Source organism: Paraburkholderia sp. 32 (assembly GCF_050435345.1).
Lineage (GTDB): Bacteria > Pseudomonadota > Gammaproteobacteria > Burkholderiales > Burkholderiaceae > Paraburkholderia > Paraburkholderia tuberum.
On the sequence record NZ_JBNDKD010000001.1, the window covers coordinates 1,487,112 to 1,544,782 of the forward strand.

Below are 57,671 nucleotides of genomic sequence, written 5' to 3' on the forward strand. Positions count from 1 at the left end.
AAGCGCCGCGTGGCGCGGCGCTTTATTCGCAATTCGCGATGAAAATTTATTGCGGTTGTGCCGCTGGCTGACCCGGCGGCGTGCCATGCGGCGCCTTGTTCGCCGCCACGAGATCTTCGGCGAGACTCGTGCGTAGCGTCGCGATCGCCTGCTCGGGATTGGCGGGCTTCAGCTGCTCGCGCGCGAGCGAGTCGTACACGTAGTGACGCAGCATCGGATCCTGGGTCTTGTTCAGCACGTCGTGGTAGACGGCGACGATCTCGCCTTCATGACCGTTTAGCGCATACAGACGGCGCAGTTGTTCGAGATCATTGATCACCGCGAAAGCTGGGCTCGGATGACCCATCATCGGACCATGCCCCGGCGGCCCGTCGCCGCGCGGGCCGCCGTCGTGCATAGCGGCGGGCGGGGGCGGCGGCATGCCGTCGTCGGCGAGCGCGGCCGTCGCGATGATGCCAAGAACCGCGGCCACGGCCGCGCCGAAGAATGCGTTTCTCATGATGTCGCTCCCATCGAAAACAGCGCCGGCGCCACGATGGACCGGCTCCTCGCAACGATAGTCGACCCGCTGATTCGTCGGGTTACGAAAGCCATTCAGTAACTTTCCGAGCCTTTCGCGGCGCGCGGCCTAGCGGCGCGCGGCTCTGCGGCGCAGACCCCGAAGCGACGCACGTTGCCGTGAACCGGTTTTCGCCAGGGTGAGTCCGCTGGCGCAACCCAGCCGGATAGCGCATGATTGCTCCGATGTGCCGTGCGACCCCAAAAGCACCTTGCTGTGGCGGCACGCGCGGCACACGCAGCCGCCGGCATCGGCGTCGCGCCTGGTGCGGGCGACGCAGAGGCGATGAGTCTTCAACCGCAAGGAGGATTTCGCATGGACCGACCCGATGCAGCCAATCCGTTTGGCGATCTAACCAAAATGCTGGAGCAGTTCAAGCTCCCCGGATTCGACGTGCCCGCCATCATGGAAGCGCGCCGAAAGGACATGGAAGCGCTGGTTCAGGCGAACCAGACAGCATTCCAGGGGATGCAGTCGCTCGCGCAGAAACAGGCCGACATGCTGCGCACCACGCTGGGCGAGCTACAGGCGCTGACTGCGCAGCTCACGGCGGCCGGCACCGCGCCGTCGAGCAAAACCGCGGAGCTGATCCAGCAGAGCCTGCACAAATCGCTCGCCGACATGCAACAGCTCGCACAAGCTGCGTATCAGACCCAGGCGGAGTCGTATGGGGTGATCGCGAAACGCGTCGAGGAGAACGTGCAGGAGTTGAAGTCGCTTCTTCAGCAACAGAAGAAGTAGCGCACGCCGCGAGTTCCGGACGATCTATGACGCGGAGGGCCGCCAGGCCCTCCGCTTTTTTTGCCCGTCGGGATTTGCGTTGCAAGCCTCATGTAGCCAGAGGAATGCGGACTCCGCCCGCTCGTTATTCAGCAGACGCTTACATCGATGAACAAGCGCTGCTCACGTTCGCAACTTTTACGCGTGGCGGCCGCAATTTCCGCAGTCGGTCAGTTCTAAATGTCAGACGGAAACCGAATAAGCGTCAAAGCATTGTCGCCAAAAGGCTTTTGCCCACGCTGATCAAACCCGGTCGATCGATTCAACAACTCCGAACAGTTTCAATCGCGCCGCAAACGATGCCGCGCGCCATTCCCCTGACTAAAGTTTCGCCTCGCCTTTCCGTAGACGCATTCACGCAGCCCAACCGGCGTGAAGGCAACCGGCTTTGCCGGTCAGGTGTGCGCCCCTAGTCTCGCGTTTGTGATCGGCTACATGCAGGTCGCGGCGTTTCACCTCGAAGGAAATCTCTTGAAACCGATGCTTCTCACCCGCATTGCCTGCGCAATGCTCGGGGCAAGCTGCGCGTTGCCGTTCGGCGCGCACGCGACGCTCGGCCAGAACGCCAGCACCGTCGACGGCGATCGGACGCGCCTGCATGCGGTTGCTCGCGCGGCCAGCGCGCAGGGCGCGTATTCGGTGCATGCGCTGACGCTGCCGTCCGGCACCGAGGTGCGCGAATACGTGGCGGCCAACGGCATCGTGTTCGGCGTCGCGTGGGATGGCCCGACGCTGCCCGATCTGAAGGCGACGCTCGGCGCGTCCTTCGATGCCTACGTGGTCGCCAGCGCGGCGCGCCGCGGCGCGCCGCTCGCGGTCTCGAACGGTGATCTCGTGGTGTTCTCGAGCGGCCATCTGCGCGCGTTCACCGGCTACGCCTATCTGCCGCAGGCGGTGCCCGCGGGCGTCGACGTCAGCGTTATTCAATAACGGAGCGAATCATGCGATCCAGGTCTTCGTGGATGACTCTGCTGGGCGCGGCGCCCATCGTGGTTCTGGCGCTGCTGTTGAGCGCGTGCGGCGGCGGCGGGGGCGGCAGCGCGAGCACCACGGCCAATTCGAGCACCTCCAGCAACTCGAACGGTTCGGGCAGCTCGACCAGCTCGTCGGGTTCGACCGTGACCAACACGTCGCCGTCGCCGCAGGTGCTGGCCGCCAACGCGGTGCGCGTGACGGTCGACTCGGGCGTCAGCAACGTGCCGAACATGCCGTTCGTCAGCATCACGATCTGCGCGCCCGGCACCAGCAACTGCCAGACGATCGATCACGTGCTCGTCGATACCGGCTCGTGGGGCGTGCGCGTGTTCGCGTCGCAATTGCCCGCGTCGATGAGCCTGCCGCAGCAGCAGGACGGCTCGGGCAACCTGGTTGCCGAATGCATGCAGTTCTTCGACGGCTACACGTGGGGCGCGGTGAAGCTCGCCGATGTGCAGATCGCCGGCGAGAAAGCCGCTGCGCTGCCGATCCAGGTGATCGATCCGGGCTACGCGTCGCTGCCGGGCGATTGCGCGGCCGTCGGCGCGGCGCGCAACACGCCGGCCGCCTTGCAGGCGAACGGCATTCTCGGCATCGGCGTGTTCAAGCACGACTGCGGCGCGAACTGCGTGCAGCAGGCGATCCCCGCGACCTACTATGGTTGCGGCGGCACCAACTGCACGTCGATACCGCTCGCGCAGACGTACCAGGTCGCCAATCCGGTGCCGTACTTCGCGACCGACAACAACGGCTCGATGCTCAGTCTGCCGACCGTGTCGGGCGGCGCGCCATCGGTGTCGGGGCAACTCGTGTTCGGCATCGGCACGCAGAGCAACAATGCGCTCGGCGGGGCGCAGGTGGTCGGTGTGAGCCCGTCGAACGGCACGTTCACGACGGTGCAGAACGGCACCACGTATACGCGCAGCATTATGGACAGCGGCTCGACGGGACTCTTCTTCCAGACCACCTTGATGCCGGCCTGCGCGAGCCCGAACAGCGCTTATTACTGCCCGAGCTCGACGCAGCAGTTGAGCGCGATGATCGAAGGCGTGAATGGCACGACGAGCGCGGTGACGTTCAACGTCGGCAATGCGATGTCGATCGCGCAGACTGATAGCGGCGACTCGGCATTGCCGCTGCTCGCGGGCCCGGCATTCGTCACGTCGACGGTGTTCGACTGGGGGTTGCCGTTCTTCTACGGTCGCAATGTCTATGCGGCGATCGAGCAGCAGTCGACGCCGGGTGGGACGGGGCCTTATGTGGCGTACTGAAGTGGCGTACCGAAGTCGCGTATTGAAGTGGCGAGCCGAGCGCGTGTAGCCCGTTGCTCGCGGCTCGATGATGCGCGTCATATGCGCCCGCTGCCGGCTGGTCCGGCGGCGGGCTTTTTTATGCACTGGTTGGCTCGCGGTGGCCCTTGTCGCGCTTGTCACCCGCTGCCGCGATCACGCGATGCACAAAGCGCAGCTTGTCGACCACCGGCGCGGCGAGGGTGAACGGATAGCCGTCGGGCATGCCGAGACTGCGATTCAGACTGTTCAGCGCATAGGTGAGCGGAAACCAGCGCTTCATCAGATTGCCGAAGCTCGCGTCCTCGACCGGCGTGCGGTCGGTCAGCGTCGGCTCGCTCGGATCGTCGGGCAGCAGCGCGAGGCCGTAAGACGTCGACGTGTCGAGCACGTCGACGATCAGCAGATAGTGCGCCCATGTCTCCGCCCAGTCTTCCCACGGATGCATCGTCGCGTAAGCGCTGATGTACGACGCCTGCCAGTCGGCCGGCGCGCCGTCGCGATAGTAGGCGTCCAGCGCTTCGCCGTAGTCGGCCTGCTCGTCGCCGAACAGCTTGCGAAACGGTTCGAGCCAGCGCGGCTCGGTTTCGATCAGGTGGCGGAAAAAGTAGTGGCCCGTCTCGTGGCGGAAGTGGCCGAGCAACGTGCGGTACGGCTCGCCCATCGCGGTGCGCACTTTCTCGCGATGCGCGTCGTCGGCCTCGGCGATGTTCAGCGTGATCAGCCCGTTGTCGTGACCGGTCATCACGGGCTTGCCGGCGCCGCCGTCGGCGAGAAACTCGAAGGCGAGACCGCGCTCGGGGTCCGCGTCGCGCGATCGCACGTCGAGGCCAAGCTCGCCCAGCGTGTACAGCAGACGCCGCTTCGCGACTTCGAGCCGGTACCAGTAGAGCCGGTTCTCCGGTTCGCTCAGGTTCGGAATCGTGCTGGTCAACTGGCAGGCGTGGCACAGCGTGTCGGGCGAATCGGCTGGGATCATCCAGTTGCAGACGTTTTCGACCGCGTAGTTGTGGCATTGTCGGAACAGCGCGCCATTCGCCTCGGGATGCAGGCTGCGCCAGCGGCCGTCGCCGGCGTCCGCGAACGCGCTGATTTCCCGCAGTTCAGGCAGATAGCCGAGCAGCGACTCGCAGCGCTCGCAGCGGACGTTCTCGTAGAACACGAGGTGCGCGCAGCGATTGCAGTGGAAGGTTTTCATCGGGCGGGCCTCGTGATCGGTGCTATGTCGTTTGCGGTGATGAGCCATGGTAAGCGCCATCATCAACGCGATAGCGGACGAAAGCCGGTCGCAATCTTCATGCCGCGATTGCAAGACGTCACCGCTTTAACGCACAGTACGGTCATGATCGGGCATCGGCGCTGCGCCGCTTTGGTGCACGGTCCGAGGCGAGCCCGCGGCAGGGCGCGAGGTACGCAATGCAAACGCAGTTCAGACAACACCAAACGATTCATACGGGTTTGTCCAGCAACGGCATAGAGCTTGCTTTTTTGGCGGGCTGCCCCCTTCGTCGAGGAGTCCGGAGTGTCCATACGCGTCGCGTTGCATCACGTTACTCATTACCGCTACGACAGGCTGGTCACGCTGTCGCCCCAGGTCGTGCGGCTGCGGCCCGCGCCGCATTGTCGTACGCCGATCCTGTCGTACTCGATGCGCGTCGAACCCGCGAGGCACTTCATCAACTGGCAGCAGGACGCGTTCGCCAACTATCAGGCGCGGCTCGTGTTTCCCGAGCAGACCCGTGAGTTCAAGGTGAGCGTCGATCTGGTCGCCGAAATGGCCGTCTACAACCCGTTCGACTTCTTTCTCGAACCGTCGGCCGAGCAAGTTCCATTCGACTACGCGCCGGAGCTGGCGGTCGAACTCGCGCCCTACCGCGTGAAGCGGCCGATGACGCCGCGCTTCGCCGAGTTCGTCGCGAGCATCGACCGCACGCCGGCCGGCACCGCGAACTTCCTGGTGGCGCTGAACCAGCGGCTGCAACGCGAGATCCGCTACCTGATCCGGATGGAGCCGGGCGTGCAGACGCCGGAGGAAACCTTGACCAATGCGGCGGGCTCGTGCCGCGATTCGGGCTGGCTGCTCGTCGAGACGCTGCGGCAACTCGGCTTCGCGGCGCGCTTCGTGTCGGGCTATCTGCTGCAGCTCGCGCCCGACGTCAGATCGATCGACGGCCCGAGCGGCACCGAGGTCGACTTCACCGACCTGCACGCGTGGTGCGAGGTCTACCTGCCAGGGGCGGGCTGGATCGGGCTCGATCCGACCTCGGGGCTGCTCGCGGGGGAAGGGCACATACCGGTCGCGTGCACGCCGGAGCCGGGCAGCGCGGCGCCGATCTCGGGTGCGGTCGACGAAAGCGAGGTCGAGTTCGGACACACGATGTCGATCGAACGCGTGCTCGAGTCGCCGCGCGTCACGAAGCCGTATAGCGAAGCCGCGTGGCACGACGTGCTGAAGATGGGCGCGCGGGTCGACTACGAACTCGCCGACATGGACGTGCGACTGACGATGGGCGGCGAGCCGACCTTCGTATCGGTGCGCGATCGCGACGCCGCCGAATGGAACACCGACGCGCTTGGACCCACCAAGCGCGGCTACGCGGTCGCGCTGGTGGACCGGCTGCGCGAGCGCTACGGCGCGAATGGCTTTCTGCATACCGGCCAGGGCAAGTGGTATCCGGGCGAGCAACTGCCGCGCTGGGCGATGTCGCTGTACTGGCGCGCCGACGGCGAGCCGTGCTGGCACAACCCGGCCCTGTTCGCCGACGAACGCGAGCCGGGCCGCTACACGGCCGCCGACGCGCAACGCTTCATCGCGCATCTGGCCGCGAAGCTGTCGCTCGACCCCGACTGCATCCAGCCCGGCTACGAAGACACCTGGTACTACCTGTGGCGCGAGCGCCGCCTGCCGGTGAACGTCGATCCGTTCGACGCGCGTCTGGACGACGAGCTCGAACGCGTGCGACTGCGGCGCGTGTTCGACGCGGGGCTCGCGAGTCCGTCAGGCTACGTGCTGCCGCTCGGCCGCGAGCGCGGCGCGCCGGGCATCACGCCGACGTGGATCACGGGCCGCTGGTTCTTCCGCGACGACCGCATGTATCTGATTCCCGGCGATTCGCCGATGGGCTACCGGCTGCCGCTCGAATCGCTGCCGTGGGTGTCGAAGACCGACTATCCGTATCAGCACGCGCACGATCCGTTCGCACCGCCGCAGCCGCTGCGCACGGCCGCGCAGTTGCGCGTGCAGTACGAAGGCGGGCGCGAGGGCCGGCAGATCGCCGAGGAACAGACCAGCGCGCGGCAGGCGGCCGCGCTGTCGCTGCCGGCGGCCGATCTGCTGAGCGGCATGCCGCACGGCGGCGTGCTCGCGTATGCGCCGCAGCGCCATGACGAATCGCTGCCCGCGCTTGGCGAATCGTCGAAGGACACGCTGCGTACCGCGGTGTGCGTCGAGGCGCGCGACCCGAAACGCGCGGCCGGCCCGGAAGCCGAAGCCGATTCGTTCGGCAGCGGCCGTACGCTGCTGCACGTATTCATGCCGCCGCTGACCGATCTCGACGACTATCTCGACCTGCTCGCCGCAGTCGAAGCGACCGCCGCGGAGCTGAAGATGCAGATCGTGCTCGAAGGCTATCCGCCGCCGCGCGATCCGCGTCTGAAAGTGCTGCAGGTGACACCGGACCCCGGCGTGATCGAAGTCAACATTCATCCGGCCGCGAACTGGGACGAGCTCGTCGATCACACCGAGTACCTTTATCAGTCGGCCGCGCACAGCTATCTGAGCAGCGAGAAGTTCATGCTCGACGGGCGCCACACTGGCACCGGCGGCGGCAATCACTTCGTGCTCGGCGGCGCTACGCCGGCCGACAGCCCGTTCCTGCGCCGGCCCGATCTGCTCGCGAGCCTGATCGCGTACTGGCACAACCATCCGTCGCTGTCGTATCTGTTCTCGGGGCTGTTCATCGGACCGACGAGCCAGGCACCGCGCGTCGACGAAGCGCGCAACGATCAGGTCTACGAACTCGAGATCGCGTTCTCCGAACTGCAACGCCAGGTCGATCTGCTCGGCGGCCGCGACAGCGGCAACCTGCCGCCGTGGATGATCGACCGCGCGCTGCGCAACATCCTGATCGACGTGACCGGCAACACGCACCGCGCCGAGTTCTGCATCGACAAGCTGTATTCGCCCGACGGCCCGACCGGCCGCCTCGGCCTGCTGGAGCTGCGCGGCTTCGAGATGCCGCCGCACGCGCGCATGAGTCTCGTGCAGCAACTGCTGCTGCGCGCACTGGTCGCGCGATTCTGGCGCATGCCGTACACGCAGCGGCTCACCCGCTGGGGCACCGAGTTGCACGATCGCTTCCTGCTCGGCACCTTCGTGAAGATGGATGTCGACGACGTGCTCGCCGAGCTCGGCGAAGCCGGCTTCGCCTTCGATAGCGCGTGGTTCGCGCCGCACTTCGAATTCCGCTTCCCGCTCGTCGGCGAGATGACGCTGAGCGGCATCGACCTGACGATCCGCAATGCGCTCGAACCATGGCACGTGATGGGCGAGGAGGGCGCCAGCGGCGGCACGGTGCGCTATGTCGATTCGTCGGTCGAGCGGCTCGAGGTGCGCGCGCTCGGGTTGAACGGCGATCGTCACGTGCTGAGCGTCAACGGCGTGCCGGTGCCTTTGCAGCCGACCGGCCGCGTCAGCGAGTACGTGGCCGGCGTGCGTTTTCGCGCGTGGTCGCAGCCCTCGGCGCTGCATCCGACGATCGGCGTACACGCGCCGCTCACGTTCGACCTCGTCGACACATGGAGCGGCCGCTCGCTCGGCGGATGCCAGTATCATGTCGCTCATCCGGGCGGGCGCACCTATCAGACCTTCCCGGTCAACGCCTACGAGGCGGAAAGCCGGCGACGCTCGCGTTTCTTCGCGTCGGGTCATACGCCGGGGCCGCTCGCCGTGGGCACGCCGCAGCGCAGCCTCGAGTTTCCGTTCACACTCGATCTGCGCCACAGTTGAAAAACACGCATCACTGACATCACACGACCTTGGCCTTTCAATCGACTTTGCCCTTCGAGGCGTCCGCGCTGCCGGCGGACGCTTCGTCCCTGTTGCGATTGCTGCCGGGTCATGACGGACATTGGGACGAGCTGCGTGACGAGTCGGGCGCGCTGCGCGAGCCGTGGCGGCAGTTCTTCGCACTGCTCGACGAAGACGGCGTGGCGCGGCTCGCGGACCATCACGCGTCGATCGCGCAGCAGATCCGCGACAACGACATCAGCTACAACGTCTACGCGGACAACGGCAAGTCACGGCCATGGGCGCTCGACCTCCTGCCGTTCCTGATCAGCGAGGCCGAGTGGGCGCACCTCGAGCGCGGCGTCGCGCAGCGCGCGCATCTGCTCAACGCGATCGTTGCCGACATCTACGGACCGCGGACGCTGCTCGAAGATGGCCGACTGCCGCCCGCGCTGGTGTTCGGCCATCCGGGCTATCTGCGTTCGGTGAAGGGCTTTACGCCGCCGGGCGGTCAGTATCTGCAGGTCGTCGCGCTCGATCTCGCGCGTACGCCGGGCGGCGAGTGGAGCGTGATCGCGCATCGCACCGAGGCGCCGTCCGGTCTCGGCTACGCGCTCGAAAACCGCCTGATCGTGTCGACGCTCCTCGCGGAGCCGTTCCGCTCGCTGCGCGTGAGCCGGCTCGCGCCGCTCTATTCGCAACTGATCGCGACGCTCGTGCAGGCCGCGCAAGCGACGATGCGCAACGAGGAAAGCGCCGACGCGTCACCGCATATCGCGCTGCTCACGCCTGGGCCGTACAGCGAAACCTATTTCGAGCATGTGTTTCTGGCGCGCTATCTCGGCGTCACGCTGGTCGAAGGCAAGGATCTGACCGTGCGCGGCGACCGGCTCTATCTGAAGACCCTGGCCGGCCTCGAACGCGTGCACGTCGTGCTGCGCCGTCTCGACGACGCATTCTGCGACCCGATCGAACTGCGCGCCGATTCGACGATCGGCGTGCCGGGGCTGTTGCAGGTGATGCGCGCAGGCAATGTGATCGTGTCGAACGTGCCGGGCTCGGGGTTCGCCGAGTCGCCGGCGTTGCACGGTTTCATGCCGGGTATCGCCGAAGCGTTGCTCGGCGAAGAGCTGCTGCTGCCCGGCGTGCCGACCTGGTGGTGCGGCGAACGGGCCGCGCGCGAGCATGCGTTCGCGCATCTCGACGACGCGTTCATCGTGCCGACCTGGCCGCTCGCGGGACGCGACACGCCGCCCGGCATCGAAGGGGGCAGGCAGCCGCTCGCGACATGGCGCGAGCGCATCGACGCGTTGCCCGACGCGTTCACGATCCAGCAGGAGCAGCGCTTTTCCTGCACGCCGCGCTTCGAGGAGGGCACGATCGGCGGAAGGCCGTCGGTGCTGCGCGTCTATGCGATTGCCGACGTCAACGGCGGCTGGCACGTGATGCCGGGCGGTTTCACGCGCATGGCCGCGGAGCGTCAGACCACGGTATCGATGCAGCACGGCGGCAGCAGCGTCGATACCTGGGTGCTGTCGAGCCAGCCGAGCTCGACCTTCACACTGCTGCCTTCGCCGATGCAGCCCGCCGATCTCACGCGCAAGCATCGCACGGTATCGAGCCGTGCCGCGGAGAACCTGTTCTGGGCGGGCCGTTACGGCGAGCGGGCGGAAAACAACGTGCGTCTGCTGCGGCTGATTCTCGGCTCGCTCGAAGGCAACGACGCCGATTCGATGTTCGCGACGCTGGTCGAACTCGCGACATGGTGCGGCCTCGTGCAGCCTGGCGACCTGGCGTCGCCGCACGGGCTGCCGTCGCCGCAGACGTTCGAGCGCGCGCTCGTCGCGAATCTCGGCGAGAGCGCGGGCAGCGTCAGCATCAGCCAGAACCTCAATTGCCAGGCGCGCGCGAACGGCGAGGTGCGCGGGCGTTTGTCGAATGATCATTGGCGCATGATCCTCGCGGCGCGCAACGACTTTCAGGACGCGTTGCAGGTGTTGTCGCCAGCCGTGGGCGCGGGCAACGGCGGCGCGGGTGCCACGAGCAGCGGCAATGCGTTCGATCGCTACGACCGCGTGACGCTCGCGAATGCGCTCGAGCATCTGTCGGTGCAACTATCGGCGATCAGCGGCGCGCAGGGCGACCGCATGACGCGCGATGAGGCGTGGCGGCTACTGTTCGTCGGACGTCATATCGAGCGCGTCGCGACGATGGCCGCGTTCATGCGCGGCGTTGCCGTGAACGGACAGCTCGCGACGCCGGCCGGCTTCGATCTGCTGCTGCAAATGTTCGACAGCACGCTCACGTATCGCTCGCTGTATCCGGGACGTTTCGAAGTACCGGCGCTGCTCGATCTGCTCGTGATCGAACCGCATAATCCGCGCGGCATTTATGGCGTGTACGAGCGCCTGCGCAACAAACTCGACGAGATCGCCATCGCGGCGGGCAGCGTGCGGCACCGGCCGTTCGCGGAGTTGCTGCCGCCCGTCGAATCGCTGCCGACGCTCGAATCGCTGTGCGAGGTCGACGAACAGGGCTCGTATGGCAAGCTGATTGCGCTGTGCGATCAGATCGGCGGCTTCGCCAATGCGGCCGCGCATGAGATCAGCGCGCGCTATTTCAGTCACGCGACCACGGTTGCCTCGCAGGTGTGGGCATGAAGAACGCGTCGACGGTGCTGTCTGTTTCGCATCGCACTGTTTACCATTACTCGACGTATGTCGAAACCGCGCAGCATCTGGCGACGATCCGGCCGCTCGCATGTCCGTGGCAGCGTGTGATCTCACGCAGCGAGCGGATCGAGCCGCAGCCGTCGTATCAGCATAGCCGCATCGACGCATTCGGCAACGACGTGCTGTACTTCGCGCTCGATACACCGCACGAGCGCCTGCAACTCGTCAGCGAAACCACGGTCGCGCTGACGCCGCGCTGGACCAACCTCGACGCCGAGGCCACCCCGCTCTGGGAGACGGTGGCCGAGGCGCTGCGGTTTCGCCTAGGCGGCGCGTTCCGTGCCGAGGCGGAGTACTGCTTCGCTTCGCCGAATATTGCGCTGCGGCCGTCGCTGCGCGCGTATGCGTTGCCGAGCTTCACGCCCGGCCGGCCGCTCGTCGCGGGCGCGATCGATCTGATGCATCGGATTCACGAGGACTTCGCGTACAAGCCGTCGGCGACGCTGTTCGACACGCCGGCCGAACGCGCGTTTGAGCTGAAGAGCGGCGTGTGTCAGGATTTCGCTCAGGTGATGATCGGCTGTCTGCGCTCGCTTGGCTTGCCCGCCCGCTACGTCAGCGGCTATCTGCGCAACGATCCGCCGCCGGGACACCCGCGCCTGATTGGCGCGGATGCTTCGCACGCTTGGGTATCGGTGCATTGTCCGGCCAGCGGCTGGATCGATCTCGATCCGACCAATGACGTGCTCGCCGATCTGGATCATGTGACGCTCGCGATCGGGCGCGATTACAGCGACGTGTCACTGCTTCGCGGGACGATTCTTGGCGGCGGCGCGCATCGGATGGAAGTCGGGGTGACGGTGCTGGAGTTGTGATTGCGGGCGCGGTTCGGTGCCGGTATTGGACCGAGGTCGGCCAACTATTCGCCCCGCAACTCATTGCCGAGCAGAACGCGAATAAAGCCGAATCGCGTTGACTGTCTGTGGCCCGGAACGCTCATCGACCAGCTACGACTATTGGCCTTCTCGCGCAATTCAGGCTCCGCTAGAAGTCCTGCTGTGACTGTCGAGGAAAGACACGAACGCCGCAACCTGCTGGAGTTCATGATCCAGATCGGCGAGAACTACCACGCGACCAATCGCACCGATCAGGAACTGTTCACCGTGCTTGCGCTCGACGCCAAGCGGCTTCCTAACCGCCAACTGACACCGGCGGACGCGGCAGCGCTTCTCGCTGACCCTGCGCAGGGCGCGAACGGGAAACTGGCGGCTATGGACGCTTCATGGGCAAAGCACTGACCGGCGTCGGTCACTTACGGTAAAAGCGGCTCAATGCCGCTTTTTTTGTTGGACGGTGATATTGGAAAACTGCACCTGAAAATGAGATGGCCAGAGCAATTGTGAATATCTGTCAAAACCGGATTATCTCGAATTAAAGTCATTGACGGTGACCCGTTTAAATGGTTTATTCGATAGATGTTTTTCTGGAAAACAGAAGAGGTCTAGTGGGAAAACTGAAACAGGATGGTGCCGTGGGCAAGGAAGAATGCCTGCTTTGCCGTATCACCTATTTAGTCTACTTAAACTTCACGCCAATACCGTCTGCAATGGGTCTGAATGTCGAATCCGGCGAATTTTTCCCGCGGGATAGGCTTCAGTTGTATTCGATCTGAACCATAACGTGGAGGGTAACTGATGGTGCTCTTACGCGTGCTCAATGGTCTGATGGTCTGAGAGCGCGAATTAACCTATGGGAGGGTCCAATGTATGAAAGGATGCGCTCCGCAGAGGCGATCATTGCAGAAATGAAGGCTCGCTTTGCGGATATGTTCGAGGGATCAGATAACCGGGAATGTCTTGATTGCCGTATTACATTCAAGATATACAAAGAGTGGCCTGATATGCCTCGTGCAATGACGACGAATCCTAAATCCGGGGAGCGGATTCCGATTAATGCGATCAGGGCTCTCCCATCCGGTTACGACATGAGGCAGGCGTTAGGGCAAGGCGAGGGGTGCCTCTGTCGCAATCGACCTGCAGGCCCGTTCGATGAACGGTTCACGATCAGGGATTACAACGGCAACCCTGTACCAGATGTGCGATACCGGATTCTCGCCGAAGGCAAAGAAATCTGTGGCGGCAAGACAAACGCAGCCGGGCAGACTTCTTAGTCTCTAGTTCCAAGTGCAACACCTTGAATGAGGTAGGGTGTTGCGATGAAGAAGAACTACAAGCATTTGAGTGCGGAAGAACGCGCGGCGATCATGATCGAACATCAAAAGGGCGGCAGCATAAGAACTATTGCGGGGCTGCTGGGGCGCAGCGCTTCGACGGTGTCGCGCGAACTGGCGCGTAATTGCAGCGTGGACGCGCCGCGCTACTGTGCGACGCAGGCGGCCTCGGCCTATCGGCTGCGTCGTCGGCGCTGCGTACGGCCGCGCAAGTTGATCGAAGGCAGCGCGCTTTATCGGCATGTGCATGATCACCTGGTCTACTGGCGCTGGTCGCCGCAGCAAATCGCTGCCAAACTGCGGGCCATGTATCCAGACGACCCAAGTCAGCACGTCAGCCACGAGACGGTCTATGCTGCCATTTACACCTATGCACGTGGCTCGCTGAAACCAGCCATGATCGCAGCCTTGCGCCAAGAAAAACCGGCGCGCGGAAATCGGCGCACGACGCTTGCTGGCGGCAGCTATGTTCCCGAGGATTTGCGCATCCAATATCGCCCCGAGCAGATCGAGCAACGGCTGTTGCCGGGGCACTGGGAGGGCGACTTCATCAAGGGTGCGTTTAATCGTTCCGCCGTGGGCACGCTGGTCGAACGCAAGACGCGCTTCGTGATTCTGTGCCGCATGGATGGCTGTACGGCCAGGAATGCGCTGGAAGGCTTCTCGCGGCAAATGAAGAAGTTGCCGGCCTTTCTTCGCGAGAGCCTGACCTACGATCGGGGAACGGAAATGGCCTGCCATGTCGAGCTCTCCAGGCGGCTCAATATCGATATCTGGTTTGCTGATCCGCATGCGCCCTGGCAGCGCGGCAGCAATGAGAACACCAACGGCTTGCTGCGTCAGTTTCTGCCAAAGGGCACAGACCTTTCGACGCTCTCGCAGACCCAACTCAATGACATCGCCAAATTGCTCAACGGGCGGCCTCGCCAGACGCTCGGCTGGGACTCCCCCGAGGAAGCAATGGCTAAAGAGTTAGAGAAGGCTGGATTAGCTAAACGTTGCACTTGACTCTTGAGACTGCCCTTCTCGCGTTACAACGCAGGGTTTCAAGTTTCTTACGATTGAAGTGGAGCGTTAGCAAAGTGAACGACAACACCGAATGGGTAACACTCGATGACACTGCTTTTACAAACACGACTCCTGGTTCAAATAGGGACGTCACGATCAACACGACCTCTATCTGCCCGAACATGACCAACAAGGAGTTTCGCAGACAGGCTATGCGGGCACGCGATATCGGCGTCGAGTTAATCAAAAAACGCATTGAGGGCCTTGCACGTTGGGACACGAAAGAGCAGGACCGGCTGACGAACTTCTTTGCAAGTGCGGACGTACATGCAAAGAGGGTACTTAGCGAAGGGCTTCCGAGATTGCTTGCAGCGATGCAGCAACTTGAGCCAGAAAGGATTGTGCGATGGGACAGTGAAACAAACAGGCACCTGTCGTGTGCGGTCACGCCGGATTCGGGCGTCAATCACGCCGCAGTCTGCAAACCAGATTCGGAAAAACGGGTTATCGCTATTTACTCGAAGTTTTGTGAAAGTCCATTTGCCCAGTTGTGGGGAATATGCAAGGTCAAGACGATAATCCACGAATGTACGCACTTCACAGACACTTTTAATTCGCAAGACCACATGTATCTCGACAGCGAAGCGGGGGCGATGATCTTCGCGAGAAATAAGCCTCATCAGGCGATTGGCAACGCGGACAGCATCGCTGGCTACATAGCGACATTCGATGGAGTAAATATCGCACCATGAGTAGACAACCGATTTTGCGCGGTGGCCTTCTCGCGGCATTGCTTGCCGTGTGGTTTTGCTTGGGACGCCCGGTTATTGCTTGTACTATCGGAGAGGTAGCGGCTATTGAGTTGCCATTCAACACGGTTGAACTTTCAAAGGAAAATCGGCGCGCAATCGCAGAGGCGGTGGAAGAGGCAAAGAAGTGGCCTGACGTGCAGATTCAGGCGATTGTGATGGCCGGAGCATATATTGGCGAGCACGATCTTGACGTTTTGCAGGAGCGCCGCGGGGCAAACGTGCAAGCGTATTTGAGGAAGCTCGGTATCAGAAGTGAGAATATCTATATCGTGCCGAAAACTCTTACGGATGGGTTCGTGGTGAAGCGGGCTGACGGTGAACTAGCTGTCCGCCAGATCGAAGTTGAGTTGCATCCGATCTGTAAAGGTAGCTGCGCATGGATGTGCAACGATCCAAGAGTGACCCCACGCACCAAGGTTATCAACCCGTAAGCACACGAATAGGGCCCGGCCTCGGCGGGGCCTTTTCATTCCAGCGTGAAACAGAATCACAGATCGCGCGCCGAGGCATGCAGCGGCCGGGCACCACCACGACCGAGCATAGGCGATATCACCGATGAACTCGATGCCGGTCAGCACGAAGCCGTTAGGACCCATCCAGCTCAGTTCAACATCGTGCAGCGGCGGCAGCGGTTGCGCATCTGCCGAGCCGGATTGCTGGAAGCTCGCCACCTTGCTGGTGCGCTTGTATTGCGCGGGCTGTTCGTGATTGATGGTTACGTCGCCGATCACCGGCTCGGCAGCTTCGATATCGCGATAGCAGTTGTTGAACAGGACGTGTGTGCGCGCCGTGCGCCCCGCAATGTCCTCAATCGGTGGCGCGAGTTCGCGAAGCTCGTCGTCGCTATCGTCATGGTTGAACCGTTCCGCCGCCGACTCGGCGCCGCTCCATGTCGACGCGTCGCGGCCATGCAGCCGTACGATCGCGAGTTCGGGCGACGTCGCTTCCCAAACTGAGTGCGCGCGCTTCGTCATGCCTTCCGGCGCATCCAGAATCACGTGAACGATCCCGCGTTCACGCTCCATCGCAAGCGTTGACTCGCGGTGCTTCTCGCTGAACCAGCTCTCGTGCCGAAATTCGAACGCGGTCACAAACGGGTGCATGCGCTCGGCGCAGTGCTCGACGTGCCTCATCGCTTTCGGTACTGCGGTTATCCAGTGCGGAAACTGGAATAGCACCGCGCCGAGTTTGCCCCCCACGTGCAGTGGCTGCAGGGCCGCAAAGAAGCGCGCCCACAGTTCCTCGATAACTGGCGGCGGTACATCCTTGTAATAGAGATTCTTCTTGCCGGTGTTCGGCAATTCGGCCTGCAGATCCTTCGGGAAAAACATGGGCTCGGTCTGGTGGCCGGTGGAGAGCCGGAATTCGCAATCGATTCCCCTTCCCGAACACGCACGACTATGCATCCGTCGGCGTATCGGTCGCAGTACGTGTAACAGTCCCGCAGGGTTCCCCCCCGCGTCACAATGGTTGTCGCCTGGATAAAATTGGAATCTGGGGGCGATAAAGAGAGAACAAGTTGGCGCGTTACGGAAAGACATTCAAGGACAGAGCAGTGGCGCGGTTGCTGCCGCCGGAGAGCGCATCAGTGGAAGAGGTTGCGCGAGAGATCGGTGTGGGCGCGCAGACGCTGGAGCGCTGGCGCAGTGATGCGCTGTCCAGGCCCGCTCGCGAGCGGGCATGGACAGCGGCCGCGCGTTTCGAAGCGGTGTTGAGCACGGCAGCGATGGACGAGACGGCCCGCAATGCGTGGTGCCGCGAGCATGGCGTGTATCCGCAGGAACTGGCGCAGTGGCGGCAAGCGGCCACGCAGGCGCTGGCCGAGCCCGAAGAGGCCCGTGCGAGTCCACAGCAGACGAAGCAGGACCAGCGTCGCATCAAGGAACTGGAACGCGAACTGCGGCGCAAGGAGAAAGCACTGGCCGAGGCAGCCGCATTGCTGGTTCTTTCAAAAAAACTCGGGGCGATCTTCAACACGGACAAGGGCGAGGACGAATGATCGGCCTCGAAGATCGCCAGTTCCTGGCCCGGGAAATCGATTCGGCAAGACTGGCTGGCGCACGGTTGCGCCTGGCCTGCGAGGTGGCCGGAATCGACGTGCGTACCCTGCAGCGCTGGAGGGCCAATCAAGGGCTCGTCACTGGCGACGCCAGGCCCGGCGCGATGCGCCTGCTGCCCGCGCACACCTTGAGCCCGCAGGAGCGGGAAAACGTGCTGCGCGTAGCCAGCGAGCCGCGCTTTGCCGACATGCCACCGGCGCGCATCGTGCCGATGCTGGCTGACGAAGGCGTGTATATCGCCAGCGAATCGACCTTTGCACGCGTGCTGCGCGAGCATGGGCAGATGAGGCGCCGTGGCCGTGCCAGAACTCCTTCGAGCGGCCGGCCGCCGACCACGCACGTTGCAACCGCGCCGCGCCAGGTGTGGTGCTGGGACATGACCTATTTGCCGGCAACGGTCACAGGGCGATGGTTCCACCTGTACCTGATTCTGGACCTGTACAGCCGCAAGATTGTCGGCTGGGAGGTGCACGACAGCGACGCGGCCGAACACGCTGCTCATCTCGTACGTCGTACGGCGCTCTCCGAAGGCATTGCCGCCCTTGAGGCCCGGCCGGTGCTGCACGGCGATAACGGGGCGACGCTGAAGGCCACTACCGTGCTGGCGATGCTGCACTGGCTGGGCATCAAGCCGTCGTACTCGCGCCCCCGGGTCAGCGACGACAACGCCTATGCCGAGGCGCTGTTCCGAACCGCGAAGTACCGGCCGGAGTTTCCAGTCACAGGCTTCGAGGACCTGAACGCTGCTCGCACCTGGGCTGCCGGCTTCGTGCAGTGGTACAACTTCGAGCATCGTCATAGTGGCATCCGCTACGTGACGCCTGCGCAGCGTCACGCCGGTGACGATCGTGCGCTTCTCGCCGCTCGGCATGCACTGTACGAGAGGGCCCGCGAGCGCAATCCGGCCCGCTGGTCGCGCCACACGCGCAACTGGACACCGGTTGGTGCCGTGACGCTTAACCCCGAACGCGACTCAGTCGTCGAGATGGCGTCGATCAGCGCAAATAAACAGCCTCTGGCTGCATGAGTGAGGCGACAACTTGCTTGACGCGCGCCGGTTCGCACACAGAAATCGCACGTCCCATCACGATGATTCAGGGTCGCGCGACGCCGCATCGCAATCTCTCGTCGACACCCTTTGGGATAGGGGCTCTACGTGATCAAAGGCTCGCCCTTGCTGCTCAAGTGCAGACGTGCGACGATCACGCGGATTGTTTCGCCAACTGCCTGAGGGCCGGGCCCGCATGGTCGAAAAACCGGCGAATCCCTGAACAGAGATAGTTCAAGCCAGGTTCACCGTCCGGGCTCCGCACAAAGCGATTCTTCGGACACTCGCCCCAGCACAGATTCAGATACTTGCACTGTCGACAAAACGCAGGGAGAGCATTTCGTTTTGCATAGCCGAAGTTCTGCTGGTCCGCTGAAAAAGCCATCTCACCCAGGTGTCTCTCGCGGATGTTCCCCAGCGAGTAGGCAGGGTAGACGTAGTGGTCGCATGAGTAGACTTCACCGTCGTGCTCGATCGCCAGTGCCTTACCGCAAAACTGGGCGGTCACGCAGGTTTGCGCGGGCCTGCCCAAGGTCTGTACGACGGCCGTCTCGAACAGGTTCACCAGAACACGGCCCGCATCCTTTCTATACCACTCGTCGAAGGTTCGCGAAAGGAAGTAGCCCCAATCGTCGGGATCGACTGACCACTCGGTCACGACAGAGTCTGGTTGCCCCGGCTTTGCCGCTGCGCTTCCCAGCATCGGCATCGACTCTGCTGGCCAATGCTGTGGTGCGACGCTATGGAAATTGTTCGGTTCGACACAGGGAATAAACTGGATGTAGGTCGAATCGATTTCGTTACGCAAAAATCGGTAGACATCCACGGGCCGCTTCGCATTAAGACGGTTGACGACGGTGAGCGTATTGAATCTTAGCCCATGCTTTTTTAGCAGACCGATCCCATGCATCACATTATCGAAAGTCGGCTGTCCTTTCCGGTCCAATCGGAAAGCATCGTGCAATTCACGCGGCCCGTCGATACTCACGCCGACCAGGAAGTTATTCTCCTTGAGGAACTCGCACCATTCGTCGTTGAGCAAGGTCGCGTTGGTCTGAAGGTCATTCGAGATCCGGCGGTTCGCGGGGGTATGCCGCTTCTGAATCTCCACGATGTCATGAAAGAACGCAATGCCGAGCATGGTCGGCTCACCGCCCTGCCATGAAAATATGATCTCGTCGCCGTTCTGCGCTTCGATGTACTGCCGGATATAGCGCTCCAGCATGGACGGTTCCATTCGGCGACCACGATGCTGGTTAAGCAGGTGCTCCTTGTGCAGGTAGTAGCAATACGTGCAATCGATATTGCAGGTCGAGCCAATGGGCTTGGCCATCGCATGAAAGCGTCCTTTCTGCTCGGGTACGGCCGGCTCCGCTTCAGACGATCGCGCCGGGTAGAAGATCACTGGCTGTTCAGCGTTCGCGTCATGGCTGTTCTGCATGGGTTGGCTCCAGAGATCAACTTCGGGCAGTGTGTGCGCATCGTGGCCGCAGGCAGTCAGCGGTAAATACAACGCGAATCGGTAAGGTCGGTCATTGCGACGATCGCTGTCCTCGAAGCGGGGCGTACACCGTCTTCCAATCCCGCTTCATACTGACAACAACCCAGCCGCGCGCAACGGCCTGGTTCCACGCCTTGTCGAGCCGTGCCATTGAAGATTGGCGGTCGTAGGCGAACTCGCGCTCGGGGTCGTCATGATGCACCAGCAGTGCAAGCGTTTCGCCGGGCCCGCTCGCTGTGTATTCGAGCATTTCCCGATCGCCATCGGAATTGCCGACTGCGAGGATCGGACGCTTGCCAATCGCGCGAAAAATGCCGACAGGTTTACCCGGTCCGTCGTCGACAAAATCAAAGCCTGGTTGACGTATCAGCACGGGTTTGCCGTCATGGACTTCATACTTCAGCTTCTCTTCGGTGCCTACCACCTGTTCAGGCGGCACGCCGTACGCTCCGGTCACCCACACGCGCATGAACTCCGCCGTACCGCCCGAAACGATCCAGATCTTAAAGCCGTTCGTCCGCAGTAAATCGAGCAGTTCGAGTTGCGGCCCATAGACGAGTTCGGTATAGGAACGGTTCAGCGTCGGGTGTTTCGCACTGGCCAGCCATGTACGGATGGACTGGTCGTATTCGTCAGTCGTCATGCCGCTATTGGCCACACCGATAATCTTCAGGAGCGCCTTCCGGTTCTGCGCGAGCGCAGCCGTGTCGTGCACGACAAGTGCCTTGAATGCTGGATTGTTTTTCCACTCGGGGTGTCGTGGCGCGGCGGCCTTCACCTGCTCGATCATGAACGACAACTGGAAAGGCATAGGCTGCTCGCTCCAGAGCGTGCCGTCGTTATCAAAGACCGCGATTCGTGCTTCTGGCGCCACGTAGGTTGCCGAACCTTTGCGCGTCACGTCGGCGATGAACTTCAAAATGGCATCCCGAGCAGCGCCGTCCTGCCACGAAGGCAATGCTTTCGTCGATAGCTCTCTTGAAAGCGCCTGCTGCTGTGCGTGCGCCATCGCAGAATCCGCTGACGGCGCTTCGTGGCTGACACACGCGCTCATCGCCGCGCATGCGCATAAGATCAATCCCGCCAGATGACGCGACGCATGCCGTGACCACGTGCGATGTTCGATGATACGCATTGTTATCCTCAGCCAGCTGAAAGTATCACCTCGCGCATTGCCACCCCTGGACAAGCGGAGGGCGCTCCGATCATCCGGCACATTCAGCTGATCAGTTTCCAGTTGGCAGCGGGATGTTGAAGCCATTCTCTTTCAGTTCGTCCCGAATGTATTTGAACCGTTCGTACTGTGTGAGAGTGATCGGCCCGGAATACCCTTCGCTTTGCAGCTTGCGCGGCGGATACTTGACGTAGGTCTGCATCAGACCTTTGACCGCGGCATTGAAGGTAGGAAGTGTCCAGGTGTGCTCCGTATAGTTGTTCATGAAGATGTCGTAACGCTCCTGAGGGTCCTGATACAGATCGAATACTTGCGGAACGGTGGCGACGTAGCTCTCCGGTCCCTTCCAGCCGAGATTGGTGTCCACCGCCAGACCGCCCGTATCCTTGCCTCCATCTCCGCGCAGGTTGAACACCGCCTTGAACTGTCCGACCCGCACGGCACCCGGCGTCAGTTCGTTTTCGGTGAAGTAGAACCACGCATTACGCTTGCTCTTGCCTGTGCCAAACAGCACGGGCGACATGTCGTAGCTGTCAAACACGATTGGTTTGCCTTCACGATCATTTTTGGGCAAATCTACGCCCGCCAATGCTGCAAAGGTCGCCATGCAGTCGAGACCACCCAGGATGTCGAAGTTTCTCGTGTGCGGTTTGATCTTTCCGGGCCACCACGCGATGGCAGGAACACGTGCCCCACCTTCGCGGTCGGTCCCCTTGGTGCCGCGGAAGGGGGTGTAGCCCGCATCTGGATAAACGTCCTGCCAGGCGCCGTTGTCCGTCGTGAAGAATACGAGCGTATTTTTGTCTAGTCCTTTCTCGCGAAGCTTGTCCATGATGTGACCGACACGCGCGTCCAGTTCAACCAGCGAGTCGGCGTATTTGGACTTCGACAAAGACTTGCCGATGTAGTCGGGATCGGGCATGTTCGGCTGGTGGACCTTCATGAAGTTCACGTTGATGAAGAAAGGCTGTCCACGTTGGACGGCATCGTCGATATCGTCGAGTGCGGCTTTCTCGATGTATCGATCGACAAACGGAATTCCGACAATTCGTTTGTCTGGCTCATTTTGATACTGGCCGTTCAGCTTGAAGTCTTCGTGAGGCTTTTCACCCGCCTTGCCGGAGAGCATGCCCGTAGTCACCTTGATGAACAGGTCGCGGGTCTGCTGATCCATCTCAGGAAACCATTTGGGGTCGGAATATGTGTACGCATTCAGGTGATACAGGCCTACGTACTTCATGTCGTCGTAGCCCTGTGCATTCGGAAGGGCGTAGTCCGCTTCGCCGAGGTGCCATTTACCCGTGAAATACGTGCTGTAGTGCGCGAGTTTCAGCACGGAAGCCAGCGTCCATTCCGCATGAGGCAGGCCGCCGCCTTGCCCCTGGAACGCTACGGTCGTCATGCCGCTGCGATTCGGATTGCGGCCGGTCTGAAGGGCCGCCCGGCCAGGCGTGCAACTCGGCTGGCCATAGAAGTCGAAAAATGTCATGCCCTCATCAGCCAGTCTATCGAGGTTGGGAGTCGGGATACCGCGCCCCTCACCGCCGCCGTAGGCACCAAGATCACCCCACCCCACGTCGTCGCCTACAATCAGCACGATGTTAGGCCGCGTGGGCTGCTGCGAATCCGTTTGTGCCTGGCCGCTTATCGCAACGCTCAACAACGCGGCGGCCACCAAAGCGAAAGGCGCGCGTTTGACCGGCCTAGCTGGCGCCACGAAGCATGTTTCAGGTTTCATCATGTATCCCGGGTATCAATTGACAGGTATCGACATTCCCTCTGCGCGATAGCATGTTCGACACTGCGCATTTTTTGCCCGGAAGGCAGTGCGGTGCTATAGGTACTTGGGGCAAGCCGATTGCCCCTTCGGGCAATACGAGATTCGTGCCTTTTCTTTCACATAGATGGCCACTACATTGATCTGTGCAGTTGCCGGGCGATACGTCATCGGCGTCCCCGGCCGGGACGGTAACTGAAATTCACCTGTTATGACGACGCTCGTCCGCCGCTGGCGGGCTTCCCATCGATAGCCGCCTGTGGAAGAGAGGATCGGATCGTGAGCACGCTGCCCGGCAAAATCAAGCGCGAAATCATGAAGGCGATGCCGCCGACTCTGTTTTTTCTTTTTTATTCTCCATGTTGTGTCGCTGATTCGCAGCCTGATGGTAAAAGGCACCGGCTTGTCGATTCCCACGACGACGTCCGTGCTGGTCGCCTCGCTAATACTAGGGAAATCGGTTCTCGTCGCCGATATGCTACCGTTTATCAACCGTATCCCCGATAAGCCGCTAATCTGGAATGTGTCGTGGAAGACCTTGATGTATGCGATCGTCGCGCTCATCGTCCACTATCTGGAACGACTATATGAGTACTGGAAGGAAGCCCCCAACCTGATCGTCGCAAATCGTGCGCTGATCGCCGATATAAGCTGGGCGCGTTTCTGGGCAATCCAGATTCTGCTTGTGACACTGATTCTTATGTACTGCGCGATCGGCGAACTGGCGCGAGTGATCGGCCACCAGAGGCTCAAGACCATTTTCTTTGGCCCCCTCCCTGCACCCCCTGAATAGCTGGTCGCTAGTGAGTGATGCCTAATAAAGTACCTACCGCAATCTCGCATCGTGGCTGTGACGCGCCGGGCGAGTGGATTCACCGGGAGCAATGCATGCAGCAACTCATCAGACATCCCCTCATTCTGCTGGTCGCTTCCTTCGCACTGATGGCGCTGGCCGCCCAGTTCGGAAACTCGGTCCTACGTAGGAGAATTACGCTCGACGAAGACTCGCTCGACGACTTCAGGATTGTTCAGTCCGCCACGCTGACGCTGCTAGCGCTGGTCATCGGTTTCAGTCTGTCCATGGCGGTAGGTCGCTACGACCAGCGAAAGAATTACGAAGAGGAAGAAGCCAACGCCATCGGGACGGAATTTATCCGAGCGGATCTTTTGCCGGAAAGTACAGCCGCCGCAATCCGCGCGGACCTCGCCCGGTATCTCGACTTGCGAATCGAGTACTACCAGACTCGCGACGCGCAGCGCGTCGCGCAGATCTATGCTGCCACCGCGGGTCTGCAAGGCCGGTTGTGGACTTCGGCCAGAAGCGGCGCTGTTGCCCAGCCCACTCCGGTGGTTGCCCTCGCGGTGGCGGGCATGAACGACGTGATCAACACACAAGGTTACACACAGGCGGCATGGCTCAACCGGATTCCGTTAGCCGCCTGGATCATGATGTTGCTGATTGGCGTGTTCGCCAATGTCCTGGTGGGTTACGGAGTGAAGAATTCGAGCGGCAAAAGCCGCTTCCTGCTAATCATGCCGCTGACCGTGTCGCTTTCGTTCATGCTGATTGCAGACATTGATAGCCCTCGCAACGGCATCATCCGTGTGATCCCACAAAACCTGATTAGCACCGCGCAGTCTTTGCACAAGCCGTGATGCCGTTGGCCATTTCATCGGCGACTATATAGGCTATCGCACGAATGCTGCACTGCGCTGTCAACAGCGCATTGCGATTATGCGGTCTGCGAATAGATGATGTGCTTTGCGTATCAAGGGAAAACAGTAGTCTTTAGCAGACAATTAACTGGCAAAAGCTATTCGGATGGCGAAAGGCTCTGGCATAGTTGGCACGACGCCCTGTCCTGTCAGAGCCATGAAAGAGGAAAGCGCCCCGACGATCGTTGCGGCAGCCCGCGCGCGGCGAGTCTTCGCGCAGGCTCGCATTATGCTTTGCGTGTTTCTGGTCATGCTCGGTTTCTGCACGTGCGCTAATGCGGAACACACCTGGCGGGTGGTCATTCTGCCAGGCGCGGACCCCACCCAGCCGGCGGCCCAGGAGCAGATTCGCGCGATACGCCATTCGATTGCCGCTGCCGCTCCGGGCGGTGTGGAGTTTTACACAGACTCACTTGACGATTTACGATTCGACAACGCCGAATTGATGCCGAGCTTTCTGGCGCTTCTGAAGAGGAAATACGAACATAAACAGGTCGACGTAGTGATCGGGTTAGCAGACTTTGCACTCGACTTTACGAAGCGCTACCACGACGAGATCTGGCCGGGCGTACCGGTCGTGATCTCCAGTGTCGCGGAAAGCCGGAAAAAAGACATTCCTGCGGCCTTCGCCTACGTGCCGACGGATTTCGATGTCGATGGGACTCTCGCGCTAGCGGAGACTCTTCAACCGGGCGCACGGCGTCTCGTCATAGTGTCCGGCTCGGCGAAACTGGACCTCCGGTTCGCGCAGCGCGCTGCCGATACGGCGCGTGCGCGCATGTCACGCCAGTGGACCGTCGATGTGTGGAGCGGCCTGGCCGTCCCCGAACTGCAGCAGCGCCTTGCCGCGCTCGACCGTAACGCGGCCGTCCTCTATACGACGATGTATCGCGATCGCACCGGTCGGACCTTTTTTCCCTACGAGGTCGTCGAGCCGATGGCAAAGGTCTCTGGCGCCCCGATATATGGCTGGTATCCCACCTATATCGGTCACGGGATGACGGCGGGTTCGGTGGTCAGCTTCGATGCCAATGGCCGTAGTACCGGGGCGCTCGCCGCATCGATTCTGCTCGGCAAGGCGCCCCGCCAAGGTGCCGTCTCATCGGCCAGCATGTCTCACTGCATTGCGGACCTCGGGATGATCGAGAGATTCGGGCTACACGCGACCGGACTGCCCGATGGTTGTGAGTTGATCAACGTGCGCCCTTCGCTCTGGCGGGAGTACCGGGTAATCGTGCTCGGCGCGGCTGCAGTTGTTTTGCTGCAGGCGCTGACCATTGCGGCTTTGCTCTGGCAGCGCAAGCGCCGCCGCATCGCCGAGGATGAAGCAACGCTGCGATCCGACGAACTGGCTCGCGCGGCACGGCTCGCTTCAGCGGGTGAACTGAGCGCATCTGTCGCACATGAAATCGGCCAGCCGCTTGGCGCGATTCTCAGCAATGCGGACGCGGCCGGCATGATGCTCGAAGACGAGCCCGAGGAGGACGAACTTCACTCTATCCTTGCGGACATACGTCGGGACGCGCTTCGCGCAAACCAGGTGGTGCAGCGACTTCGGGCGCTCCTGCAAAAGCATACACTCGACCTGGTCCCACTCGACCTCAATTCGGCGTTCGACGAAGGGCTGGCCTTGCTCGGTCTCGAAGCGCGACGCAGACGCATCGCCGTCGAGTCGAATCTAGCGGCGCAAGACGCCTGCGTGCTAGGCGACCGCGTGCAACTTCAGCAGGTACTGGTCAATCTCGTCGTTAATGCAATGGACGCGATGGAGGAGACGCCCGTCGCGGAGCGCATTGTCTCCATCTCGACCCGGGTGGCGAGAAAAGGCTACGAGCTGATCGTCGCCGACCGTGGGCACGGCATTCCGGCAGATGCCACAGAACGGCTCTTTGACTCGCTGTTCACGACCAAACCGCAGGGCATGGGACTTGGACTTTCGATTGTGCGCACTATCGTCTCAATGCACGGTGGACGGGTCTGGGGCGCGCCTCGAGATGGCGGCGGTAGTGTATTCACCGTGTGGCTTCCCGCGGTCGAGGGACACACGCTCTCATCAGTTCGGGCGGAGTTCGATACATCCACTGAACAGGCCGCCTTGAAGGCTCGGCCGATGACACAAGGAGGACAATCGTGATCCATCACGCCGGAGCCGTCATCCATGTCGTTGACGATGATCCCGCCATGCGCACCGCCTTGACGCGACTACTGACTCAAGCGGGGTACACGGTGAAGGGCTACTCGAGCGCCGGGGAATTCCTCGTCGCAGACCTTGACCCGTCGCGAGGCTGCCTGCTGCTGGACCTGGAGCTGCCCGGCCCGGACGGCCTCGACTTGCAGCACGCACTGCAACGGCTGGGCAGGCAGATGCCAATCGTCTTCATCAGCGCGCACCGTGATATTCCCAGAACGGTGATGGCGATCAAGGCAGGTGCATGCGACTTCCTCGTCAAGCCAATCGAGGCGCAGACTCTCTTCGCCGCGATAGACAATGCGCTCGCGACCGCAGTCGTTGTTCCTTCTCCGGCCGAGCCAGGCAAACTGGCCGACGCACACCATCTGAACGCGCGCGAGCTTGTGGTACTGCGCGGCATTGTCGCTGGTCGCCTTAACAAGCAGATCGCCGCGGAACTGGCTGTGAGCGAACGAACCATCAAATCGTGCCGGGCCGACCTCATGCGCAAGCTGCACGCCAATTCGTTCGCCGATCTGGTGATACTGGCTGAGCCAATTGTTCGCGCACACGCCTCGACCTGAACCCGGCTTGCCCCAAAGGGCAACCGGATTGCCCCATGCCCTGATAGCGCCGGACCTTGGCTCACACGAAACTTGAGGCACGAGACCTTGGCGGGCAATGAACCATACCAGACAGTTGATCGTGATCGTCGAAGACGACGCCGGCATGGGTCGGGCATTGCAGCGCCTGTTGCGCGTGTCGGGCTTCGACATCCTGTTGTTCGGCAGCGCCGAGGCATACTCCCACGCGAACTGCATGCGCGTACCATACTGCCTTGTGCTGGACGTTCAACTGCCCGGTATTTCAGGGCCCCGATTCTACGAGCAGCTCGGTTATCGTCGTCCTCCAGCCGTGTTCATCACCTCGCACGACAATCCGGAAACGCGCAGCGCCGTCGCGTGCGCTGGCGGCCAGGAATTGCTGATCAAGCCGTTTGTAGCCAAAGATCTTCTCGACGCGATTTCGCGGGTGGCACCAGGCGGCGGTCCGGCTCCGTGACATCGCACTCCGGATATGCCGGCTGACCAGCTTTGAGAAATTTGCGCGACGTGACGTTCGATGTGGTATCGCGTCGGGCCGTAGCAAACTTGCAAGCGGACATTCAGGGCTGCCGGGCGATCGTCTCAAATTGGCCGGCCGGCGACATCCGCGTCAGTCTAGCGAATTCGCGCCGGCAATCCGGCCATCACGTTCCTTCGCCGTGGCTGTGCGGTCCAGATAAGCCCTGCGATTGCTGCTCCCACCGGGTGATTACATCAAGGCGGCGAAAACCATAACGCTGTTCGAGTGCGTGCTTCTGTTTTCTTCCGACCACCTGCGCGAGCCCTAGTCGCGCACTCAGGCGGTTCGGTCCATTGTGTAGCTCGTCCGGGTACATCTGTTCGGCCACCAGCCCTGGGACGATCGTCGGCGGCGGGCGCACATCGGACGACACTGGGCGTAACGGTGTTGACTTTGCGATGGGGTTCAGTTCGTTGCCGGTATTCAAGTCAGTTCAGCCATAATGTAGAAAACGTCGCCGGAGTTCACCCGCTCATGAAGTCTCGTTGCTTGGCAGCAGTTCTCGTCGTTCTCGCTACCGGCTGCACATCGACTCCGGCGAACAATCAGCCGGCGGTCGATACGAACGCCTACATCCTGCATGTTCCAGACGCCGCACCGTCCGCTGACTCCACGTCAAGACCACCGAGACTCACTGTCGGCACCAGCTATTCCGACACGCAACTTATTCTGCCCTGGTTCCTCAATGACCTGATCGACTTCGTCAACTATCGCTAGTCTGGTGCGCGGGGGCACTCGGGTGCGTTCCTTCCTCTGCGAATCTACGGTTGAGCGTGCGTACAGATGTGTGCAATGCCTGCGCAAGATCCTGTATGGTTACCGGCTGCGCAATATTCTGTTCAAGATAGTCGCGCGTTTTAGCCACGATGGAACCGTGATGAAATGCGCTGAATGTCCAGTCTTCCAGCTCGTGAAAGACGGACTGCGAAGGGATATCGCTGTCCATCGGCTGACAAACTCGAACACGAGCGTGGCAGTGCCGGCGTTCGATCTTGGCTTTTCCGACGCCACCGGTTTCTGCCGCGCATTTAAACATTGGACCGGCAGTAGTCCTTTTGACTATCGCAAGAGTACCCGTCAGGGTGAGTGACGAGAAAGAGTCATGTCTGACTACGTTTTAAACGATTTTGAATGCCCGTGTCGAACGGCTGGAACTGGGGCCGAACTACGCCAATCATCGGGCGCGTGTGCCGGACGACGGTGCATCAGTTGGCCAACGAGGGTAAGGCTTACGAGTACGACGAGACGGTGGCCCATTTGGCACTGTCATCGGACTACCCCGAGTCGATCCCGACGTTGCCCATTGACTGGCAGTTGCCGTGTGATGCTTTCAAGCAAGGCGCCGGCCCGCAGTAAGGCTATGTGCAATGATTCCATCAACCTACGACTCCCGCCCGCGTCCTCACGTGGGCCGGCGGGCGTTTCTTCCTGTGCTTTTTTCGGTGTGGTTCGGAACGCGGAATTTTCCTCGGTAGGCCCGCTTGCGTGCACCGCCAGCGGCAACAAAAGGCGCGCGGGGCGATCCTGTGGTTAGCGTGGCTAGAAACAGCGGGCGGGCGTGACAGTAGTGCTGGCGTGACAGCGCGTATGACTCAAATCGGCCAGGTGAACTATCATGGTAGAAGCTGTATTCATCAGCGCAGGAGCACATCATGACCTCCAATCCATCCGCTGAGCCGACCGGCACCTCTCTCGACCCCGCGAAAACTTCCGCCGGCAAGACTCGCCAGCCCGATCCGAAGGGCCTGAAAAATCCGGCCCCAGACGACCTTCCTAACGCCGACGCGGCAGAGCCCGAGCCTCACGAGCACCTCCCGTCCAGAAGCGACGACAACTGATTCAACACCGCCGGTGCCGACGTCGTCCGCATGACAATCCACGCGGCGGGTTCGCGAGTGGTTCGCGCATGCTTTCGCGCCGACGCCGTGAAGTCGGGGAGCGCTCGCGGTTCACGCAAATGGCTCGATGCATTTCGTCCAACAAAGTCACGGCCCAGTTTGAATCGCACAGGAGCAGATCATGCAGAACGTGCTGGTAGGTTATGACGGGTCGGCGTCCGCGCAATATGCCGTTGCTTTCGCGGTCGATCTCGCGAAGCGTTTCGACGCGCGCTTGCATGTGCTCGTCGTCGCGCGCACGCCGGACTGGGGTGCGATAGAAGTTGAGCGAAAAAATCTGATCGATCTGGAAGTGCGCCATGCCACCGCGATCCTCGACGACATCAAGGCGAAGCTCGCCGCTTCGATCGGGGCCGTGGAGTTCGATCTCGTGGTCGGCCCGCCGGCAAAGGAGATCGTGCTGTACGCGGAGCGGCATGCTATCGACCATCTCGTGGTGGGGCATCGCGGACATACGCCGTTCGATCGCTGGCTGATCGGTTCGGTCGCGCGCCAGGTGCTCGCCTACGCGCCGTGCGCGGTCACCATCGTGCGCGATCCGGCGACGATGAAAAAATCGCGGCATGAGAGCGAAGCACCATCGGCATAAAATCCGCAAACTGCTGCAGATGATGGGCTCAGGACAAACGCGACCGATCTCGCAAGCTGGAAGCGGCTTGAGCGTAGAGACGCTGAGAACGCTTGCGTTGACGAACAAAAGCTCGCATGGCCGCGCCTATCAGCTCGCTGCCGAAACGCCGGAGCTCATGATTCGCATGCTGATCGTGGGTTACTGCTTCGGTGTCCGGTCCGAGCGACGGCTATGCGAAGACCTTTGAGCTTCCTCGACGACATCATCAACTTCGTCAACTGTCGCCAGGCATCGAGCGCGTCGCGCGGCTCTTGACATGATCGATGAACGCACGCAGCTTCGGCATGATCTGGCGGCGGCTCGGATAGTAGAGAAACACGCCCGGGACCATCGGCGCGTACGCCTTCAGAACGTGCACCAGCTTTCCCGTTCGCAACCCCTCGGCGACCATCGGCTCGGGTAGCTGGGCAAGGCCAACGCCTTCGATCGCCGCGCCCAGCACGCTCGCAAAATCGCTGGCGATGAAAGGACCGGAGACGGCGATCTCGATCGGCTGGCCGTTGTCGTTGAACGACCACAACGCGAGCGCGCCGCTGGAGCGCCGCCAGCGAATGCATGCATGCTCGCGCAGATCGTCCATTTGCTCGGGGCGGCCGCGCGCCGCGAAATAGGCAGGACTTCCCACGACGACAAAACGGAACGGTGCCGTGAGCGGCACCGCGACCATGTCGGCGGCGACGAACTGACCGAGCCGGATGCCGGCGTCGAAGCCTTCCGTCGCGAGATCGATCAGCTCCTTGCTGGCCGCTATTTCCACCTCGACCTCGGGATTGGCCTTGCAGAATGACGCGATCAGCGGCTCCAGCAGGATCGGCACGACTGCACGCGGCACGGAAAGACGCAACAGGCCGGACGGTCGCTCGCCGAGTCCGCGCGCCACCTCGCCGGCGGCGACGAGTTCCTCGAAGGCGGGCTTGGCCCGAGCGAGAAAGCGCTCGCCGGCTTCGGTCAAGCCGACGCTGCGCGTGGTGCGGATGAAGAGCGTCGCACCGAGGCGGGCTTCGAGCACACGCACCGCCTGACTGACGGCCGACGGCGTCACGCCCAGTTGCGCGGCGGCCCCGCGAAAACTGCGATGCTCGGCAACGCTGAGGAAGACTTCGACGCCGTCGAGCGCGCCCTGCCTGACTGTGAAGTTCTGCTTCATAGCCTGTCAACATTGTGAGGAATAGTCACCCGCGCGAGACGATGGTACACCTAACACCTGCGCGTCCAACACTTGACAAGGAGGCACCATGTCATCGCGACTTCTGTTCCAGTTGCACCTCGTTTTGGGCTATCTCGCCTGGCTGCTGTGCTTCGGCACCTACGTGTGGCCGAAGCTCAAGTCGATGGCTCCATTCGACGCGCAACGCGCGATCGCCACGTTGCACAGCTTCCGCTTCTTCGGGCTCGCCTTTCTGTTGCCTGGTGTCGTCAGTCCGCAACTGTCCGCGAGCTTCGCCGTGTTCGCCGCCTATGGGGATTTCGCCACGGGGGTGCTGGCGATGCTGGCGTTGCTGACGGCCCGGATACGTCCGCTTTTCTGGTCGTTCGTCGTCGCTTTCAATCTTGTTGGTATGGCCGACCTGATCATCGACTACTACCACGCAACCGCGGCCGATCTGCCCGCGCATGCAGGCGAGCTGGGCGCCTTGTACGCGATTCCGATCATCTATGTGCCGACGCTGGCGATCACGCATGTTGCCGCCTTCTATCTGATGTTGCGCCCTCGGCTGAAGCGGCGTCACGCCCGTCCTTCCGTCGGCCGTGACATCTCCCAGGCGTAGCCTGCTGCACTGGGCGCAGTTCGGCCACGTAACGAGGAATCCGATCAGCATCGAGCGACGTTTTTACGCCTTCCACCTGCGTTATGCTGTCGGTCGTCGAGTCGATGCTCGCGGCCTGAACGAAGCAGGTGCGCAAACCCGGCCTGATGCGGCCGGGTGGTACCCTTCACTGGCACTTCCGGCTTTCGTGCATGCGAGCTGATTCTCGCGCCCCTTGGTCCGACGACGCGAGCAAACGCCCGGAACGACCACTGAACTCAGCGAGGTGCCGACGTGAAATACCGCATGCTATTGCTGCCGCTCGTTCTCGCCGCCTGCGCACAGGCACCGGAAGTGACAGCGCCGGCGCCATCGGCAACCACGGCGGCCGCCAACCCGGCGTCGCCGACCGGCACCGATCTGTTGACCCGATACCACTGGCAGCTGAACAACGCGATCGATCGCAATGGCACGCACATCGATGCCCTGTTCGTCCGCCCAGACAGGCCAGTGCAGCTCGACTTCAGTCCGTACCGGATCACCGTCGTCAATAGCTGCAACAGCATGGGAGCGGGTTACACCGTCAGGAAAGGGTATTTGCAGATCGGCCCGATGGTCAGCACGATGATGGCCTGCCACGATGCCGCGCTTGCCGCACTCGACGATGCGATCTCGCAGCGTGTGCGCGGCAGCGTCAACGTGACCCTGCTCGCACGGGACAACGCGCCGAGCCTGCAACTGGTCACCGATAGCGGCGACACGCTGAGCTTTACCGGTGTGCCCACGGCCGAGATGCGCTACGGCGGCCCCGGTCAAATAGCGTTCCTTGAAGTGGCGGCGCAGTCCGTGCCGTGCAACCATCCGTTGATGCCGAACGCGCAATGTCTGCTCGTGCGCGATCGCTTCTTCGACGAGCAGGGCCTGGCGACCGGCACGCCTGGTCCGTGGCACCCGTTGAATCAGGATATCGAAGGCTATACGCACACGCCGGGCATCCGTAACGTCGTGCGCGTGAAGCGTTTCACAGTCAGGAACCCGCCTGCCGATGGGCCGTCGGTCGCTTATGTGCTCGACCTGGTCGTCGAATCGGAGAAGGTCGGGCAGTAATGCTTCTTCAAACGTGCCGCCAGGCACATTGGCGGCACGGCTCCCCACCAGCGTGACTTCACCCCTTCTGAATCAGCCGCCCCAGCGGCGCGAGCGGTCCCACCGGCAGGTATTCATACTTCATCAGCCCGTCAGCCACGAGCGGCAACGCGTTGAGTATTGCCTTGGCCTCGTCGACCGACCCGACGTTCATCAGGAAAATCGGTCCGGCCTTGTCGCGGAACCAGAACTGCTCGACCTTGCCGTCGAGATAAAGCTGGAGCGTGGCCGGCACCTCGTGGGGCATGTGCTGCTGGAGCTTGTCCGGGGTGAGGGTCGGTTGTGCGGTTGCGATGGCGAAAACTTTCATCAGTGACCTCCTGGGTCGACGTTGGTTGCGATGTACAACGGGGCTCACTGTAGCCCTCGGCCGGGAAAAGCTGTATCGTCGCAAATGACAACTTTAGGGTCATTTACGCCATGCGCACCGCCGTGCTCGCCTTGCAGGGGCTGTTCGACACCGGTCTCACCGTCATGCTCGACGCGTTCTCGCTCGCCAACCGGTTCGCGGCCGCGAAGATGGGCGGGCGGCCGCACTTCGAACTGTCGGTCGTCGGCGTGCGCAAGAAGGTTCGCTCAGGGCAGGGGCTGACCATCCCCGTGCAAGCGATCACCGCGGACCTGAAGCCGGACTGGGTGATCATTCCCGCGCTCAGTACCGGTACGCCGGAGCAGCTGGTACCCGCGCTCGAGCGGCCGGACGTGCGCGACGCCAGGGCGCAGATGCTGGCATGGCATGCACAGGGCGCGTTGATCGCCGCGTCGTGCATCGGCACGTTCCTCGTCGCGGAAACCGGACTCCTCGATCATCGCGAAGCGACCACGACCTGGTGGCTGGGTCCATTGTTCCGGCAACGCTATCCGGCCGTGTTGCTCGACGAGTCGCGCATGCTGGTGCCATCGGACGTCGGTGTGACTGCGGGCGCGGCGATGGGGCATCTCGATCTCGCGCTGTGGTTGATCCGCCGCGCGAGCCCCGAGCTGGCTACGCTCGTGTCGCGCTACCTGCTCGCCGACCTGCGCTCATCGCAGGCGCCGTACATCATCCCGAACCATCTGGCTCAGGCCGATCCGCTGATTCAGCGTTTCGAGCGATGGGCGCGCGATCATCTGAAGGAAGGGTTCTCGCTGCAGCATGCTGCGGCCGCACTGGCGACGAGCGCGCGTACGCTGCAGCGTCGTTGCCAGGACGTGCTCGGCAAATCGCCATTGGCTTACTTTCAGGACCTGCGTGTCGAGTATGCGCAGTCGCTGCTGCATGGCAGCGGCCTCGGCATCGACGCGATTGCGGCCGAGGTCGGCTATGTCGACGGTGCCACGTTGCGCACGCTGTTGCGCCAACGGCTCGGCAAAGGCGTGCGCGATCTTCGTGCGGATCTGCGTTGAAGGCTATCGCGAGCGCGGCAGCGAAGCCGATTGCAAAGTCGACTCTTACGCGCTTTCCGGATCGCAACCGACGCCTGGCTGCAATGCATGCGTGGCCCGCCGGCGGCTCGCGGCACGCCGCTTGCTATGCACCGCATTGCCGTATACCTTCGCGCCTCACATCCCCCAGCGCAGACACGGCGTGCGAGATGAAGCCGACTCGTGCGACCGCGTCTCTAAACCAAGATGGAGACAGTCATGCCCATGCAGCGCGCCGTTCCGTCATCCTTCTCTTTTGTTCCGGTCATTTCCGTCGCGTCATTGCTCGCGGTTCTATCGTTGAGCGGCTGTGGGGGCAGTGACAACATTCAGTCGACCGCCGCCGCGCCGCTTGGCTGCGCGCAGTTGACCGGCAAGAACGTGCCGGCGTCAGCAATCGGTTTGCCGACCACTGGCGCGACTGTGACTGCGGCGACCGTGATGCCCGCGTCCGGCTCGGGCGCGCAAGCGACCGGCGAGTATTGCCTCGTCAGCGGCGCGATCAGTCCCGTCGATCCCGCGGCGCCGCAAATCAAATTCCAGATCGCGATGCCGACCAACTGGAACAGCAAGATCATGATGTTCGGCGGCGGCGGCTACGACGGCACGATTCCCGCGCCGACAGGCAACGTGCCGGCCGGCCCGACCGCGCAACTGACTCCGCTTGGCCGCGGCTACGCGGTGTTCGCGAGTGACTCGGGACACGAGGCCAATGCGCTCGGCAGCGAGGACGCGTCGTTCGGCGTGAACGACGAAGCGATGCAGAACTTCAACGGCGACGCACTGAAGAAAACCCGCGACGCGGCCGTCTATCTGATCGACGCGCGCTACGCGGTGAAGGCGCCGAAGCGGGCGTATTTCGCGGGCGGCTCGTCGGGCGGACGCGAGGCGCTGGCGGTGGTGCAACGCTGGCCGCAGGATTGGGACGGCTCGATCGTGCTGTATCCGGCATGGGCGGCCGCGAGCCTCGATCTGCAGTTCGGCCGCATCACACGCGCACTGGCGGCGCCGGGTGCCTATCTCGACCAGGCGAAGCGCAAGGTGCTGCTCGACACGGTGCTCGCGAGTTGCGACGCGCTCGACGGCGTTGCCGACGGTCTGATCAGCAACGTCGCCGCGTGCAACGCGACCTTCAATCCCGCGACGGCGACGCTGAACGGCGCGCCGCTGCGTTGCGCGGGCGGCGCCGATACTGGCGACACCTGTCTGTCCGACGCGCAGATCGCGGCGCTGAACGTGTACAACACGCCGATCACGTTCGGCTACACGCTCGCGAGCGGTGAGACGCAGTATCCGGGCTTCAACGTGTACGGCGCCGATCTCGGCATCGCGAATCCTTCGGCGTTGCAGCCGACAGTGACCACGCTCGCGCTCGGCATGTCACAGCCCGCATCGCCGATGCCCACGACCGCGCCGTATCTGAGCGTGTTCTGGGACCAGTGGATCCGCTACTTCGTCACGCGCGACCCGAACTACAACTCGCTCGCCGTCGATCCGCAGAATCCGGGCAGTCTGCAGGCGCGCATCAGTCAGCTGACGGGCCTGCAGGACGTCAACAAGACGGATCTGTCGGCCTTCAATGCGAAGGGCGGCAAGATCCTGATGGCGCACGGCATGGCCGACGCGCTCGTCAGCACGCGTTCGACCGAGCAGTACTATCAGCGTCTGCAAGCGACGATGGGCGTGTCCACCGTGGCGAACTTCGTGCGCTTCTACGAGATTCCCGGCTATGGCCATGCGCTCAGCACCGTGTTCAACGCGTCGTGGGATTCGCTGACGACGCTCGAAAACTGGGTCGAAAACGGCGTGGTGCCGCCCGCGCAGATCGTCGCCGATACGGCGGGCGTGCCCGGACGCACACGGCCGCTGTGCCAATATCCGACCTTTCCGCGCTATAACGGCTCGGGCGACGTGAACGTCGCGGCGAATTTCACCTGCGCAAGCCAGTAGGCGCTGTTCAACTGACGTTGAAATGCACGCGGATGTTTTGCGTGCTTTCGACGGGCCGGCCATCGCGCAGCGCGGGAAAAAAGCGCCAGCGCCGCAACGTGTCGAGCAGCAGCTGATTGAGACGGGGGTTCGGCGTCGCGTGAATGAGCTCGACATCGACCGAGCCGTCGGCGTGGATCGTGAAGCGGGCTGTCGCGATCGTCTGATAGGCCTGCTCGCGCAAGTCGTCGGGCAGCGTCGGTAGCGGTTGCGAGATGGAGCGGGCGGCGGTGTTGGAGCTTGCCGAGGCGGCTGGAGCGGCGTCGTGCTGTGCGGACGATTGCTGCGATCCCGCGGCGGCCGTTTGTTCCGGCTGATCATCTTGCGACGGGCGTTGTGCCTGACTAGCAACCGGTGCCGACGGCGCTGCGGCAGCGGGCGTCGTCAGCGTCTGCGGCCTGGTTGGCACAGGCGGCACCGCGCGATGCGCTGAGGTACGCGATTGCGTCTGCGCGTGCCGTGGCGCCTGTTCCGCTGGAACCGCAACCGGAGTTTGCGACGGACGGGATTCAGGCGGCGCAGGCTCGTCGAGCACGACCACGCGCATATCCAGTGGAGCAGGCGGTGGGGCTGGCTGACTCGACTTCAGCAACCCGGACGAGAGCGCCGCCAGCACCAGAAGCCAGATACCCAGCGAGATCAGACAGGCGACGGCGGTACCCAGCGTTCCCACAGCGTGCCCCTCGGACAGCTCGCGGCAAGCTTTAATCACGATGCACGGCGATCAGAAAGTGTTCGGCGCCCGCACGTCGTGCCGCGAGCATGGCCTGCACGACCGCGCCGTGACCCGCGTGATCGTCGGCCGCGATGACGACGTTGCCGTCCGCGCGCAGCAGGCGCTTCACTTCAGGCTCGATCTGATCCGCGCGAACGACGTGGCGATTGACCGAGACCTCGTCGTTGCCGTTCACCGATATCGTCAGCGGCTCGCTCGTGCTGATCGGCTGCGCGCGTCCCGAAGGCAGATTGATCCGCACCGCGTCGAGACGTTGCATCGCCAGCGAGGCGAGCATGAAGGTCGCGAGCAGAAAGAACATCACGTCGATCATCGGAATGATTTCGATTCGGCCGCGCCGCGAGGCGCGCGAGCGTTTGAGTTTCATCAGCGCTCGCCTCGCGCCTCTTGTTGCAGGCGCAGCGCGCTGAGTCGCGCGTTGGCGAACAGTTCGAGTTCATCCATCAGACGCTCGAGCCGCCGTGAAAAATAGTTGAACGCGAACAGTGCGAAGACCGCGACGATGAGTCCGATCGCGGTCGCCACCAGCGACTGCGCCACCCCGCCCGTGACGCCGCCCGGATCGACGAGGCCATTGCCGCCGAACAGCTGGAATGACTTCATCATCCCGACGATCGTGCCGAGCAAGCCGAGCAGCGGCGCCGCCGTGACGATCGTCTCCAGTAGCCACAGACCGCGGCCCATGTCGCGCTCGATCTGTGACGCGATCGATTGCGCCGACGCCTCGCGCAGCCACAGCGGCGAGTCTGATTCCGACAGCCACGGCGCGGCCATGCGCCGAAACGCGTGGTGGGGGGCGAGGCGGTCGAGACGGTTGTCATCGGCTGACGACGTGGGTTGCAAAACACGCGCCGGTGCGCTTGCGAAGCGGGCAAACACATACGCCCGCTCGATGATGATGGTCAATGCGAGCACGCCGAGCACGCTGAGCGGATACATGATCCATCCGCCGGTGCGCATCGCCGCGATAAAGCCTGTCCATTCCTGCATGATGATTCTCCCTGCCGTCGATCAGAAGTACTTGGTCACGCCCGCATAAACCGCGAAATGCGGACCGTACTGCGGCGCGCCGACGCCGATGCCCGAGCCGTCACGCAACTCGTACACGCGGTTGAATGCGTTGATCACCACCAGACGCGCGTCGAACTTGCCGATCATCGGCTCGTTGAAGTGCTGGATTACGCCGAGGTTGAACTGCGCATAGACGGGCAGGCGGTCGGTGTTCGCAAAGCCGCTGCGCAGGCCGGAGCCGACGATTCCGTCGAACGTGAAGGTGGTTTGGTGGAAGTCGTATGCCGCGCCGAACGATGCGGTCACGCGCTGGTCGTGATCGAGGTACACCCAGTTGTTCGAGATGTACGCCAGTTCGTCCGCACCGAAATTGAACTGCGCGGAGTTGATGTTCTTGCCTTGCGCGCGGCTATACGCGAGGTTCAGATACGCGGAGAGATTGTCCTGTTTGTAGTTGGCGGTGAATTCGACGCCATACGTTCTGCCGTACTGGTAGTTGAACGGCGTGTAGATCAGCGCGGAACCGAACTGTCCTTCGTCGAGCAGGTCGGTCGATTTCTTGTAGTACGCGTCGAGTCCGAGCGTGACCGCAGGGCCGAGTTTCTGCGTGATGCCGAGATCGAAATAGTGGCTGCGTTCCGGCTGTACAGGATCGTTCTGCGTTACCGAACTCTGATTCGTCGTGCCGTCGAACTTCGATATCGTCGAGCCGGACACGAGTTCGAACGGCGGCGGCGTGAAGTAGCGCGCGTAGCCGGCGTGCAGCGTCGTCGACGACGTGAGCGTGTAGACGAGGCCGACGCGCGGGCTCAACTGGCTCGCGCTCGTGTACTCGTCCATGCGGTCGTAGCGCAAGCCATAGTTCAGCGTGAGCCGGTCGGTCAGCTTCCATTCGTCCTGGGCGTACAGGCTGTACAGATAGCCGGTCTTGCTGCTGCTGTCCTGGATGTTGAAGGGCACGTCGGAGAGCTGGTTGCCGTCCGCGTCGGCGGGGAACACAGACACGTTATTGTCGAATATCGCGTGTTCCTGCTGGAAGAAGACGCCCGCGCGAACCGTGTGACTGTCGTTGATGCGCCAGGTCGTATCGACCTGCACGCCGTTGGCTGTGTTGCTATGGAAGTCCTCCGATGCTACCCCGTTGAACATGAGGTCGCCGATCGGATCGGGGTTGAACTTCGTGCGCGTATAGCGCGTAAAGAAGGCGACCTGGTAATCGAGCGCGCCGCCGTTGGTGCCTTGAAGCGCGAGCGCCGCGAAATTGTTCAGCTCCGATTGCGTTTCGTTTAGTTGCGACGAATCGAACGTGCTGTGGCCGTTGAGCGCGAAGTTCGGCGTGAGCCCCGGCGTGTTCGGAATCTCGAACTGGTTGCTGGTCGCGCCGAACAACAGACTCACACGAGTGAGCGGATTGAGCAGATACGACAGATAGCCGAATGCATTGCCCTGGCGCGTGTGATCGTGAATCGCACTGGCGCTCGCCGTCGGATTCTCGATGCCGAGATTGTTCATGCCGAGCGAGCCGCTCAGGTAGTAGCTGAACGGTCCCTCGCTGCCGAACACGTCGGCGCTCGTTTTGACGGTCTGATGGCTGCCGCCGAATACGTCGATCGAGCCGCCGCTGCCCATGTCGCCCGATTTGGTGCGGATGTCGACGATACCGGCTGTGCGGTAGCCGTACTGCGCGGGCAGGGCGCCAGTGAGCAGGTTCATTTGATCGATGATGCGCGTGTCGAGCGACTGGCCGAAGCCGCTGATCGGCTCCGGAATGATGATGCCGTTGATCCGGTATTGCAAATTGGCGTGCTCGCCGCGCACGTGCAGCTGGCCGTACGAGTCGTTGGCGACGCCGGGCGCTTGCAGCAGCACCTGATTGAGCGGCGTGTTCGCGCCCGCCGGCATCGTGTCGATGTCCGCCTGCGTGAAGCGATAGACGCTGCTGCCCGTTTCGGGCAGCAAGCCGTTGCGGGCAGCGTTCAGACGTTGTGCGTTGACCTGCACGTCGAGTGTATCGCTCTTTTGCAGTTGTACGCTGACGCTTGCCGGGGCGCCGGACTGGGCGGTCGCGATGCTGCTGCCGCTTGCAAAACCGGCCGCGGTGACGACGACCGCATACGTGCCGGGCGCCACGCCGTCGATCGAGAAGTGGCCCGACGTGTCCGTGTTCGACGCGCCGATGGAGGCGCCGCTCGCGTCCTGTACCTCCACTTTCGCGTGAGCGACGGGATGGCCCGCGGGATCGGAGACCGTGCCCGTCAACATGGCGTTGCCTGGTGCACCCCATGCGTTCGAGATGGCGGTACAGAACACGATCGCCGCCTGTGCGGTCAGTGTGCGGTTTTTCATTGTTGTTGCTCGCGCTAAGGACGATGCGTTGATGAACAGAAGCGTTCGGCAAAAGCTCACCCACCTCGCCCCTGGCCGGGCAGGGGAAGGACAGGCGAACTGGAGGTTGACGACGCGCGATAGCAGGCCCGTCGATCAGGCCTACTTTTCGATGAGAACGGTAATGGCGATGACGGTCATAAGTGGTCGTTGAGCATGGACTGTCCGCTCATAGGTCGGACGGATTTTGTTGGACGTCGCAGTGGGCCGGTGTGAAAAACGGCAGGGCTGGAGCGCCAATTTTTGGTCATGTTATAACATAACAATTACAGCTGGCAAGTCGCAAGATGAAGGCCGCCGTAGCGCAACGGGTGAGCCATTTGCCCGTTGCCATTCGAAAAACTTGACACAGTGCATATGCACACATAAACTTCGCACCATGAACCGTCCTCTCTCCTACGACGAATGCAACTGCTTCGCGCTGCGCCAGGCGGCGCGGCACGTCACGCAGATGTACGAGCGCCATCTCGGCAGCGTCGGGCTGACCGCTGCGCAGTTCACGATCCTCGCCAAGCTCGCGCGCACACCGAACCTGCCCATGGCGGAGCTCGCGGACGCGATGGTGATGGAGCGCACCACGCTGGTCCGCGCGATGAAGCCGCTGCAGCGCGACGGCCTCGTGCTGGCCGAGGCGGCGGACCACGACAACCGCACGTTGCTGTTCAGCCTGACGGAAAAAGGCGAGACGACGTTCGATCAGGCCTCCGTCGCATGGCGCGCCGCACAGGACGAATTCGAAAAGAAGTTCGGCCGCGCCCGCGCAAAGACGCTGCGTACCGAGCTGTTCAGCATCACCGGTTAGATCGCGCGTAGGAACCCGCTTCGGCGGGTTTTATGACGCCGCTTAATGTGCATATGCACTAACGAGCAAAGGAAGTGCAGCGAATGGAAGCGCTTTTCGACGACGACTGCTTTGCGATCCGCCAGGCCGCGCGTCACGTATCGCAGATCTACGACCGGCATCTGTCGAATGTCGGGCTGACCATCACGCAGTTTTCGCTGCTGGGGCGCCTGAAGCGCACCGGTCCGATGACGATGAAGCAGATTGCCGAGGCCATGCGCATGCAGCGCACCACGCTGGTCCGTACGATTCAACCGCTGCGACGCGACGGGCTGGTGTCGAGCGAGGCGATGGGCGCGGATGCGCGCGCGCTGCTGATCTCGCTGACCGCCGCGGGCGAAGAGCGGCAAGACGCAGGCCGCGCTCATTGGTATGCCGCACAGGCCGAGTTCGAGCACCGCTTCGGCGAGGAGCGCGCGGCTGCACTGCGCACCGAGCTGTTTGCGATCACCCGGGATACGCTTTGACATAAACGCTGAAGATAGCGGAGGCCGGCGCACTGCGCCGTTTTTTTCAATCTGAAGAGTGCATACGCACATATCGACACCATGTCCATAACTCCTTCGACCGTCGCGCCGCCAAGCGCGGTACAACCCGCCAGACAGGCGCGGCGTATCCCGTGGATGCTGCTCGCGATCCTCTCCGTTCTCGTCGTGTTGGCGCTTGCCATTTCGTACTGGTTCTTCGTCGGCCGCTTCGTCGAGAGCACCGACGATGCGTACGTCGGCGGCGACGTCACGGTGATGGCGCCGAAGGTCAACGGCTTCGTCACCGACGTGCTCGTGCACGACAACGAGTTCGTGCACGCCAACCAGGTGCTCGTGCGTCTCGATGCCCGCGACTACGACGCGCGCCTCGCCCAGGCCAGCGCTGAAGTGGAGAGCGCGCAGGCCGCCGTCACCGAACTCGAAGCGAAGAAATCACTGCAACTCGCGGCGATCAACGAGCAGGCCGCCGAGGTCCGCGCGTCGGGCGCCGAGCTCACACGCAGCGCCGCCGATGAGACGCGCTATCGCGAGCTCGTGAAAGACGACGCGGTGTCGAACCAGGTCGTCGAGAAGGCCGACGCCGATCTGACCAAAGCCCGCGCCGCGGTCGATCGCAGCAGCGCGGCGCTGCTCGCGGCGCAACGCCAGATCGCGGTGCTCGACGCTCAGATCGGCGACGCGAAAGCGCGCATCGCGACCGCGCAGGCCGCGCAGCGCGTTGCCGCGTTGAACGTCGAGTACACGACGATCCGCTCGCCGATCGATGGCTATGTCGGCAATCGCACGGCTCGCGTTGGGCTGCTCGCCAACACGGGCGTGTCGCTGCTGACCGTCGTGCCGGCGAGCGGTTTATGGATCGACGCGAACTTCAAGGAAGATCAGCTGCGCAAAATGCATTCGGGCGACAGCGTCGACGTCGAACTCGATGCGTCGAGCACGACGCTGCACGGCGTGGTCGACAGTCTTGCACCGGCGACCGGTGCGACCTTCAGCGTCTTGCCGGCGGAAAACGCGACCGGCAACTTCACGAAGATCGTGCAGCGCGTGCCGGTGCGCGTGCGCCTCGACGTGCCGAAGGACATGCAGGGCGTGCTGCGTCCGGGCCTGTCCGCGACCGTGAAAGTGCACCTCGATGCGGGCCATCCGGCCGCGCAGGGATGAACCGATCATGGCTCACGCTTTTGACAACCCCGCCGACCAGCCGACCCGCACCAAGGTCTTCGCATTCGCGCTGATGTGCGTCGGCTTTTTCATGGCGACGCTCGATATCCAGATCGTCGCATCGTCGCTGCGCGATATCGGCGGCGGACTGTCCGCCAGTCAGGATGAACTCTCCTGGGTGCAGACCTCGTATCTGATCGCGGAGATCATCGTGATTCCGATGTCGGGGTGGCTCACGCGCGTGTTCTCGACGCGCTGGGTCTTCACCTTCTCCGCGTTCGGCTTCACGGTCACCAGCATGCTGTGCGGTCTCGCGTGGGACATCAACTCGATGATCCTGTTTCGCGGTCTGCAAGGCGCGCTCGGTGCCGCAATGATCCCGACCGTGTTCACGACCGCGTTCGTGCTGTTTCCCGGCAAGCAGCGTTTGATCGCGTCGACGACGATCGGCGCGCTTGCGTCGCTTGCGCCGACGATCGGCCCGGTGATCGGCGGCTGGATCACGTCGCAATGGTCGTGGCACTGGCTGTTCTATCTGAACCTGGTACCGGGCGTCGCCGTCACGCTGTTGGTGCCGAAGTACGTGCATATCGACAAGGTCGATCTGTCCTTGCTGAAAAAGGGCGACTACTTCGGCATCCTGCTGATGTCGGGTTTTCTCGGTTGCCTCGAGTACGTGCTCGAAGAGGGACCGCGCAAAAACTGGTTCGGCGACGACGTGATCGTGCTGTGCGCGTGGGTCGCGGCCATCTGCGGGTTTCTGTTCCTCGTGCATGCGTTCACCGCGAAGGAACCGATCGTCGATCTGCGCGCACTGGCGTTGCGCAATTTCGGTATCGGCAGTCTGCTGTCGTTCATTACCGGGATCGGCATCTTCTGCACCGTGTTTCTGACGCCGGTGTTTCTTGCGCGCGTGCGCGGCTTCGATTCGTTGCAGATTGGTCTCGCGTTGCTGTCCGTTGGCTGTTTTCAGCTGCTCGCGCTGGCCGCCTACTCGACGCTCGCGCGCTTCGTCGATATGCGCATGCTGATGGTGTTCGGACTCGCGCTGTTTGGGATCGGCTGCTATCTGTACGTGCCGTTGACGAACCAATGGGGCTGGCAGCAGTTGCTGATTCCGCAAGCGTTGCGCGGAATTGGCCAGCAATTCTGTATTCCGCCGATCGTGACGATGGCGCTGGGTGCGTTGCCGCCGTCGCGGCTGCGCTCCGCCAGCGGGCTGTTCAATCTGATGCGCAATCTCGGCGGTGCGATCGGCATCGCGGTCAGCAGCACGATGTTGAACGACCGTCTGAACCTGCACTACGAACGGCTCGACGAACATCTGAATGCGGGCCGTCCGGTCGTCGAATCGATCTTGCAGAAGCAGGCCGAGTATCTGTCGGCCGTTGGTGGTGATGTCTTGAACGCCGCGAGTGCGGGGCTCGCCGAATTGCACGCGGCATTGATGCGCGAAGCGCTGGTGCTCGCATTCTCGGACGCCTTTTTGGCGGTTGCGCTGTGCTTCGTGGTCGGCTTGCTGAGCGTGCTGTTTTCGCGCCCGTTCGGCAACAGCGCGCCCCCGCCCGATGCCCATTAGGAGACCAACATGAAACGAATCGTGATGAAGTTACTGGCGAGCGCGGCGTTCCTGACGCTCGCGGCCTGCGCGGTGCAACCCGCGACGCACGCGGATTTGCCGCATACGGTGCAGACGCTCGCGCCGGCCGCGTGGAGCGTCGACGCGCCGCAAGACAGCGTGAACACCGATGCCTGGTGGGCGCAATTCGGCGACCCGGTGATGCATCAGCTGATCGAATCGGTGTTGACCGGCAACCTCGACGTGCAGGCCGCGGCCGAACGCGTGAAGCAGTCGCAGGACCTGGTGACGCAGAATCGCGCGGCGCTGCTGCCGGAGCTGAATGCGAACGCGGGCGCATCGACCGAGCGGCAGAACACGCCGCCGCCGCTCGGCTATGTGCGCCAGGCCGGCTTCGGCCTCGCCGCGAGCTGGACGCCGGACGTGTTCGGCGGCGAACGTCTCGCGGTGCTCGCCTCGCAGGCGCAGGTGTCGGGTAGCGTTGCGGCGCTGAACCAGTTGCGGCTCGCGCTCGCCGCGAACACGGCGGCGGCGTATATCGATCTACGCTGGGCGCAGGCGCAATTGCAGATCCTCGACGACAACGAGCAGATTCGCAGCCGCGCGCTGAAGCTCACGCAGGAGCGTCTGCATTACGGCCTGTCGACGCAGCTCGACGTCGCCCGCGCGCAGAATCAGTTGCAGGACTTGCAGGCGCAGATTCCGCGTATGCAATCGGCAGTGCAGCATCAACTGAGTCTGATCGCCGTGTATTCGGGGCGTACGCCGGAAAGCCTCGATACGCTGCTGCTTTCCAACGCGCGCGAGATTCCGGTGCCTGCGCAAAGCGCGCCGCAGGTGTTGCCGTCCGACGCGTTGCTGCATCGACCCGACGTGCGCACCGCCTATGCGCTCGTCGAACAGCGTGCGGCGGAAGTGGGGGTATCGAAGGCGCAGCGCTATCCGCAGTTCAAGATCAACCTGACGAATGGGCTGCTCGCATCGTCGTACCTTGGCTTGCCGACGCTGACCGACAATCTGTTCAGCGCTGCGTTGAATGCGACGAGCCCGATCTTCAACGCCGGGCGCATCACCGCGAACATCGACGCGAGCGAGAGCCGCATGCGCGAATCGCAGCTCGGCTTGCAACAGACGATGTTGCAGGCGCTGAAGGAAGTCGAGGACAGTCGCAGCGATCTCGTCAGCGGCGCGGTGCAGGTGCAGCGCCTGGCCGGTGCGCTCGATGCGTCGAATCACGCGCTGCGTTTGTCGACCGAGCTGTATAAGGGCGGTGCGTCGAGCTTCCTCGATGTGCTCGACGCGCAGGAAGCGTATCTGCGCGACTCGGAGTCGCTCAACCAGGCCCGTCGCGAGCACGCGCTTTCGGCGATCGCGCTGTACCGGTCGCTGGGGGGCGGGTGGGGGCAGGGGGAAACGGTGGCGGCGCAGTGAAGGCAGCGACATGAAAGCGTATGGAGGGTTGAAGTCCGATCAAGCGTTTCGCAATCGTGCCTCGCACGCACCATCTGGCCGACACCACCCGCCTGCTGGCAACGCTCCCCGGAACCGATCCCCCAATCTTTGCTACATTCCTGCACAAGCACCGAATACGCGGCACCATGAAGATGCGTCCGCCAGCGACGCGCATGATCGGCAAATCGAAATCTTTCAAGAGGCTCAAGATGCGAATTCTGGTAGTAGGAGCGGGCGCGGTAGGCGGTTATTTCGGCGGACGTCTGGCCGCGGCGGGGCAGGACGTGACCTTCCTCGTACGCGCCGGTCGCGCGGAAAAGCTACGGAGCGACGGCCTCGTCATCAACAGCCCGCGCGGCAATCTCCAGTTGCCCGACGTGAAGACGATACTGGCCGGTGTCGCCGCCGAGCCGTTCGACCTCGTGCTGCTGAGCTGCAAGGCCTACAGTCTCGACGACGCGATCGATTCGTTCACGCCGTTCGTCGGCGAAGACACGCTGATCCTACCGATGCTCAACGGGCATGCGTCATATCGACGTGCTGACCGCGAGCTTCGGCAAGGAGCGCGTGCTCGGCGGTCAGTGCGTGATCGCCGCGACGCTCGATGCCGAGCAGCACATCGTGCATCTGAACGACATGCACGCGATCACGTTCGGCGAACTCGTGGGCGGCACCTCGGAGCGCACCGAGGCGCTTGCCGATGCAATGTCCGGCGCGAACTTCGACGTCGCAATCAGCGACAACATCCTGCTGCGCATGTGGGAAAAATGGGTGTTCCTCGCCACCTTGGCCGCGAGTACGTGCTTGATGCGCGGTTCGGTCGGCGATATCCTGGCTGCGCCGGACGGCAAGCGCGTGATTGAGAATCTGCTCGGCGAATGCCGCGCGGCGGCCGAGCACAACGGCTTCACGATGGCCGCGGACTTCGAGGTACGCGCCACCCAGGTGCTGCTGACGCCGTCGCCGCTGACCGCGTCGATGCTGCGCGACGTCGAAAACCGCTCGCACACCGAGGCGGATCATATCCTCGGCGACCTGATCTCGCGCGGCGGCGACGCGCAAAAGGGCGAACACGGCGTGTCGCTGCTGCGCATCGCCTATAGTCATCTGAAGACGTACGAAGCTCGCCAGACCCGCACTTCCTGACGGCTCGCCGCGGCCGACGCGAACGCGGATCGGGCGGATGGCGCGACGGGCGAGCGCCGCCGCAACCTGACGATCGGAGGTCAAGCATGCCGGCTCCAACTGGATCGGTGCCCGCGCTCAGCGCCGCTTCCGCGACCGTGTTCTCGATCGGCATCGTGTTTCTCGGCTACTGGGGTATGTATGAGCCGACTGCCTGGCACAAGGCCGACGTCGTGGTCTTTGTGCTCGCGCTGGCCGGCTTCGCGTGCCTGGGCCTCGTGCCATGGATGGCGACGAGTCCCGTCGAGCCGGAGAACAGCGACTCACGCGTGCGTATCGCGCGGCATCTGTTTCTCGCGGGCGTGACCGCGATCTGGCTCGCGGTGGCGGTCTCCGTGATCTTCTGAAGCTCCGCGAAGACGCGCCGCTGCTTGCTCCGGCATCTTCCTGAACGAGACCGCAATGCGGTTCCAGCCGTTGATCGCAACGATCAGCAGCGTCAGGTCGCTGATTTCCTGCTCGCTGAAATGCGGCTTCACCGCGTCCCATACCGTATCCGCACGCGCGTTTGCGCGACCAGCGTCACCGCCTCCGTCCATTCGAGCGCCGCGCGTTCGCGCGTCGGGCGTCCGTGGCGGTAAGCTTGCGTTCGCCACTGGTCGGTCGAAATAACCATTTCACCGTTATTTGAGGTAACCACCCGAATGGACATTCACATCGCGGTCGAAGGCCATCACGATCTGTCCGGACAGATTTATCGGCAGTTGCGCGCGGGCATTCTCGAAGGGCGCCTTGCCGGCGGCACGCGTCTGCCGTCCACGCGCGATCTCGCGACGCAACTCGGTGTGTCGCGCAAGACCACGCTCGACGTATTCGAGCGGCTGCTGTCAGAAGGTTATCTGAGCGCCCGCGCCGGTTCGGGCACCTTCGTCGCCGACGGACTCGAACGGTTGCCGGCCGAGCGTTCCGCCCACGCGCGCGCGGCGGCTCGTTCGCGCGCGCGGGCCGCCGCGCAAGCGAAGGCCGCCGCGCGCGCGCAGCCGCTGTGGGAGCAGATGCCCGACAGTCTGCCGTTGCCGCGGCCGTCGGTGCCGTCGCCGCTCGACTTTATCGGCGGCGCGACCGACAAGACGCTGTTTCCCTTCGACGTCTGGCGCCGCTGCGTGAATCATGCGCTACGCGGCCAGGCGCGCAGCCCCGGCACCTATCGCGACGCCGCAGGGGAGCAGCAGCTGCGGCTCGCGATCTCGCGCTACCTCGCTTTCAACCGTGCGGTGTCGAGCAACTGGGAAGACGTGATCGTCACGCAGGGCGCGCAGCACGCGCTCGATCTGATGGCGCGCATCACGCTGCGGCCCGGTGAAATCGCGGCCATCGAAGACCCCGGCTACCCGCCCGCTCATGCATGCTTCAAGGTGACCGGCGCGCGCGTGGTGCCGGTACCGGTCGATCGCGAAGGCCTGATCGTCGGCAAACTGCCGGACAAGGCACGGCTCGTCTACGTGACGCCTTCGCATCAGTTTCCGCTTGGTATGCCGATGAGCCTCGAGCGTCGCGTCGAACTGCTCGAATGGGCGCAAAAGCGCGGCGCGGTCATCATCGAGGACGACTACGACTGCGAGTACCGTTTCGAAGGCCGGCCGATGGAGCCGCTGAAGAGCCTCGATCGCGCCGGCCTCGTCGCCTACGTCGGCACGTTTTCGAAGACGATCTTCCCCGAGCTGCGCATCGGCTACCTGGTGCCGCCCGCGTCGTTGCACGGCCCGCTGCTGAAGGCGCGGCAGATCGCCGATTGTCACGGCTGCACGCTGACGCAAACGGCGCTCGCGTCGTTCATGCTCAATGGCGACTTCGCGCGCCATCTGCGGCGCATGCACAAGGCTTACGCGGCCCGCCGCGCGATGCTGCTCGAGCATCTGCAAGGCGGTCTCGCGCGCTGGTTCGAGCCGATCGTGCCGACCGCCGGCATCCATCTGGCGGCGCGGCTCAAGGGGCCGTTGGCGTCGCTCGGCGAAGAGGTGCTCGTTGCCGCCGCGCGTGAAGCGTCGATCGGCCTCTATGGACTCGCGCCATTTCACCATCGCGTGACACCACAGCCTGGGTTGATCTTCGGCTATGGCAGCATCGCGGCCGAACATATCGACACGGCGCTGACGACGCTCGCCGACATCCTGCAGCGCATCGCACGCTGAAACGGAGCTCGCCGCAAGCGAGGCGCAGGCATCGTCGAAACGTTGGGGGTGCGTTGCTTGACGCGTCAAACGAAGAAAATGCCCTGTTTCAAGGGGCGAAAACACCGGCTCGCCTCGACGCAACCGCCTCGAAACCACGGCCGAAACGAACTGTAACGAGCGTTACTCCTGCATGTCAAAGAGCTCGCCGCGCACGTTTTAGGCGCTAAAACAGGTACTAAAACGTGTTGCGCCGTCGGCGCCGCGCAAAAAACTTCGTCGCAATACATAAAAGAGTCGCGCAAATCGCTTTAGCGCTTGTAGAATCCGGCGTTGAAGCGTGCACATACGGTGTGCGCTTCGAGCAATTCACTGACCACAACAGGTAGGAGAAACATGCCGACTTCCGCAAAAAAGGTGGCCAAGAAGGCTGCTGCCCCGGTACCGACCAAGAAGGTTGCTGCAAAGAAAGTTCCTGCGAAGAAAGCCGTCGCAGCCAAGAAGGTCGCCGTGAAGGCGTCTGGCGCACCGTCGCCGATCAAGGACACCTTCACGAAGGCCTCGTTGGCAGCTCACATCGCTGAACGCGCTGCAGTGGAACCGAAGACCGCCAAGGCCGTGTTGGCCGCGCTCGAAGACACGATCCTCGGCACGGTGCACAAGAAGGGCGCTGGCGAATTCACGCTGTCGGGTCTGCTGAAGATCGTCGTGCAGGCTGTGCCGGCGAAGAAGAAGCGCTTCGGCAAGGACCCGTTCACGGGTGAAGAGCGCTGGTTCCCGGCCAAGCCGGCCAGCGTGCGCATCAAGACACGCGCGCTGAAGAAGCTGAAGGACGCAGCGGCAGCCTGAACGCGTTGCTCGCACGACTCAGGCGTCGGCATGGCGCTGTTGTGTTTAACCATGCCTGACGTTTGAGTGCGTGAAAAAGCGCCTGCATGCAGGTGATCGAAGTCCCCGTGGATGAAGATTCACGGGGACTTTTTTTATGCGCTCGCTTCGTAGTGCGCGTCGAGTCCATTGGCGAAACGGCAAGCGCGCCTCTCATAGTGTGCTCCCTGATGGCGCACACGCACCTGACTGGCGCATCATGAGCCACGACAGTACGATCGAGGCAATCCGACGCCCTGCGGATGCGCCATTAGCGGGCACGTCAACGCGCTCTATCCCGACACATTCAATGGCATAACGCTTGCTTGATCGAAGGTCGAATACCGAATGCGCAGCGCATTCGCCTTCTATTTGACAACAAGACTGGGGCTGACATGCGATGCTTTGACGAGATGCGCCATCACGCCGATGGCGTACGGCCGCATTACGCGCGCTTTGAGCGATGGTTGGACAGTCAGGGCGATGAAGCGATCGCACGCAAGCGCGCGGAAGCGGACCTGCTGTTCCGGCGCGTCGGCATCACGTTCGCGGTAAACGGCGACCTGTCAGGCACCGAGCGGCTGATTCCCTTCGATCTGATTCCGCGCATCATCCCGCGCGGCGAATGGCAGACGCTCGAAGCGGGTTTGCGACAGCGCGTGCAGGCTCTCAATCTGTTTATCCACGACGTCTATCACGATCGCAACATCGTGCGCGCGGGCATCGTGCCGGCCGACCAGGTCTATACCAACGCACAGTATCGTCCCGAGATGCAGGGCGTCGACGTGCCGCTCGGTGTTTACGCGCATATCGCGGGCGTCGACGTGGTGCGCGCCGGCGATGAAGGCGAATTCTAGCGTACTCGAAGACAATCTGCGTGTGCCGTCGGGCGTGTCGTACATGCTCGAAAACCGCAAGATGATGATGCGGCTCTTCCCCGAGCTGTTCGTGCAGAACCGCATCGCGCCGGTCGCGCATTATCCCGACCTGCTGCTCGATACGCTGCGCTCGGTCGCGCCCGCGGGCGTCGACGATCCGGTCGTCGTCGTGCTGACGCCGGGCATGTACAACTCCGCGTATTTCGAGCATACGTTCCTCGCGCAGCAGATGGGCGTCGAGCTCGTCGAAGGCAAGGATCTGTTCGTCGACGACAACTACGTGTTCATGCGCACCACGCAAGGACCGAAGCGCGTCGACGTGATCTACCGGCGCGTCGACGACGATTTTCTCGATCCGCTCGCGTTTCGCCCCGACTCCGCGCTCGGCGTACCGGGTCTGCTCACCGCCTATCGCGCCGGCCGCGTCGCGCTCGCGAACGCGATGGGCACCGGCATCGCCGACGACAAATCGATCTACCCGTACGTGCCCGACATGATCGCGTTTTATCTTGGCGAAAAGCCGATTCTGAACAACGTACCGACCTATCAGTGCCGTAAGCCCGAGGATCTCGCCTATACGCTCGCGCATCTGCCGGAGCTGGTGGTCAAGGAAGTGCACGGCGCGGGCGGCTACGGGATGCTGGTCGGCCCCGCCTCGACGAAGGCCGAAATCGAGGCCTTCCGCGAGCGGCTGATCGCGCGTCCGGCCGGTTATATCGCACAGCCCACGCTGGCGCTGTCCGCGTGTCCGACTTTCGTCGAAGCGGGCATCGCGCCGCGCCATATCGACCTGCGGCCGTTCGTGCTGTCGGGCAAGACCACCACGATGGTGGCGGGCGGCCTCACGCGGGTCGCGTTGCAGGAGGGCTCGCTCGTCGTCAATTCATCGCAGGGAGGCGGGACCAAGGACACCTGGATGGTCGACTGACGCGGTTGCCGCCGCGCTTTTCGCCTCGCTTCTCGCCTCGCTCGCAACAGAGCAGAGCCGGGCGTGACACTCGCAACCTGATGCGCGCTGGCGCTCAACGGATAACCAGCGCGGACCTTCGTCGCTGACGAAGGCCTCGCGCGTTCAGATCACAGACATGGAACGTCGTCATGCTTAGCCGAACCGCCGATCACCTCTTCTGGATGGCCCGCTATATGGAGCGTGCGGAGAACACCGCCCGCATGCTCGACATCAACCTGAAGGCGCAACTGCTGCCGCAGACGGCCGAACAGGAGGCTCGCGCGCAGCGCTCGGTGCTGCGCATCTCCGAGCTCGAAAGCGCCTTCGCGCAGCGCTACGACGAACCGACGCGCGAGCACATGCTCGACTTCATGATCGCCGACGCAAGTAATCCGTCGAGCATTCATTCGTGCCTGCAGGCCGCGCGTGAAAACGCTCGCGCGGTGCGCGGCACGCTGACGACCGAGTGGTGGGAAACCATCAACGACACGTGGCTCGAATTCAACGAGCGGCTCGCGAGCGGGCAGGCCGCGAGCAATCCGGGCTCGTTGTTCGAGTGGGTCAAGTTCCGCTCGCATCTGTCGCGCGGCGTGACGATCGGCACCGCGCTGCAGGACGACGCGTTCTTCTTCACGCAGCTAGGCACGTATCTGGAGCGCGCCGACAACACCGCGCGGATTCTCGATGTGCGTTTCGCGAACGTCGAGCCGAATTCACGCGACGCGGCGCGTCAGCTCGAGGACTTCTATTACTGGACCTCGATCCTGAGTTCGGTGTCGGCGCTCGAGATCTACCGCAGGGTATATCGCGACGTCGTGACGCCCGCGCGCGTAGTCGAGCTGATGATCCTCAATCAGCAGATGCCGCGCTCGCTGCTCGCCTCGCTCGACGGCGTGTGCAGCAATCTCGCGATGCTGCGCACATCGGGCTCGAACCAGTGCGAGCGCTTCGCCGGCAAGCTGCGCGCCGAGCTGTTGTATGCCGACATCCGGCAGATTTTCGAAAGCGGTCTGCACGCCTATCTGACGCAGTTCCTCGCTCGCGTGTTCGATCTGGGCAATCTGGTGGCGCGTACTTATCTGATGCTGCCAGTGGCCTGACGGAGTTTTCTCATGTACCTGACGATCCGCCACGACACCTCTTACCGCTACGAAGCGACGGTTCACTATTCGATCCAGCAGTTGCGCCTGACGCCCGCGAGCGGCGCCGGACAGACCGTGCGGCGCTGGAACATCGACGCGCCGGGCAAGCTCGACGCGACGCTCGACGCCTACGGCAACGTGCTGCACACGCTCGTCATGAACAAGCCGCACGACGAGATTCATCTGCGCGTGTCGGGCGAGGTGGACACGATGCCGCTCGTCGACGGCGTGCTGGGTGATCCGCCCGGCCCGATTCCGCTCGAACATTTCACCTGCGCGACGCGTCTGACCGAAGCCGACGGCGCGATCCGCGAACTGGCCGAGTCGGTGGCGAATCTGGCGAGCCCGGCAAGCCTGCTCACGCTGTCCGAGCAGATCGTGCAGCGCGTGCAGTACCGGCCCGGCGTGACCGAGGTTACGAGCACGGCCGCCGAGGCGCTCGCGCTCGGCAACGGCGTGTGTCAGGACCATGCGCATCTGATGCTCGCGTGCTGCCGCGCGCGCGGCGTGCCGGCGCGCTATGTGAGCGGATATATCGAACCCGGCGACGTGCCGCATGGCGCGAGTCACGCGTGGGTCGACGTATGGCTCGAAGGCAAAGGGTGGATTTCGATCGACGTCACGCATGCCGGGTTTGCCAGCGAGATCTACTGCCGGCTCGCGGTCGCCCGTGACTATGAGGCCGCGGCACCGGTGCGCGGCCGACGCATCGGCGGACTCGAAGAGGAGCTTCACGTGGCGGTGGCGGTCAGCGCGCAGATGTCGCAGTAGCCGCATTGCAACGCCAACGCGCGCGACCGCATTTAACATTCCTGCCACGTGTTCGGAATCAGCTGCCAAAAGGCTGCAAAAAAGGCTGCAAAAAAGGGCCGTAAACACGGATAAAAGGCGCCTGTGCGCCGCATTACAATAGCCCCGTTCCTTTGCCTTCCGCGGATTCCTTATGACTTACTGCGTAGCGATGGCCGTCAACGACGGCCTCGTATTTTTGTCCGACACGCGTACCAATGCGGGCGTCGATCACATCAGTACTGCGCGCAAGATGTCGGTGTTCGAGCAACCCGGCGAACGCATGCTGGTGCTGCTCGGCGCCGGCAATCTGTCGATCACGCAAGCGGTGCTGCACGAGCTGTCCGAGCCCGCCGATGCCGGCGAGCCCACGCTGTGGAGCGTGCCGACCATGGCGGACGCCGCGCGCGTGGTCGGCAGCGCGGTGCGTCGCGTGCATGAGCGCGAGGCCGAGGCGATGCAGAAGTTCGGTGTCGACTTCAATTGCAGCTTCATTCTCGGCGGCCAGATCGCGGGCAACCGGATGCGCCTTTTCATGATCTACGCGGCGGGCAATTTCATCGAGGCGTCGGCCGTGAATCCGTATTTCCAGATCGGCGAGGCGAAGTATGGCAAGCCGATCATCGATCGGGTGCTGACGCCGTCCACACCGCTCGACGAGGCCGCGAAGTCCGCGCTGATCTCGATGGACTCGACGCTGCGCTCGAACCTGTCAGTGGGCTTGCCGCTCGATCTGCTCGTGTACGAGAAGGATGCGCTGCGGGTCACGCGGTTCGTGTCGATCGATCGCGACAACGCGTACTTCGACATGCTTCACCGCACGTGGGGCGAGCGTCTGCGCCAGGTGTTCGCCGAGATTCCCGATCCGGACTGGCAGCAGTCGCTGGATGCGCCGTCGCTGCAGTCGGAGCGGGCGCTGGTGCTATATCGCGCGCCGGTCGGCGCCGATGGCGTCGAGCATGAGCACGATGTGTCGCCCGCGCAGATTCTCGCGCAGGCCGACAAGGGCAAGGCGCAGCGGCGCTAGCTGCGTTGGGTTCGGAGCGCGGCTCAGGCTCGCTCGGGCCCGCACCGAAACCTCAGGACGAAAAAAAACCAGCCATCGGCATCGCCTCTGGCTGGTTTCTGGTTTCTGGCTACGCAGCCCGTCGGCTGCGTAGTAGGTCCGATTCGAAGTCCGATTAGAACTTGTGACGGATACCAACGCTGACCATGACCTGGTTGTTGGTGCTCGACTGGTTGCCATACGAACCGATCGAAGCCGTGGACGAAACGAGTGCGCCCGTAGCCGGATCACGCTGTTGGCCGCTTGCATGCTGCCATGCGGCGACCGTGTACAGGTCGGTGCGCTTCGACAGCGAGTAGTCGCCGCCCAGCGAAACCTGGTTGTACGTTGCCACCGCGTCGCCCGTACCGCGGGTGTACGCGTAGCCGATACCCAGCAGGGCTGCCGGCGTGATCTGGTAGCCGACGTACACGCGGCCGACGTTGAAGATCTGCGTCGACGTGAACGCCGATTGTGCGTCCGGCTTGTAGCGCGCGTTGCTGTACGACAGGTTAGCCGTCAACGGGCCCGTCACGTACTGAGCAGCTGCCGAAGCGATACTGATCGACTTCGCCGTGGTGTAAGCCTGGTTGATGCCTGCGTTGTCCGGGAAGTTCGTGTCGAACGTAGCGCCGGGGACCGTCGTGCTGTTCCAGCCCGTGCGGACAGGAAGGTTGGTGCTTGCGTTGTCAGTCCTCAGGTAGCCACCCGCGACGCTGAACGGACCCGTTGCGTACGTTGCTGCGCCGGCCCACGTTTGACCCGAACCCGTCGCGCCTGCGACGCCGCCCAGAGCGTACATGCCTTCGACCTGGAAACCCGACCACACCGGCGACACATACTTCAGCGAGTTGTTCACGCGGAAGCTGTTGTCGTTGTTGTCGACGTCACCCGGCGTAGCGAACGTGCTGCCGAAGTAGTTGTCGCCCGTCAGCGGCTGGATCATGTCGACCAGCGGGTCGTACTGACGACCAGCTGTGAAGGTGCCCCAAGAGTCGCCCGTCAGACCGACGTAAGCCTGACGACCGAACATCAGGCCGCCTTGACCGAGCTTGCCGCTGTTGATGTCAAAGCCGTTTTCCAACTGGAAAATTGCCTTCAGGCCGCCGCCGAGGTCTTCCGTGCCCTTCAGGCCGAAACGGTTACCTTGCAGGTTGCCGCCAAACATTTGTACGAGGCTACCGCCGTGGGGCGTAGCATTGTTCACGTACTGGACCGATTCATCCAGCACGCCATACAGGGTCACGCTGCTTTGCGCGTGAGCGATACCGGCGACGCCGAAGAGCGCCAGCGAGAGGGTAGACAGTGCGATTCGTTTCATCCATTTCTCCACGCAGATGATTGTTCGTTGTTGCGGAAAGCAGAATAGCTCAGCGGCTCGGCGGGGTAGAAACGGAAAAAAAAGAGTGTCGCCAAAAACTGACAATCGATGCAAACCCTTGTATTTAAAGCTCTCAACGATTGTTTCCATTTGCGCAACATTTATTGGTCTGATGTGCATTATTGTTGATTTGTTGATAGTGACTGGGTGAACGAACACACTATCAGCATCGATTTGCATGCTAAATGTAATCTAGTCGTCTACACGTCCGCTCGCCTTTGTAGTGAAATCATAAAAGAGACGGCTGACGAAAGGACTAGACAGGCTGGACAGAAGGGGCGCGTTGTGTGTCCAGGCGCAATCGACTGGATTGACGGCGCAACACGTGCATCTATAAGGGTATGGACGGTAGCGTGGTGTGAAGCGCCCGCTTCAGCGCCGGTCGGCGCCACGGCGCGCCATGGCCGCGGCCGTGAGCCCCGCGGCGGCCGCGAGCAGCACGGAGGTCCACGGGTTGCGTCGCACGTAGCGGTCGGCGGCCGTCGCCTGGCGACGCGCTTCGACGAGGGCGGACGCCGCGAAACGGGTGGCTTGCGCTTCGGCGTCGAGCACCTTGCGCGTAACGTCCACCGCGGTCTCATGCGCGGAGCGCCTTTGCGCCGCCGCGTTGATTCCCGCGGGCAGCGGCGTAGCCGTTTGGCTGGCAACACCCACAGCAGCGGGAGCAGACGGCGCGGCATTTGCCGCGACGGTCGATGCCGCCAGTACCGACGCGAGCTTCGCGCGGCTGCCCGGCGGCGACTCGCCCTGCATGCCCCAGCCGCCACGCGGATCGTGCAGCCGGCCGCGCGCCGCCGAGAACTCCGCGCCGAGCAGCAGCACCAACGCCGAGAAGTACAGCCACATCAGCAGCACCGCGAGCGAGCCGGCCGCGCCGAACGCGCTGGCCATTCCCGCATGCGCGAGATACAGCGCGAACAGCTTCTTGCCAGCCGTAAACAACACGGCCGC

Annotated in this window: 52 protein-coding genes and 5 pseudogenes (1 of these 57 only partly in view); 39 read left to right on the top strand and 18 right to left on the bottom strand. The window is 62.7% G+C overall.

Features of this window, described 5'->3' with window-relative positions:
* Positions 1-46: 46 nt before the first annotated feature.
* Positions 47-499 (bottom strand): hypothetical protein, encoded by a 453-nt coding sequence (locus tag OKW26_RS07060; RefSeq protein ID WP_184046564.1) that lies wholly within the window; start codon positions 497-499, stop codon positions 47-49.
* Positions 500-874: 375 nt separating this feature from the next.
* Between OKW26_RS07060 and OKW26_RS07065 the strand changes: the two genes are divergently transcribed.
* From OKW26_RS07065 to OKW26_RS07075, 3 genes are all read left to right on the top strand, one after another.
* Positions 875-1,300, top strand: a complete 426-nt coding sequence (locus tag OKW26_RS07065; RefSeq protein ID WP_184063446.1) for a phasin family protein — start codon at positions 875-877, stop codon at positions 1,298-1,300.
* A 519-nt stretch (positions 1,301-1,819) separates the two neighbouring features.
* Positions 1,820-2,269 carry a DUF2844 domain-containing protein gene (locus OKW26_RS07070; RefSeq protein ID WP_429354188.1) on the top strand — a complete coding sequence of 150 codons (450 nt, stop codon included), beginning with the start codon at positions 1,820-1,822 and terminating at the stop codon, positions 2,267-2,269.
* Between the two features lie 11 nt (positions 2,270-2,280).
* Positions 2,281-3,585: a DUF3443 domain-containing protein gene (locus OKW26_RS07075; RefSeq protein ID WP_429353094.1), complete on the top strand. Its 1,305-nt coding sequence runs from the start codon at positions 2,281-2,283 to the stop codon at positions 3,583-3,585.
* 118 nt (positions 3,586-3,703) lie between these two features.
* On the opposite strand, the gene OKW26_RS07080 is transcribed toward OKW26_RS07075, so the two are convergent.
* A complete protein-coding gene (locus OKW26_RS07080; RefSeq protein ID WP_429353095.1) occupies positions 3,704-4,801 on the bottom strand; it encodes a zinc-binding metallopeptidase family protein in 1,098 nt (365 codons plus the stop codon).
* 324 nt (positions 4,802-5,125) lie between these two features.
* Between OKW26_RS07080 and OKW26_RS07085 the strand changes: the two genes are divergently transcribed.
* The 7 genes from OKW26_RS07085 to OKW26_RS07115 all read left to right on the top strand — a co-directional run bounded on the left by OKW26_RS07085 (position 5,126) and on the right by OKW26_RS07115 (position 15,273).
* On the top strand, positions 5,126-8,611 hold the full coding sequence (locus OKW26_RS07085; RefSeq protein ID WP_429353096.1) for a DUF2126 domain-containing protein: 3,486 nt from the start codon (positions 5,126-5,128) through the stop codon (positions 8,609-8,611).
* Positions 8,612-8,640: 29 nt separating this feature from the next.
* Positions 8,641-11,271 carry a circularly permuted type 2 ATP-grasp protein gene (locus OKW26_RS07090; protein ID WP_429353097.1) on the top strand — a complete coding sequence of 877 codons (2,631 nt, stop codon included), beginning with the start codon at positions 8,641-8,643 and terminating at the stop codon, positions 11,269-11,271.
* Positions 11,268-12,158 carry a transglutaminase family protein gene (locus OKW26_RS07095; RefSeq protein WP_429353098.1) on the top strand — a complete coding sequence of 297 codons (891 nt, stop codon included), beginning with the start codon at positions 11,268-11,270 and terminating at the stop codon, positions 12,156-12,158. The genes OKW26_RS07090 and OKW26_RS07095 overlap by 4 nt, the downstream gene beginning before the upstream one ends.
* A 183-nt stretch (positions 12,159-12,341) precedes the next feature.
* The gene (locus OKW26_RS07100) at positions 12,342-12,581 is read left to right on the top strand and encodes a hypothetical protein (RefSeq protein ID WP_184063464.1); all 240 of its coding nucleotides are present in this window, start codon (positions 12,342-12,344) and stop codon (positions 12,579-12,581) included.
* Positions 12,582-13,045: 464 nt separating this feature from the next.
* Positions 13,046-13,453 carry a hypothetical protein gene (locus tag OKW26_RS07105; protein ID WP_429353099.1) on the top strand — a complete coding sequence of 136 codons (408 nt, stop codon included), beginning with the start codon at positions 13,046-13,048 and terminating at the stop codon, positions 13,451-13,453.
* 45 nt (positions 13,454-13,498) lie between these two features.
* Positions 13,499-14,521, top strand: coding sequence for an IS30 family transposase (locus OKW26_RS07110; protein WP_429352295.1), 1,023 nt, complete (start codon positions 13,499-13,501; stop codon positions 14,519-14,521).
* Between the two features lie 74 nt (positions 14,522-14,595).
* Entirely contained in the window at positions 14,596-15,273 is a 678-nt protein-coding gene (locus OKW26_RS07115) for a M35 family metallo-endopeptidase (RefSeq protein WP_429353100.1), read from the top strand.
* An 806-nt stretch (positions 15,274-16,079) separates the two neighbouring features.
* Here OKW26_RS07115 and OKW26_RS07120 read toward each other — a convergent pair.
* A pseudogene (locus OKW26_RS07120) lies at positions 16,080-16,697 on the bottom strand (DUF72 domain-containing protein); the annotation flags it as partial.
* A 155-nt stretch (positions 16,698-16,852) separates the two neighbouring features.
* Between OKW26_RS07120 and OKW26_RS07125 the strand changes: the two are divergent.
* A protein-coding gene (locus tag OKW26_RS07125; protein WP_429353101.1) for an IS3 family transposase occupies positions 16,853-18,420 on the top strand; the annotation gives its coding sequence in 2 pieces (ribosomal slippage) (positions 16,853-17,291 and positions 17,291-18,420; 1,569 coding nt in all).
* Positions 18,421-18,595: 175 nt separating this feature from the next.
* Here OKW26_RS07125 and OKW26_RS07130 read toward each other — a convergent pair.
* The 4 genes from OKW26_RS07130 to OKW26_RS07145 all read right to left on the bottom strand — a co-directional run bounded on the left by OKW26_RS07130 (position 18,596) and on the right by OKW26_RS07145 (position 23,310).
* Entirely contained in the window at positions 18,596-19,882 is a 1,287-nt protein-coding gene (locus OKW26_RS07130) for an anaerobic sulfatase maturase (RefSeq protein WP_429353102.1), read from the bottom strand.
* Positions 19,883-19,973: 91 nt separating this feature from the next.
* Positions 19,974-21,077, bottom strand: coding sequence for an HAD family hydrolase (locus tag OKW26_RS07135; protein ID WP_429353103.1), 1,104 nt, complete (start codon positions 21,075-21,077; stop codon positions 19,974-19,976).
* 91 nt (positions 21,078-21,168) lie between these two features.
* On the bottom strand, positions 21,169-22,854 hold the full coding sequence (locus OKW26_RS07140; RefSeq protein ID WP_429353104.1) for an arylsulfatase: 1,686 nt from the start codon (positions 22,852-22,854) through the stop codon (positions 21,169-21,171).
* 96 nt (positions 22,855-22,950) lie between these two features.
* Complete coding sequence (locus OKW26_RS07145) at positions 22,951-23,310, bottom strand: hypothetical protein (protein WP_311734744.1); 360 nt, start codon at positions 23,308-23,310, stop codon at positions 22,951-22,953.
* A 10-nt stretch (positions 23,311-23,320) separates the two neighbouring features.
* Between OKW26_RS07145 and OKW26_RS07150 the strand changes: the two genes are divergently transcribed.
* The 5 genes from OKW26_RS07150 (at position 23,321) to OKW26_RS07170 (ending at position 27,841) form a co-directional block, all read left to right on the top strand.
* The gene (locus OKW26_RS07150; protein WP_429353105.1) at positions 23,321-23,686 is read left to right on the top strand and encodes a hypothetical protein; all 366 of its coding nucleotides are present in this window, start codon (positions 23,321-23,323) and stop codon (positions 23,684-23,686) included.
* Between the two features lie 95 nt (positions 23,687-23,781).
* A complete protein-coding gene (locus OKW26_RS07155) occupies positions 23,782-24,549 on the top strand; it encodes a hypothetical protein (protein ID WP_429353106.1) in 768 nt (255 codons plus the stop codon).
* Between the two features lie 217 nt (positions 24,550-24,766).
* Complete coding sequence (locus OKW26_RS07160; protein WP_429353107.1) at positions 24,767-26,743, top strand: sensor histidine kinase; 1,977 nt, start codon at positions 24,767-24,769, stop codon at positions 26,741-26,743.
* On the top strand, positions 26,740-27,363 hold the full coding sequence (locus OKW26_RS07165) for a response regulator transcription factor (RefSeq protein WP_429353108.1): 624 nt from the start codon (positions 26,740-26,742) through the stop codon (positions 27,361-27,363). Before OKW26_RS07160 ends, OKW26_RS07165 begins: the two co-directional genes overlap by 4 nt.
* Before the next feature lie 121 nt (positions 27,364-27,484).
* Positions 27,485-27,841 (top strand): response regulator, encoded by a 357-nt coding sequence (locus OKW26_RS07170; RefSeq protein WP_429354189.1) that lies wholly within the window; start codon positions 27,485-27,487, stop codon positions 27,839-27,841.
* 187 nt (positions 27,842-28,028) lie between these two features.
* Here the strand turns inward: OKW26_RS07170 and OKW26_RS07175 are convergent, their stop codons facing one another.
* On the bottom strand, positions 28,029-28,331 hold the full coding sequence (locus OKW26_RS07175; protein ID WP_429353109.1) for a hypothetical protein: 303 nt from the start codon (positions 28,329-28,331) through the stop codon (positions 28,029-28,031).
* 62 nt (positions 28,332-28,393) lie between these two features.
* On the opposite strand from OKW26_RS07175, the gene OKW26_RS07180 reads away from it, so the two are divergent.
* Entirely contained in the window at positions 28,394-28,621 is a 228-nt protein-coding gene (locus OKW26_RS07180; RefSeq protein ID WP_260321343.1) for a hypothetical protein, read from the top strand.
* Here OKW26_RS07180 and OKW26_RS07185 read toward each other — a convergent pair.
* Positions 28,608-28,850: a helix-turn-helix domain-containing protein gene (locus OKW26_RS07185; protein ID WP_090807172.1), complete on the bottom strand. Its 243-nt coding sequence runs from the start codon at positions 28,848-28,850 to the stop codon at positions 28,608-28,610. The two genes, OKW26_RS07180 and OKW26_RS07185, sit on opposite strands and share 14 nt — an antisense overlap.
* On the opposite strand from OKW26_RS07185, the gene OKW26_RS07190 reads away from it, so the two are divergent.
* From OKW26_RS07190 to OKW26_RS07210, 5 genes and pseudogenes are all read left to right on the top strand, one after another.
* Positions 28,782-28,994 (top strand): helix-turn-helix domain-containing protein, encoded by a 213-nt coding sequence (locus OKW26_RS07190; RefSeq protein ID WP_260321350.1) that lies wholly within the window; start codon positions 28,782-28,784, stop codon positions 28,992-28,994. The two genes, OKW26_RS07185 and OKW26_RS07190, sit on opposite strands and share 69 nt — an antisense overlap.
* A gap of 41 nt (positions 28,995-29,035) precedes the next feature.
* A complete protein-coding gene (locus OKW26_RS07195; RefSeq protein WP_184063490.1) occupies positions 29,036-29,260 on the top strand; it encodes a hypothetical protein in 225 nt (74 codons plus the stop codon).
* Between the two features lie 296 nt (positions 29,261-29,556).
* The gene (locus OKW26_RS07200; RefSeq protein ID WP_090807171.1) at positions 29,557-29,742 is read left to right on the top strand and encodes a hypothetical protein; all 186 of its coding nucleotides are present in this window, start codon (positions 29,557-29,559) and stop codon (positions 29,740-29,742) included.
* A gap of 181 nt (positions 29,743-29,923) precedes the next feature.
* A complete protein-coding gene (locus OKW26_RS07205) occupies positions 29,924-30,391 on the top strand; it encodes a universal stress protein (protein ID WP_184063493.1) in 468 nt (155 codons plus the stop codon).
* Between the two features lie 148 nt (positions 30,392-30,539).
* Positions 30,540-30,617: pseudogene (locus OKW26_RS07210) on the top strand (transposase); the annotation flags it as partial.
* 30 nt (positions 30,618-30,647) lie between these two features.
* Here OKW26_RS07210 and OKW26_RS07215 read toward each other — a convergent pair.
* Positions 30,648-31,580: a LysR family transcriptional regulator gene (locus tag OKW26_RS07215; protein WP_429353110.1), complete on the bottom strand. Its 933-nt coding sequence runs from the start codon at positions 31,578-31,580 to the stop codon at positions 30,648-30,650.
* Between the two features lie 88 nt (positions 31,581-31,668).
* Between OKW26_RS07215 and OKW26_RS07220 the strand changes: the two genes are divergently transcribed.
* Positions 31,669-32,202, top strand: a complete 534-nt coding sequence (locus tag OKW26_RS07220) for a hypothetical protein (protein ID WP_090807165.1) — start codon at positions 31,669-31,671, stop codon at positions 32,200-32,202.
* Between the two features lie 273 nt (positions 32,203-32,475).
* On the top strand, positions 32,476-33,288 hold the full coding sequence (locus tag OKW26_RS07225; RefSeq protein WP_429353111.1) for a DUF4377 domain-containing protein: 813 nt from the start codon (positions 32,476-32,478) through the stop codon (positions 33,286-33,288).
* A gap of 58 nt (positions 33,289-33,346) precedes the next feature.
* Here the strand turns inward: OKW26_RS07225 and OKW26_RS07230 are convergent, their stop codons facing one another.
* Positions 33,347-33,637, bottom strand: coding sequence for a hypothetical protein (locus tag OKW26_RS07230; protein ID WP_184025141.1), 291 nt, complete (start codon positions 33,635-33,637; stop codon positions 33,347-33,349).
* Between the two features lie 110 nt (positions 33,638-33,747).
* On the opposite strand from OKW26_RS07230, the gene OKW26_RS07235 reads away from it, so the two are divergent.
* Both OKW26_RS07235 and OKW26_RS07240 read left to right on the top strand, forming a co-directional pair.
* Positions 33,748-34,713 carry a GlxA family transcriptional regulator gene (locus OKW26_RS07235; protein WP_429353112.1) on the top strand — a complete coding sequence of 322 codons (966 nt, stop codon included), beginning with the start codon at positions 33,748-33,750 and terminating at the stop codon, positions 34,711-34,713.
* A gap of 243 nt (positions 34,714-34,956) precedes the next feature.
* Positions 34,957-36,681: a tannase/feruloyl esterase family alpha/beta hydrolase gene (locus OKW26_RS07240; protein ID WP_429354190.1), complete on the top strand. Its 1,725-nt coding sequence runs from the start codon at positions 34,957-34,959 to the stop codon at positions 36,679-36,681.
* Positions 36,682-36,688: 7 nt separating this feature from the next.
* On the opposite strand, the gene OKW26_RS07245 is transcribed toward OKW26_RS07240, so the two are convergent.
* Genes OKW26_RS07245 through OKW26_RS07260 form a run of 4 tightly spaced genes read right to left on the bottom strand, consistent with a single transcriptional unit; the run spans position 36,689 to position 40,813 of the window.
* Complete coding sequence (locus tag OKW26_RS07245) at positions 36,689-37,393, bottom strand: energy transducer TonB (protein WP_429353113.1); 705 nt, start codon at positions 37,391-37,393, stop codon at positions 36,689-36,691.
* A 31-nt stretch (positions 37,394-37,424) separates the two neighbouring features.
* The gene (locus OKW26_RS07250; protein WP_184007118.1) at positions 37,425-37,823 is read right to left on the bottom strand and encodes an ExbD/TolR family protein; all 399 of its coding nucleotides are present in this window, start codon (positions 37,821-37,823) and stop codon (positions 37,425-37,427) included.
* Positions 37,823-38,446: a MotA/TolQ/ExbB proton channel family protein gene (locus OKW26_RS07255; RefSeq protein ID WP_090807159.1), complete on the bottom strand. Its 624-nt coding sequence runs from the start codon at positions 38,444-38,446 to the stop codon at positions 37,823-37,825. Before OKW26_RS07255 ends, OKW26_RS07250 begins: the two co-directional genes overlap by 1 nt.
* Before the next feature lie 21 nt (positions 38,447-38,467).
* Complete coding sequence (locus OKW26_RS07260) at positions 38,468-40,813, bottom strand: TonB-dependent receptor (RefSeq protein WP_184063506.1); 2,346 nt, start codon at positions 40,811-40,813, stop codon at positions 38,468-38,470.
* A 418-nt stretch (positions 40,814-41,231) separates the two neighbouring features.
* Between OKW26_RS07260 and OKW26_RS07265 the strand changes: the two genes are divergently transcribed.
* From OKW26_RS07265 to OKW26_RS07295, 7 genes and pseudogenes are all read left to right on the top strand, one after another.
* Positions 41,232-41,654 carry a MarR family winged helix-turn-helix transcriptional regulator gene (locus OKW26_RS07265; RefSeq protein WP_090807156.1) on the top strand — a complete coding sequence of 141 codons (423 nt, stop codon included), beginning with the start codon at positions 41,232-41,234 and terminating at the stop codon, positions 41,652-41,654.
* Positions 41,655-41,737: 83 nt separating this feature from the next.
* Positions 41,738-42,160: a MarR family winged helix-turn-helix transcriptional regulator gene (locus OKW26_RS07270; protein WP_184025155.1), complete on the top strand. Its 423-nt coding sequence runs from the start codon at positions 41,738-41,740 to the stop codon at positions 42,158-42,160.
* An 81-nt stretch (positions 42,161-42,241) separates the two neighbouring features.
* Positions 42,242-43,342, top strand: coding sequence for an HlyD family secretion protein (locus OKW26_RS07275; RefSeq protein ID WP_429353114.1), 1,101 nt, complete (start codon positions 42,242-42,244; stop codon positions 43,340-43,342).
* Between the two features lie 7 nt (positions 43,343-43,349).
* Complete coding sequence (locus tag OKW26_RS07280) at positions 43,350-44,921, top strand: DHA2 family efflux MFS transporter permease subunit (protein ID WP_429353115.1); 1,572 nt, start codon at positions 43,350-43,352, stop codon at positions 44,919-44,921.
* 9 nt (positions 44,922-44,930) lie between these two features.
* Complete coding sequence (locus OKW26_RS07285; RefSeq protein WP_429353116.1) at positions 44,931-46,352, top strand: efflux transporter outer membrane subunit; 1,422 nt, start codon at positions 44,931-44,933, stop codon at positions 46,350-46,352.
* Positions 46,353-46,582: 230 nt separating this feature from the next.
* Positions 46,583-47,519, top strand: a pseudogene (gene panE / locus OKW26_RS07290) (2-dehydropantoate 2-reductase).
* A gap of 86 nt (positions 47,520-47,605) precedes the next feature.
* On the top strand, positions 47,606-47,905 hold the full coding sequence (locus tag OKW26_RS07295; RefSeq protein ID WP_184063128.1) for a hypothetical protein: 300 nt from the start codon (positions 47,606-47,608) through the stop codon (positions 47,903-47,905).
* 27 nt (positions 47,906-47,932) lie between these two features.
* Here the strand turns inward: OKW26_RS07295 and OKW26_RS07300 are convergent.
* Positions 47,933-48,117, bottom strand: a pseudogene (locus OKW26_RS07300) (carboxymuconolactone decarboxylase family protein); the annotation flags it as partial.
* Between the two features lie 85 nt (positions 48,118-48,202).
* On the opposite strand from OKW26_RS07300, the gene OKW26_RS07305 reads away from it, so the two are divergent.
* From OKW26_RS07305 to OKW26_RS07330, 6 genes and pseudogenes are all read left to right on the top strand, one after another.
* Positions 48,203-49,690, top strand: coding sequence for a PLP-dependent aminotransferase family protein (locus tag OKW26_RS07305; protein WP_429353117.1), 1,488 nt, complete (start codon positions 48,203-48,205; stop codon positions 49,688-49,690).
* A gap of 375 nt (positions 49,691-50,065) precedes the next feature.
* Positions 50,066-50,518, top strand: coding sequence for an HU family DNA-binding protein (locus OKW26_RS07310; RefSeq protein ID WP_090807144.1), 453 nt, complete (start codon positions 50,066-50,068; stop codon positions 50,516-50,518).
* A gap of 413 nt (positions 50,519-50,931) precedes the next feature.
* Positions 50,932-52,342: pseudogene (locus tag OKW26_RS07315) on the top strand (circularly permuted type 2 ATP-grasp protein).
* A gap of 170 nt (positions 52,343-52,512) precedes the next feature.
* Positions 52,513-53,463 carry an alpha-E domain-containing protein gene (locus tag OKW26_RS07320; protein WP_187619543.1) on the top strand — a complete coding sequence of 317 codons (951 nt, stop codon included), beginning with the start codon at positions 52,513-52,515 and terminating at the stop codon, positions 53,461-53,463.
* 12 nt (positions 53,464-53,475) lie between these two features.
* Complete coding sequence (locus OKW26_RS07325) at positions 53,476-54,276, top strand: transglutaminase family protein (protein WP_090807138.1); 801 nt, start codon at positions 53,476-53,478, stop codon at positions 54,274-54,276.
* 172 nt (positions 54,277-54,448) lie between these two features.
* On the top strand, positions 54,449-55,321 hold the full coding sequence (locus tag OKW26_RS07330; RefSeq protein WP_184063530.1) for a proteasome-type protease: 873 nt from the start codon (positions 54,449-54,451) through the stop codon (positions 55,319-55,321).
* Positions 55,322-55,475: 154 nt separating this feature from the next.
* Here OKW26_RS07330 and OKW26_RS07335 read toward each other — a convergent pair whose 3' ends face one another.
* Positions 55,476-56,660, bottom strand: coding sequence for a porin (locus OKW26_RS07335; protein ID WP_429353118.1), 1,185 nt, complete (start codon positions 56,658-56,660; stop codon positions 55,476-55,478).
* Between the two features lie 432 nt (positions 56,661-57,092).
* A protein-coding gene (locus tag OKW26_RS07340; protein WP_090807133.1) for a YihY/virulence factor BrkB family protein crosses the window boundary here: on the bottom strand, positions 57,093-57,671 show its final stretch. 690 nt of this gene lie beyond the right edge of the window; only the last 579 of its 1,269 coding nucleotides appear in the window; its start codon lies off the right edge, out of view — the gene reads right to left on this strand; its stop codon occupies positions 57,093-57,095.

Coding starts and splice junctions, on each gene's coding strand:
- OKW26_RS07060 (WP_184046564.1), bottom strand. CDS start 499: ATGAGAAACGCATTCTTCGGCGCGGCCGTGGCCGCGGTTCTTGGCATC.
- OKW26_RS07065 (WP_184063446.1), top strand. CDS start 875: ATGGACCGACCCGATGCAGCCAATCCGTTTGGCGATCTAACCAAAATG.
- OKW26_RS07070 (WP_429354188.1), top strand. CDS start 1,820: ATGCTTCTCACCCGCATTGCCTGCGCAATGCTCGGGGCAAGCTGCGCG.
- OKW26_RS07075 (WP_429353094.1), top strand. CDS start 2,281: ATGCGATCCAGGTCTTCGTGGATGACTCTGCTGGGCGCGGCGCCCATC.
- OKW26_RS07080 (WP_429353095.1), bottom strand. CDS start 4,801: ATGAAAACCTTCCACTGCAATCGCTGCGCGCACCTCGTGTTCTACGAG.
- OKW26_RS07095 (WP_429353098.1), top strand. CDS start 11,268: ATGAAGAACGCGTCGACGGTGCTGTCTGTTTCGCATCGCACTGTTTAC.
- OKW26_RS07105 (WP_429353099.1), top strand. CDS start 13,046: ATGTATGAAAGGATGCGCTCCGCAGAGGCGATCATTGCAGAAATGAAG.
- OKW26_RS07110 (WP_429352295.1), top strand. CDS start 13,499: ATGAAGAAGAACTACAAGCATTTGAGTGCGGAAGAACGCGCGGCGATC.
- OKW26_RS07130 (WP_429353102.1), bottom strand. CDS start 19,882: ATGCAGAACAGCCATGACGCGAACGCTGAACAGCCAGTGATCTTCTAC.
- OKW26_RS07135 (WP_429353103.1), bottom strand. CDS start 21,077: ATGCGTATCATCGAACATCGCACGTGGTCACGGCATGCGTCGCGTCAT.
- OKW26_RS07140 (WP_429353104.1), bottom strand. CDS start 22,854: ATGAAACCTGAAACATGCTTCGTGGCGCCAGCTAGGCCGGTCAAACGC.
- OKW26_RS07155 (WP_429353106.1), top strand. CDS start 23,782: ATGCAGCAACTCATCAGACATCCCCTCATTCTGCTGGTCGCTTCCTTC.
- OKW26_RS07160 (WP_429353107.1), top strand. CDS start 24,767: ATGAAAGAGGAAAGCGCCCCGACGATCGTTGCGGCAGCCCGCGCGCGG.
- OKW26_RS07190 (WP_260321350.1), top strand. CDS start 28,782: ATGAAATGCGCTGAATGTCCAGTCTTCCAGCTCGTGAAAGACGGACTG.
- OKW26_RS07185 (WP_090807172.1), bottom strand. CDS start 28,850: ATGGACAGCGATATCCCTTCGCAGTCCGTCTTTCACGAGCTGGAAGAC.
- OKW26_RS07195 (WP_184063490.1), top strand. CDS start 29,036: ATGCCCGTGTCGAACGGCTGGAACTGGGGCCGAACTACGCCAATCATC.
- OKW26_RS07200 (WP_090807171.1), top strand. CDS start 29,557: ATGACCTCCAATCCATCCGCTGAGCCGACCGGCACCTCTCTCGACCCC.
- OKW26_RS07205 (WP_184063493.1), top strand. CDS start 29,924: ATGCAGAACGTGCTGGTAGGTTATGACGGGTCGGCGTCCGCGCAATAT.
- OKW26_RS07215 (WP_429353110.1), bottom strand. CDS start 31,580: ATGAAGCAGAACTTCACAGTCAGGCAGGGCGCGCTCGACGGCGTCGAA.
- OKW26_RS07220 (WP_090807165.1), top strand. CDS start 31,669: ATGTCATCGCGACTTCTGTTCCAGTTGCACCTCGTTTTGGGCTATCTC.
- OKW26_RS07230 (WP_184025141.1), bottom strand. CDS start 33,637: ATGAAAGTTTTCGCCATCGCAACCGCACAACCGACCCTCACCCCGGAC.
- OKW26_RS07235 (WP_429353112.1), top strand. CDS start 33,748: ATGCGCACCGCCGTGCTCGCCTTGCAGGGGCTGTTCGACACCGGTCTC.
- OKW26_RS07240 (WP_429354190.1), top strand. CDS start 34,957: ATGCAGCGCGCCGTTCCGTCATCCTTCTCTTTTGTTCCGGTCATTTCC.
- OKW26_RS07250 (WP_184007118.1), bottom strand. CDS start 37,823: ATGAAACTCAAACGCTCGCGCGCCTCGCGGCGCGGCCGAATCGAAATC.
- OKW26_RS07255 (WP_090807159.1), bottom strand. CDS start 38,446: ATGCAGGAATGGACAGGCTTTATCGCGGCGATGCGCACCGGCGGATGG.
- OKW26_RS07260 (WP_184063506.1), bottom strand. CDS start 40,813: ATGAAAAACCGCACACTGACCGCACAGGCGGCGATCGTGTTCTGTACC.
- OKW26_RS07265 (WP_090807156.1), top strand. CDS start 41,232: ATGAACCGTCCTCTCTCCTACGACGAATGCAACTGCTTCGCGCTGCGC.
- OKW26_RS07270 (WP_184025155.1), top strand. CDS start 41,738: ATGGAAGCGCTTTTCGACGACGACTGCTTTGCGATCCGCCAGGCCGCG.
- OKW26_RS07275 (WP_429353114.1), top strand. CDS start 42,242: ATGTCCATAACTCCTTCGACCGTCGCGCCGCCAAGCGCGGTACAACCC.
- OKW26_RS07280 (WP_429353115.1), top strand. CDS start 43,350: ATGGCTCACGCTTTTGACAACCCCGCCGACCAGCCGACCCGCACCAAG.
- OKW26_RS07285 (WP_429353116.1), top strand. CDS start 44,931: ATGAAACGAATCGTGATGAAGTTACTGGCGAGCGCGGCGTTCCTGACG.
- OKW26_RS07295 (WP_184063128.1), top strand. CDS start 47,606: ATGCCGGCTCCAACTGGATCGGTGCCCGCGCTCAGCGCCGCTTCCGCG.
- OKW26_RS07305 (WP_429353117.1), top strand. CDS start 48,203: ATGGACATTCACATCGCGGTCGAAGGCCATCACGATCTGTCCGGACAG.
- OKW26_RS07310 (WP_090807144.1), top strand. CDS start 50,066: ATGCCGACTTCCGCAAAAAAGGTGGCCAAGAAGGCTGCTGCCCCGGTA.
- OKW26_RS07320 (WP_187619543.1), top strand. CDS start 52,513: ATGCTTAGCCGAACCGCCGATCACCTCTTCTGGATGGCCCGCTATATG.
- OKW26_RS07325 (WP_090807138.1), top strand. CDS start 53,476: ATGTACCTGACGATCCGCCACGACACCTCTTACCGCTACGAAGCGACG.
- OKW26_RS07330 (WP_184063530.1), top strand. CDS start 54,449: ATGACTTACTGCGTAGCGATGGCCGTCAACGACGGCCTCGTATTTTTG.
- OKW26_RS07335 (WP_429353118.1), bottom strand. CDS start 56,660: ATGAAACGAATCGCACTGTCTACCCTCTCGCTGGCGCTCTTCGGCGTC.